Annotated in this window: 35 protein-coding genes (1 of these 35 running past the window's edge); 13 read left to right on the top strand and 22 right to left on the bottom strand. The window is 49.6% G+C overall.

The window, feature by feature from the left end; all coding sequences use genetic code 11:
• The 3 genes from VGN67_RS12125 to VGN67_RS12135 form a co-directional block, all read right to left on the bottom strand.
• Positions 1-555, bottom strand: the beginning of a protein-coding gene (locus tag VGN67_RS12125) for a CotH kinase family protein (RefSeq protein WP_327487093.1). Its footprint begins 1,101 nt before the window's first position; the window shows 555 of its 1,656 coding nt (coding positions 1-555); it begins with the start codon at positions 553-555; the stop codon falls past the left edge of the window.
• A 102-nt stretch (positions 556-657) separates the two neighbouring features.
• On the bottom strand, positions 658-2,379 hold the full coding sequence (locus VGN67_RS12130) for a GMC family oxidoreductase (RefSeq protein ID WP_327487094.1): 1,722 nt from the start codon (positions 2,377-2,379) through the stop codon (positions 658-660).
• Positions 2,380-2,448: 69 nt separating this feature from the next.
• On the bottom strand, positions 2,449-3,048 hold the full coding sequence (locus tag VGN67_RS12135; RefSeq protein ID WP_327487095.1) for a gluconate 2-dehydrogenase subunit 3 family protein: 600 nt from the start codon (positions 3,046-3,048) through the stop codon (positions 2,449-2,451).
• 242 nt (positions 3,049-3,290) lie between these two features.
• Between VGN67_RS12135 and VGN67_RS12140 the strand changes: the two genes are divergently transcribed.
• Both VGN67_RS12140 and VGN67_RS12145 read left to right on the top strand, forming a co-directional pair.
• On the top strand, positions 3,291-3,989 hold the full coding sequence (locus VGN67_RS12140; RefSeq protein ID WP_327487096.1) for a DsbA family oxidoreductase: 699 nt from the start codon (positions 3,291-3,293) through the stop codon (positions 3,987-3,989).
• A gap of 303 nt (positions 3,990-4,292) precedes the next feature.
• A complete protein-coding gene (locus VGN67_RS12145; protein ID WP_327487097.1) occupies positions 4,293-5,456 on the top strand; it encodes a sigma-54 dependent transcriptional regulator in 1,164 nt (387 codons plus the stop codon).
• Between the two features lie 56 nt (positions 5,457-5,512).
• Here the strand turns inward: VGN67_RS12145 and VGN67_RS12150 are convergent, their stop codons facing one another.
• Entirely contained in the window at positions 5,513-6,565 is a 1,053-nt protein-coding gene (locus VGN67_RS12150) for an acyl transferase (RefSeq protein ID WP_327487098.1), read from the bottom strand.
• Positions 6,566-6,699: 134 nt separating this feature from the next.
• Here VGN67_RS12150 and VGN67_RS12155 point away from each other — a divergent pair, with 134 nt between their 5' ends.
• Positions 6,700-7,227 (top strand): hypothetical protein, encoded by a 528-nt coding sequence (locus VGN67_RS12155; protein WP_327487099.1) that lies wholly within the window; start codon positions 6,700-6,702, stop codon positions 7,225-7,227.
• A 142-nt stretch (positions 7,228-7,369) separates the two neighbouring features.
• Here VGN67_RS12155 and VGN67_RS12160 read toward each other — a convergent pair whose 3' ends face one another.
• From VGN67_RS12160 to VGN67_RS12170, 3 genes are all read right to left on the bottom strand, one after another.
• The gene (locus tag VGN67_RS12160) at positions 7,370-8,848 is read right to left on the bottom strand and encodes an MBOAT family O-acyltransferase (RefSeq protein ID WP_327487100.1); all 1,479 of its coding nucleotides are present in this window, start codon (positions 8,846-8,848) and stop codon (positions 7,370-7,372) included.
• 2 nt (positions 8,849-8,850) lie between these two features.
• Positions 8,851-9,933, bottom strand: coding sequence for a hypothetical protein (locus VGN67_RS12165; RefSeq protein WP_327487101.1), 1,083 nt, complete (start codon positions 9,931-9,933; stop codon positions 8,851-8,853).
• 444 nt (positions 9,934-10,377) lie between these two features.
• A complete protein-coding gene (locus tag VGN67_RS12170; RefSeq protein ID WP_327487102.1) occupies positions 10,378-11,643 on the bottom strand; it encodes a HAMP domain-containing sensor histidine kinase in 1,266 nt (421 codons plus the stop codon).
• Positions 11,644-11,928: 285 nt separating this feature from the next.
• Here VGN67_RS12170 and hemA point away from each other — a divergent pair, with 285 nt between their 5' ends.
• Positions 11,929-13,191, top strand: coding sequence for a glutamyl-tRNA reductase (gene hemA, locus VGN67_RS12175; RefSeq protein ID WP_327487103.1), 1,263 nt, complete (start codon positions 11,929-11,931; stop codon positions 13,189-13,191).
• Positions 13,192-13,269: 78 nt separating this feature from the next.
• Here hemA and VGN67_RS12180 read toward each other — a convergent pair whose 3' ends face one another.
• Positions 13,270-14,190, bottom strand: coding sequence for a hypothetical protein (locus VGN67_RS12180; protein WP_327487104.1), 921 nt, complete (start codon positions 14,188-14,190; stop codon positions 13,270-13,272).
• A 322-nt stretch (positions 14,191-14,512) separates the two neighbouring features.
• On the opposite strand from VGN67_RS12180, the gene VGN67_RS12185 reads away from it, so the two are divergent.
• A complete protein-coding gene (locus tag VGN67_RS12185) occupies positions 14,513-16,942 on the top strand; it encodes a malectin domain-containing carbohydrate-binding protein (protein WP_327487105.1) in 2,430 nt (809 codons plus the stop codon).
• 55 nt (positions 16,943-16,997) lie between these two features.
• Positions 16,998-17,663, top strand: a complete 666-nt coding sequence (locus VGN67_RS12190; RefSeq protein WP_327487106.1) for a YdcF family protein — start codon at positions 16,998-17,000, stop codon at positions 17,661-17,663.
• Positions 17,664-17,676: 13 nt separating this feature from the next.
• Here VGN67_RS12190 and VGN67_RS12195 read toward each other — a convergent pair whose 3' ends face one another.
• The gene (locus VGN67_RS12195; RefSeq protein WP_327487107.1) at positions 17,677-18,345 is read right to left on the bottom strand and encodes a sterol desaturase family protein; all 669 of its coding nucleotides are present in this window, start codon (positions 18,343-18,345) and stop codon (positions 17,677-17,679) included.
• A gap of 1,354 nt (positions 18,346-19,699) precedes the next feature.
• Here VGN67_RS12195 and VGN67_RS12200 point away from each other — a divergent pair.
• From VGN67_RS12200 to VGN67_RS12210, 3 genes are all read left to right on the top strand, one after another.
• On the top strand, positions 19,700-20,857 hold the full coding sequence (locus VGN67_RS12200) for an efflux RND transporter periplasmic adaptor subunit (RefSeq protein ID WP_327487108.1): 1,158 nt from the start codon (positions 19,700-19,702) through the stop codon (positions 20,855-20,857).
• 75 nt (positions 20,858-20,932) lie between these two features.
• A complete protein-coding gene (locus VGN67_RS12205) occupies positions 20,933-24,091 on the top strand; it encodes an efflux RND transporter permease subunit (RefSeq protein ID WP_327487109.1) in 3,159 nt (1,052 codons plus the stop codon).
• Between the two features lie 15 nt (positions 24,092-24,106).
• Positions 24,107-25,552 (top strand): efflux transporter outer membrane subunit, encoded by a 1,446-nt coding sequence (locus VGN67_RS12210; protein WP_327487110.1) that lies wholly within the window; start codon positions 24,107-24,109, stop codon positions 25,550-25,552.
• 64 nt (positions 25,553-25,616) lie between these two features.
• Here the strand turns inward: VGN67_RS12210 and bshA are convergent, their stop codons facing one another.
• Positions 25,617-26,753, bottom strand: a complete 1,137-nt coding sequence (gene bshA, locus VGN67_RS12215; protein WP_327487111.1) for an N-acetyl-alpha-D-glucosaminyl L-malate synthase BshA — start codon at positions 26,751-26,753, stop codon at positions 25,617-25,619.
• Between the two features lie 193 nt (positions 26,754-26,946).
• Between bshA and VGN67_RS12220 the strand changes: the two genes are divergently transcribed.
• From VGN67_RS12220 to purN, 3 genes are all read left to right on the top strand, one after another.
• Positions 26,947-27,831 carry a geranylgeranylglycerol-phosphate geranylgeranyltransferase gene (locus VGN67_RS12220; RefSeq protein WP_327487112.1) on the top strand — a complete coding sequence of 295 codons (885 nt, stop codon included), beginning with the start codon at positions 26,947-26,949 and terminating at the stop codon, positions 27,829-27,831.
• 88 nt (positions 27,832-27,919) lie between these two features.
• Entirely contained in the window at positions 27,920-28,615 is a 696-nt protein-coding gene (locus tag VGN67_RS12225) for a hypothetical protein (protein ID WP_327487113.1), read from the top strand.
• Positions 28,616-28,747: 132 nt separating this feature from the next.
• Positions 28,748-29,323 (top strand): phosphoribosylglycinamide formyltransferase, encoded by a 576-nt coding sequence (gene purN / locus VGN67_RS12230; protein ID WP_327487114.1) that lies wholly within the window; start codon positions 28,748-28,750, stop codon positions 29,321-29,323.
• Between the two features lie 65 nt (positions 29,324-29,388).
• On the opposite strand, the gene VGN67_RS12235 is transcribed toward purN, so the two are convergent.
• Positions 29,389-31,584 carry an LruC domain-containing protein gene (locus VGN67_RS12235; RefSeq protein WP_327487115.1) on the bottom strand — a complete coding sequence of 732 codons (2,196 nt, stop codon included), beginning with the start codon at positions 31,582-31,584 and terminating at the stop codon, positions 29,389-29,391.
• 195 nt (positions 31,585-31,779) lie between these two features.
• Entirely contained in the window at positions 31,780-32,733 is a 954-nt protein-coding gene (locus VGN67_RS12240; protein ID WP_327487116.1) for a nitrilase family protein, read from the bottom strand.
• A 178-nt stretch (positions 32,734-32,911) separates the two neighbouring features.
• On the opposite strand from VGN67_RS12240, the gene VGN67_RS12245 reads away from it, so the two are divergent.
• Positions 32,912-33,154 (top strand): DUF4834 domain-containing protein, encoded by a 243-nt coding sequence (locus VGN67_RS12245; protein WP_327487117.1) that lies wholly within the window; start codon positions 32,912-32,914, stop codon positions 33,152-33,154.
• Here the strand turns inward: VGN67_RS12245 and VGN67_RS12250 are convergent, their stop codons facing one another.
• The 10 genes from VGN67_RS12250 to VGN67_RS24535 form a co-directional block, all read right to left on the bottom strand.
• Positions 33,155-34,510 (bottom strand): hypothetical protein, encoded by a 1,356-nt coding sequence (locus VGN67_RS12250; RefSeq protein ID WP_327487118.1) that lies wholly within the window; start codon positions 34,508-34,510, stop codon positions 33,155-33,157.
• Between the two features lie 639 nt (positions 34,511-35,149).
• Positions 35,150-35,965, bottom strand: a complete 816-nt coding sequence (locus VGN67_RS12255) for a DUF1206 domain-containing protein (protein ID WP_327487119.1) — start codon at positions 35,963-35,965, stop codon at positions 35,150-35,152.
• Positions 35,966-36,259: 294 nt separating this feature from the next.
• A complete protein-coding gene (gene carB / locus VGN67_RS12260; RefSeq protein WP_327487120.1) occupies positions 36,260-39,088 on the bottom strand; it encodes a carbamoyl-phosphate synthase large subunit in 2,829 nt (942 codons plus the stop codon).
• Between the two features lie 200 nt (positions 39,089-39,288).
• A complete protein-coding gene (locus tag VGN67_RS12265) occupies positions 39,289-41,130 on the bottom strand; it encodes a hypothetical protein (protein ID WP_327487121.1) in 1,842 nt (613 codons plus the stop codon).
• 221 nt (positions 41,131-41,351) lie between these two features.
• The gene (locus VGN67_RS12270) at positions 41,352-43,037 is read right to left on the bottom strand and encodes a hypothetical protein (RefSeq protein WP_327487122.1); all 1,686 of its coding nucleotides are present in this window, start codon (positions 43,035-43,037) and stop codon (positions 41,352-41,354) included.
• An 89-nt stretch (positions 43,038-43,126) separates the two neighbouring features.
• On the bottom strand, positions 43,127-43,657 hold the full coding sequence (locus tag VGN67_RS12275) for an NADH-quinone oxidoreductase subunit C (RefSeq protein ID WP_327487123.1): 531 nt from the start codon (positions 43,655-43,657) through the stop codon (positions 43,127-43,129).
• 132 nt (positions 43,658-43,789) lie between these two features.
• A complete protein-coding gene (gene nuoB / locus VGN67_RS12280) occupies positions 43,790-44,368 on the bottom strand; it encodes an NADH-quinone oxidoreductase subunit NuoB (RefSeq protein ID WP_327487124.1) in 579 nt (192 codons plus the stop codon).
• Positions 44,368-44,838: an NADH-quinone oxidoreductase subunit A gene (locus VGN67_RS12285; protein WP_327487125.1), complete on the bottom strand. Its 471-nt coding sequence runs from the start codon at positions 44,836-44,838 to the stop codon at positions 44,368-44,370. Before VGN67_RS12285 ends, nuoB begins: the two co-directional genes overlap by 1 nt.
• 76 nt (positions 44,839-44,914) lie before the next feature.
• Entirely contained in the window at positions 44,915-45,817 is a 903-nt protein-coding gene (locus tag VGN67_RS12290; RefSeq protein WP_327487126.1) for an Abi family protein, read from the bottom strand.
• 197 nt (positions 45,818-46,014) lie between these two features.
• Positions 46,015-46,135: transposase (locus VGN67_RS24535; protein ID WP_414717289.1), on the bottom strand; the 121-nt coding region annotated here is incomplete at its 5' end.

Consider the following 46,135-nt stretch of genomic DNA (forward strand, 5'->3'; position numbering starts at 1 on the left):
GTTTGAAATATTGACCCGATTCTTATCCCGCTTTATTTTTTCCATCAGGATGTACAACCCCTCATAGCGGCCATTGATGATAACCTCACAGTAGCGGGTTTGGGTGGCATAATAGGGGCTAAACTGCCGGTAAAGCCCATAGGTAAGTACTTCCCGGACCAGGGTTTTGTCGTTATAGGTGGCGTTCAGAACCCAGTCTTCTTCGGCAGGTATGCCCAGCAGTGAGGCACTGATTCCTTCTTCGCCCCTGGCATCGCGCAGTTCAAAACCATAGGGTTTTTTAGGGAACAGAATTCGCGAAGAGGAACCCCGTTGCTCTATTCCTATTTTACCTTCATAAGCCGGCCGGTCAGTGGGGGAATTAGGTTTTCCGACGCCATTGTCAATAAGTTTCAGGGAAGCTACAATCTTGGGTTCATTGGGAATTTCCTGACCATGCGTGTCTATCAGCAAAATAGGCAGGTTAGAGGAGTCGAGTTGTTGGGCCCCCGCGTAACTCCCGGAGCCTATAGAAAGGAAACAGACGACTATGCTCAGTAAAAATCTTTTTTTCATAGGCTCTGGCTAACCGTTGGTGGAAATAAAGTAGTAAGTTAATAAAAAAACCTCCTCCTGTAGTCAGGAAGGAGGTTTTTTAGTAGTGGATAGGCTGGTAATCTAGGTCAGGTTCTGCTTCTTCAGCTCCTTCACGGCATGGTCAGCCGCGCGGGCTGTCATGGCCATATAAGTAAGTGAAGGGTTCACGCAGGAGGCCGACGTCATGAAGGCGCCATCCGTTACGTATACGTTTTCGGCACCCCATACCTGGTTGTTGCCATTAAGTACCGAAGTCTTAGGATCACGTCCCATGCGGGCCGTACCCATTTCATGAATACCGATACCCAGGTTTTTGGTGGTGTCGTTGTAGGAATTAACATTCTTGAATCCGGCTGCTTCGAGCATTTCGGCGGCGTCATTCATCATGTCTACGCGCATCTTTCTTTCGTTTTCGCCGTAGGCCGCATCAAATACCACCAGCGGCAGGCCCCACTTGTCTTTCTGGCTGCCGTGCAGGTACATGCGGTTGCTCTCCTGCGGTAGTACCTCGCCAAAGCCTCCCAGGTTCATACGCCACGTACCCGGTTTTAAAATTTCTTCTTTGAAAGCAGCGCCGAATCCTTCCATAGAACCACCACGGCCCCAGCCTTCACGGCTGGCGCTACCCTGATACCCAAAGCCCCGCAGGTAATCACGCTTATCGTTACCCCAGTTGCGGTAGCGGGTCACGTAGATACCGTTGGCGCGACGGCCAAAGTAGTACTTGTCTTTAAAACCGTCAAACTCGCCTCCGGCGCCTACGCCCAGGTGGTGGTCCATGATATTACGACCCAACTGGTCGCTTTCATTGCCAAGTCCATTGGGGAAGCGGTCAGACTTGGAATTAAGCATTATAGATGCCGAAGCGATGGCGGAGGCATTCAGGAAGATAATCTTGGCAAAGTACTCCCGGGTTTCATTGGTGTTCTGGTCAATCACCCGAACTCCGGTAGCTTTACCGGCCTTGTCGTCGTAAATTACCTCAGTTACGATGGCGTCAGGAATCAGGGTAAGGTTGCCGGTTTTTTGGGCAGCGGGCAGCGTAGCAGCCTGCGTACTGAAATAACCACCGTAGGGGCAACCGCGCATACACATGTTACGGAACTGACAGGCCGCCCGGCCCAGCGCCGTCTGGTGCTCCTGCGGAGCAGTCAGGTGAGCTGTACGGCCTATGATGATATGACGTCCCGGAAATTTGCCTTCAACCGTCCCTTTCAGATGGGTTTCGACGCAGTTCATCTGCATGGGTGGCTGAAACTGGCCATCGGGCAGTACATCCAGTCCGTCCCTTGAACCACTAATCCCCGCAAACCGCTCTGCGTAGTCGTACCAGGGCGCAATATCCTGGTAGCGAATGGGCCAGTCAATGGAAATACCGTCTTTGGCGTTGGCTTCAAAGTCGGCCTCGTTCCAGCGGTAGCTTTGGCGTCCCCACATCAGCGAGCGACCACCTACGTGGTACCCTCTGATCCAGTCAAACGGGCGGTCTTCGAGGTAGGGATGTTCCTTGTCGTTTTCGAAATGGTGGCGGTGTTCCTCATTGGCGGTATAGCCGGTGCGGTAGTTGGCCCAGTACTCTTCCCGCGCCAGGGTACTTACCCGACCGCGGTGCTCAAACTCCCAGGGGTTAAGGGTAGCGGTTTTGTAGTCTACTACGTGCTTAATGTCACGCCCGCGCTCCAGCATGACCACTTTCAGGCCCTTTTCAGTCAGTTCTTTGGCGGCCCAGCCACCACTTATTCCTGATCCTACTACTATGGCATCGTAGGTAGCCTGTTGTTTTGCTTTTATGTTAAGATTCATTCGAAGTATTGTTAGATAGAGTGATTGGCAGTAAACCAGAAAGGTTCCTTCTTCACTGATGATTACTTTTTACATTGCCCAGGCTTTCTGGCCAGGCTTGAGATCTATGCATCCTTCATATTTGGTAGGAACAGGTACGTATGCAAGTGCCTGGTTAACGCCTACCTCCGAGGTGAAGTAGCCAAGCAAGGTCAATTCTTTAATCAGTCGGAAGAAAGGTACTCCCGGCTCTTCAAAGACTTTTCCGGCTTCTTTGGCTTTAGCGCGCTGCTCCCCGATTTGTTTCAGTTCATTTATTGATTCCTGCTCCAGGGCTGTAAGTAGTTGCGTACGTTCTTCGGGCGAAGCGTCCATAAAATCCTCGTCGCCGAGTTTTTCCAGTCCTTTGCTGAATTTTTCCTGGTCTTTGGTATAGTAGCAGTCTTTGAGCATTACCTGAATGAACTCGCCCACTTTCGCATCCTTAGCACCGGGGGTGTTGGTTCGGGGAATAATCATTTCAGCAACTTCTGAAACAAGGTTTAGCTGGTCGTTCGAAAACGCAAAATTTGCCGCTTTTGACGTTTCGTCGGCAGTTTTGCAGCCTTCCAGAAAGGCCACTATGGTGGGAGCCGAGAGTGTTCCCCCCATTAGAAACGCCACACGGGCAAGAGCATCACGTCTATTCATTTGAATGAAATTATATAAAGGGTTAACAATGCAGAATGTAAAAATACATTTGCTAAGTACAAATAATGAAATATTAACGTCTTTATTTTTGAAATATTTGTATATCAGATAGGTTATATCTCTTATTTGGATATTTGCCCGGTTGAATGCACAACAACTATGGGCAGACTGAAATCAAGGGGCTGAATTTATTTAGGTTCGGGACTGTTTTTTTTAGATAATCCATTAAAAAGTTATTACCTATGATAAAGCCTTTCATTAAACCCATTACCATAGATATTGTCTCGGATGTAGTATGCCCCTGGTGCTTTGTTGGAAAGCGGCGCCTCGAAAAAGCCCTGGAGCAGCTTCCTGAGGGCTCTGAGGTACAGGTCAACTGGCACCCCTATCAGCTTGACCCTACTATTCCGGACGAGGGGCATGACCGGAAGGAGTACTTCCTGAAAAAATTCGGTAATGAAGCCAAAATCGAGCAGATGTTCGCCCACCTGACCAATGTAGGTCACGAAGCCGGTATTGATTTTCAACTGGATAAGATTTCGGCCGCTATCAATACATTTCCCCTCCATAAGGTTCTCCAGGTAGCCGGTAAAGAAGGGTTTCAGCACGAAGCCGAAGAGGTACTTTTTAAAGCCTACTTTACCGACGCCCGGGATTTGAGAGATGTAGCGGTCCTGACGGAACTGTTCTCCCCATTTGGGTGGAATCAGGAGAAAATTGAAACCATCCTGGCCGACGAGGCAATTGGCTACGAGGTACGTCAGGAGATGAATCACTTTCAAAGTTTGGGCATAAGTGGGGTACCTTTCTTTATCCTGAATAACAAGTACGGTATATCAGGCGCTCAGCCCGCTGAGGTATTTGTGCAGGCCCTGACCACCGTTCGGGACGAAATGCTGGAAGCCATCAGCGGCCAGGCCTGCGGCCCGGAAGGGTGCTGAGGGGATTTCCCAAAGAGTACCCCTACGAAAAGAGGCACGACCTGTGCCTCTTTTCGTAAGGGAGTAATAGATTATGTACTTCCAGAAGTTATCGGGATAAATTACGGGCACCGCTTAACCTTGTTTGCTATCCCTTTTGTTGCTTTAAATAATTCAATTGAATATAAACGTAGCTATACTAAAATTGGGGAAAATGACCAAAGTCGTTTTTCCCGGTTACGAAAAAAAATAATTTTTGATTGCAATTAGACCATACTTTCCGTTACTTTTCGCAAACATTGTAACTCTACTTACACCTATACCATGGTTAAAATAATCATCATTGATGATGAAAAGAACATACGGGATGCTCTTCGGGACATTCTGGAATATGAAGGATATGAAGTAGATGAGGCCAAGGACGGGGATGAAGGCCTTGAAAAAATTAAAACGAATGAGTACCACGTAGCGCTTTGCGATATTAGCATGCCCAAGATGGACGGTCTGGAGCTATTGTTGAAAGCGGGCGATTCGGGCCACAGTACGCAGTTTATTATGATTTCGGCCTATGGCAACGTAGAAAATGCCGTGGAAGCTACCAAGCGCGGCGCCTTCGACTTCCTGACCAAGCCACCGGACCTGAACCGCCTGCTGGTAAGTGTCCGGAATGCCATCGAGAAGTATAAACTGGTGGCCGAAACCAGTCAGCTCAAAAAACGGATTTATAAGATCAATGAGATAGTGGGAGACTCTGAGCCCATCCGACGGGTGAAAGAGTCCATTGAGCGGGTAGCCCCAACGGAGGCCAGGGTCTTGATTACCGGACCCAACGGTACCGGAAAAGAGCTGGTAGCCAAGCAGATTCACGGTAAAAGCCCGCGTGCGCACATGCCACTTATTGAAGTAAACTGTGCCGCCATACCCAGCGAACTTATTGAAAGTGAACTGTTCGGTCACGAAAAAGGAGCTTTTACCTCGGCCATTAAGCAACGTATCGGGAAGTTCGAACAGGCCAATGGAGGTGCCATTTTTATGGACGAAATTGGCGATATGAGCCTTTCGGCCCAGGCCAAGGTACTGCGGGCCCTTCAGGAAAATAAAATTACCCGCGTCGGCGGCGAAAAGGAAATCAAGGTAAACGTACGGGTTATAGCAGCTACCAACAAGGACCTGCGTCGGGAGATTCAGGAAGGGAATTTTCGGGAGGACCTTTTTCACCGCCTGAGCGTAATCCTGATCTATGTACCACCGCTGGCGGAGCGTAAGGTTGATATTCCTTTGCTGTCCGATAAATTTCTTTATGATATTGCCGAAGAGTACGGCAGCGCTCCCAAGCGTATCCTGCCGGAGGCCATGCAGTACCTGCAGACCCTCCCCTGGACAGGTAACGTGCGTGAACTACGCAACGTAATTGAGCGACTGGTAATTCTTTGCGGCGACATAATTACGCTCGATGACGTTAAGCTCTATGCCAATATCGGGGGGTAATTTGAGAAAGATATTTAAAACAGGAAGCTCCGGCCAGTAGGTTGGGGCATCCTGTTTTATAGAGCCATCAGATTACAGCCTCTGATATCGGAGTTGTCGAAGCGGCCCATGACGTAGAAGGTACCAGGCTCAGTTCCCAGGCGACCCAGGTCCTGGGTTTCGATAAAACTGCACGAATCCAGATTAGCCAGGTCCACCACATTAATACCACCCGTTCGGTAAAAGGTACCTTGTTCCTTAATTGCAAAAGGATCGTTGGTTTCCCGAATCAGGATTTGCATGGTATAGCCGCTCCGAAACAGGCCCTGACCCGGCGAGTACCCTTGTGACAACAATTCGGTCATGCCGTATTCAGAATGGATGTCGCGGATAGGCAGGTGGCTTGTAAGCTGGTCATGTACTTCTTCCCGGAGCATTTCGCGGCGGCGTCCTTTCATGCCACCGGTTTCCATGACGATTAGCTCGGGTAAGTCCCGCAGGAAAGCCGTGTCATGCAGGCTTTCGGCCCAGTCGAGCAGGGCAAACGTAACTCCCAGTACCAGTACCTTGCGCCCATCGCTGAGCCGGGCCAGGCTACGTAACTGGCGGGTTAGAGCCCCGGTGTCATAAAGATAAAATCCCGAGTAGGAGGAGGCGGTTTTTTCAATAAAATGCCGCGCCATATACACCAGGGATGAATTGTTTCGTTCAAGATAAGAAGGCAAAAGTGCCAGTACGTGGAAGTTATTCAGCGGCCCGTAGTACTGTTCAAAAATACGTTCGCTGATGAGCTGGTAGAGGGAAGTGTCGTAGAGCGCATGACGACTGGTAACAGTACCCGTGGTACCGCTGCTTTCAAACAGGATCGCCGCCCCGGAAGGATGACCCGTTTGGATAGTGTGGTTCTTGAAAAACTGAATGGGTAAAAAAGGAACCTCCGTCAAACGCTGCGGACTATCGGGATGGATACGCAGGTGCGAGAGGTAAGCATTGTACACCGGATTGTACCGGGCCTGGTACCTGAACACCCGCAGGGCGGTTTCCTCGAAGCTGGCCGACGTTACGTCCAGGACCTGCTGGCGTAGAGCCCCTCTAAGAACTTCGGGTGAGCTATTGCGTGGTAGTTCCAATCCTGTTACTTTCGTGGGTAGTGTATTCGAATTACTTTAACCGATACAAAGATATTTCAAAAGCAGATTCCAAACTCTATCAGGGCCGAATCTGTTAGTACTACAAGCTAAACCACCGACATTTCACCTGCGCTATGCGTTACACTGTTTACATATTTCTATTTGCCGCTCTGACCCTGGTTAGTTGTGTTGAAACACCTGATTTTGATACAACCCCCACTATTGCCTTTAATAGCATAGACAAGTTTACAGTACCGGATCCCTTTTCCGGCCCCAATGCCCGGAAAGATTCCGTGATCATTACCATTGATTTTGAAGACGGTGACGGCGACCTGGGCGTAACAGCCGAAGAGCGAAGCGATACTACCCTGCTTAATTCCAAGTACAGTGGCTGGGGCAATTACGAGTTAAAAACCCTGCGCCTGGAAAAGGGAAGCTTTGTAGAGCTGCCCACGGCCGTTACCAGCAAATTGTTTTTTCCGGTACTTAAGCGGGACGGAAAGCCCGGACCCATCAAAGGAAAACTTGATTTCTCGCAGATATTTTTCTACTCCCGATTTGCCCAGCCCACCGTACTTAAGTTCCAGGTGCGGGTACGTGACCGCTCCCTTCGGGTAAGTAATATCATCGAAACCGATACCATATCCGTTCCGCTGGATTAGTGGGAGGGAACATTCTGTTGTTGTAGCTACTTACAGCTAGCTTTCAAAGAGAAGTTAAATACAAGAAGTACCTGATCGAGCCGGTCAGGTACTTCTTGTATTTAAGAGGTATAATAAAGCTCAAAGGCTTATATGGATAGAATCAGAACTGGAAATAAATAAACGAGCCCGTGCTCTTTTGGGTAAGTACCAGCACCAGCAGCATGGCCGCCCATCCCAGTCCCAGCAGCCACCAGGGCGTCTTTTCCGCTACGGCTACCACCGACCGGTCGCGCATGAGCCAGTGGCAACCCAGCAAGCCTACCGTTACCACAAGTACCTTGTACATATCGATAGTAGTCAGGAGTTTTATCTGGACGGGGATCATACCGAACATGGAGAGCAACAACCGCATGGCAGTGCCAAAATCGGGAGCCCGGAAAAACACCCAGGTGAGGGTCACCAGCAGGAATGTCAACAAGGCCAGTCCAAACCGTGAAACGGAGCGACTCAATGGAATAGCCGGAAGCAGGGAAGCCTGAGTAATAACCGTTTCTGTAGCAAGAGGCATTTGGGGAAGTCGGGCGGGCCGGTCTCTGAATAACCTTTCTACTCCCAGAAAAACCCCGTGCAAGGCTCCCCATACCACAAAGTTCCAGCTGGCACCGTGCCATAAGCCCCCCAGCAACATCGTAATCATCAGGTTGAGGTACGTCCGGGTTGCACCGACGCGGTTGCCGCCCAGCGGAATGTACAGGTAGTCGCGTAGCCAGGTGGACAGCGTAATGTGCCAGCGCCGCCAGAAATCGGAAAAGCCTACGGCGGCGTAGGGATAACGAAAGTTGTCGGGCAGCACAAAACCCAGGCACAGGGCAACCCCAATGGCGCAGGTTGAATAGCCGGCAAAGTCGCAGAAAATCTGGCCGGAAAAAGCAAGTACCCCCGCCCAGGCATCCAGCGGATGTAGCGGAAAGGGAACGCCAAATACCGAGTCAGCCGTCTCCGACAGCATACCATCGGCAATGCCTACTTTCATAAACAGCCCCAGCGTGAGCAGGAACAAGCCCCATATAAGCTGGGTTTGGGTGGCCCGGTGGGGTACTTTGAACTGTGGTATCAATTCGCCGGGGCGCACAATGGGCCCCGCCACCAGTTGTGGAAAGAAGGTGACAAACAGCGAAAAGTCGAGCAGAGATTTTTCCGGGGCAAACTTCCGGCGGTACACGTCCAGCGTGTAGGAGAGCGTCTGGAACGTATAGAACGAGATACCCACCGGCAGGATAATATCCGCCCCGGGGGGCTGGTAGGTAATACCCGCCAGCGAAAGCAGCGCCACGAAGTTATCCATCAGAAAGCCCCCGTACTTAAAGTACCCCAGCATACCCAGGTTTATGGCCAGGCTTAGCACCAAAAGCCCCTTGCGCTTATATGGGTTTTCCTCCCGCCCCAGCGCCAGGGCCACCAGGTAGTCTACAATAGTCGAAAGCCACAGGAGCAGTACAAAAGGCGGGTTCCAGACGGCGTAAAAAAGGTAGCTGGCCACCAGCAGATTCAGCTTTTTTACTTTCCAGGGCAGGGGCGCGTTGTGCAGCAGCAGAACCACCCCAATAAAGGCGATGAAGGTATAGGAATTGAAAACCATGATTATCGGACGGCTAAGGTGGAAATTTGGGCAGGAGCCGCAGCAACGGACGGACGCGCGATATGCCAACCGGTTTTCTGCTCGGCTATTCGGATTAAATCCTTCGTGAAAGTCCGGGCATCGGCCGGACTCAGGTGTGACCATTCCGGACATTCATGCGTAGAGAGTTCGGGGTAGTCCTGGAAATGAATGCCCGGTGCGCCGGTTTCGGCAAGTAAGCGGTTCCAGTACTTCTCCCGCGGGAACACCTGCTTTTCCAGTTCCCAGACTTCACCGCTAGAAGGCATACGGACAAAAAGTACCTGACCACCGCGTTTCTGAATCTTGGCAACATCTGATTTCACTTCCCCGAAAATAGTGGTCAGCAAGCTGTCGGACACGGGTGCCTGAGGGGCCTTTGTAAACACGTACATCCAGATGGCCCTCTGCTCATTCTGTAGGGCGGTGTCAGCCACGAACTCCGCAGTCATGGTGGTTTGCCGGTTAAATCCATCCGTAACAAACTTCATCGGAAAAGCAGGCAGAGCAAATACCCCCGGCCGGTTAACAACCCCGGCCCGATTTAGTAAAGAGCGCAGATTAAACCGCTCCACATCCAGGAATAACAATCGGGACTCCAGTTGCCGGTTCAGGAAAAAGCTGGTCCGCTGGGCAATGGACCATTTGGGATAGTAGGCCGTGCATTTGTTGGCCTGCTGCTCGGGATAACTACCCGATGGTGCAAAAAATAAACCTTCGGTGACGCCTACCAGTACGGTACCTTTAAAATTTTTGTCACGGGCCAGATCAGCCAGTAAGGGTCGGGGCGAAGTACCTACCAGCGAAAGCTGGGTGGGCGCCGCCCCGGAAGTGGCCTCCCAGGTAGCCAGGTCCAGGCCAAACTTAAAGCGGGAAGAACCAACAAGGACCGGGTTGGCAGCTGAGGCCTCATAGACCTGCTGGTGGTGGTAGGCCCACAGGTCTTCGTCGTCGTTGTAGGAGATTTCAAATCCCTGACTACGCAGGTAGAGTTCCCAGCCTACAAGACTACCAATCAGCACGACCAGGGCCAGCAGCCCGGCTTTTACGAAAGGAGAATAGTGCATACGCGAAACGGTTTAGGTAAATAAATACTTATGAGAAAAAATATGGGGTACTCCAAAAACAGATTCAGCCACGGCAGGATGATTCCTGCCTATTAATGAAGTGTATCTTAGTTGAAATGGACCTGTCAAAACAGCCGAAAGGATAATCCCTCTCACGGCTGAGCATGATATTAAACCTGAATGCAAAGAAGTACCTGCTCCTGGTACGCAGCCAGGTAAACGTAAAAAGAAACGCAACGATTTATGAGAGCGACACCAGCGGCAATAGAGAAATAAAATTATGGATAAGATGTTTTATATCAAATACTTCCGGTAAAATTTTATTAAACGGTCATCCGGAAAGGCAGGGGAGAGCCAGTGCGCGGGCAGGCAAAGGTACTTTCAGACTAAAAAATAAATAACAGACCAGCCGGAAATGGAGGGCGTATAGCCAGCCATATGTACCTACTTATGCAGCACAATCCGGAAGGTAGTACCCTTGCCGGGCTCCGAGCTCTTGACAAATAATTTGCCGTTGTGGTAGTTTTCAATGATACGCTTGGCCAGCGTCAGGCCCAGGCCCCAGCCCCGCTTTTTGGTACTAAAGCCCGGACGGAATATTTTCTGTAAGTTTGAACTACTGATACCCTTGCCCGTATCCTGAATATCAATGATAACCTCCTGCTGGGGGGTGTGAGGGATCAGGAAAATCCGGATTTCGCCCACCCCGGCCATGGCGTCCACGGCGTTTTTACAGATATTCTCTACCACCCACTCAAACAAATTCCTGTTGACCAGGACGGTCTGCCCTTCGGTAAGCTGGTTGTCAATATGGAAAGCTACTTTGGTGGAAACGCGTTTCTGTAGGTAGGTGATAAATTCGGTTACTACCTGGGCAATGTTCTCTTCTTTCAGCGCCGGTACTGACCCGATGTTGGAGAAGCGGGTCGTAATCATTTCAAGGCGTTGAACATCTTTTTCCAGTTCTTCGGCAATGGCCGGATCAAAATCCGGATCGGAGCGGAAGTACTCAATCCAGGCCATCAGCGACGACAGCGGGGTACCCAACTGGTGCGCGGTTTCTTTGGCCAGTCCCACCCACACCCGGTTCTGCTCGGCCCGACGCGCCGAACTAAACGCCAGATAAGCCAGAAATCCCAGAATAAAAAGGCCCGAAAGCTGAATGTAAGGGTAGTACTTAAGTTGAGTCAGCAGGAACGAGTTGCTGTAATACACGTAGCCGGTGCGCCCGTCGCCCAGTTCCACGGGTATAGCGGCGTGTTCTTCTTTCATCTGGTCAAGGCGTTCCTGTAAAATCCGCTCTTTGCTTTCGGGACTGGCGTTTTCGGGGAATGAAATATTATTATGGGCCGAAGGCATGTTGTTTTCATCCAGATAGATAGCCGGAATCTCGTAGAAAGAGTTGGCTTCAATAATATTCTGCATTACAACGTTAAAGTCTTCGTCGAAGTCGCTGTTAATGGCGTAGCGCAGCCCTTCCGCGTAAAGCTTTACCTGCCGCATTTCCCGCTCTTCGAGTTTCGACACCAGGTCATTGGTATAAAACAACGACCCGACGCTTATAAGGAACAGATTAAGCCCAATAATAAATTTGTACGTATTCTTTTGCCCGTAGGTATCGAGCAGGGTGCGGCGAAGTCGCAGACTATTGAGCAGGGCTACCGGGTGCAGGGAAAAGCGGGGGCGTTGTTCGTCGTTTGCCGTACTCATGGGGTAGTTAGGCAGGTTGGGCAGCAGCCAATCCTGTTTAATTAATAGTCATACTGTTTGTAAATATAAACGAAAATACTGCAATTGGCGTATTCAGGGGCGAGGTAGCCAAATCAGCCCAAAAACTGACCTGCGTCATACTAGCATTTCACTATAACCGCGAAATTTGTACAAATGTCAGGGATGTAAATTAAAATAGTTCTAAATAAACTTATCAAATCCCGTTGACGTTTCATATTGTGAAGATTGTGCCGTATTTTTGTTTTCAGAATTCAGGTGTAAATAATGTATAATCACTTCAAATCCGTCAGTTTATCGTATCGTATTGCTCCTCTGGCCATCAGGGAGCAAATTGCACTTAACGAAGAGGGAGCCAAAGCCTTAATGCTTCGTATAAGGGAATTCTTTGACGTATCAGACGTATTGGTTGTTTCTACCTGTAACCGGACTGAAGTATATTATTCTTCTTCGGAGAACCTCAATGAAGAGTTTATCAAGCTGTTGCTGATTCAGAACGGCATTACTGACGTAAGCCAGTACCTGCCGTATTTTGAACAGTTTGCTGACGGCGACCAGGCCGTACGTCATTTGTTTGAGGTAGCAACCGGTTTGCTCTCGCAGGTAGTAGGCGACATGCAAATCCCGAATCAGATCAAGCAGTCGTACCAGTGGTCGGCCGACATGGACATGGCCGGGCCATTCCTGCACCGCCTCATGCATACCATCTTCTTTGCCAACAAGCGGGTAGCGCAGGAAACATCTTTCCGGGACGGAGCCGCTTCGCTATCGTACGCCGCCGTTGAACTGGTCGATACCCTGACCGTAAACCCCAAAATACTGGTAGTAGGTTTAGGTGAAATAGGTACCGATGTATGCAAGAACCTGGCTACCAAAGTAGGTTCCGATATTACGCTGGTCAACCGCACCCGCTCCAAAGCCGACGCCCTGTCCGCTGAATATGGTTTCCGGGTAGCCGATTTCGAAGATATTGACCTGGAAATCATGCGGGCCGACGTCATTGTGTCGTCTATGGTACGCGATGAGCCTTACTTCACCAAAGCACTGTTAACTAAGCTGGGAGGCCTCACGTTTAAGTACCTCATTGACCTGTCGGTACCACGCAGCGTGGAGCCGGAGGTAGAGGAAGTACCTGGCGTAGTACTTTATAATATTGATACTATCCGGACCCGGGCCGACGAAGCGCTGGTACGCCGGATGCGGGCCGTACCCCAGGTAAAGTACATAATTGAAGAAATGGTAACGGAGTTCAACGACTGGTCGAAGGAGATGGTAGTTTCGCCGACCATTCAGAAACTCAAAAATGCGCTTGAGCAGATTCGCCAGGAAGAAATGGCCCGCTACATGAAGAGCATGACCGAAGCGGAAGCGGCCAAAATAGAGCGTATTACTTCCAGTATGATGCAGAAAATTATTAAACTTCCCGTACTGCAGCTCAAAGCCGCCTGCAAGCGCGGCGAAGCCGAAACCCTGATTGACGTGCTGAATGACCTCTTCAACCTGGAAAAGCAGCCGGAAGAAAAGCACTGATAACTAGTTTGGATAGATATAAAGAGAGGCCAACCCAGCGGGTTGGCCTCTCGTGTTTAGGAAAGCTCGATTTAAAAGCTACTCAAGCTGAATACCCAGTTCCTGGTAGGAAATAAGCACAATGGCAAGTACCGCCAGGATCAGCCCCAGTCGATTCAGCCCGTTGAGGCGCTCACGAAAAATAAGCCAGGCCGTAGCGGACGATACCAGCATGGTAAGAATATTATAAATAGGAAATACAAAAGCGGCGCTGTTCCCGAACGCCCCCAGCGCTTTCAGCAGGAAGTACAACGACAGGAAATTAGGTACCCCCAAAAGCAGGCCGCCCGCTATGCTGCGGAGCTGAAGGCGTTCCCCCTGTTGTACAATCCGATAAATAAGAATAACGGTACCTACCAGTACGGCCCCCAGGCAGGCAATTATCATGAATAAAGTAGTTTGTTCGGGACGGTAATAGCTCATGCTCAGGTAATTGATGAGGGTATTGTTGGTGCCGCTACCCAGGAAGACCAGAATGGGGAGCAGCCACAGGTAGGAGGCCGTTGTATGGGAGGCCTCTGCTGCGGAGGTACTTCCCTTTTTTTGAATGGCACCCAGCGCCAGCGCACCCAGTGCCAGCACCAGGCCCAGGTAGTTCCAGAACGTATATACCTTATTGGCATTCTGAAAAATAAAAAGGCCAAATACCACCGGAATCACCAGCGACATATTACCCGCCAGGGAGGTGGCCGTCACGCTTACCTTTTGGGCGGTCTGGCCAATCAGCACAAAAACCACCACAAACATAGTACCCAGCGACAACGTGAGCAGCGTGGGAGTAGAGGTCCAGACTACCTCCCTGAACTGCCCCCAGTCGGTCATAAGGAGCAAACCGGTACCTACGCAGGCGTAGTAGTTAAATACAATGGCGTGAAAGGATTGGACATTGTAGCGGGGGTAGGCTCTCATAATGAGATACAGCGCAACCGTAAAAATAACAGCCAGCAGAAAGTACAGCATTAGAATAGGGGTTTGGGCGAAAAGGGTAAAGATTGGAACAAAGGTAAGTTGTTATCTGAAATCCTGCTTCGGTTGGTGCTTTTTGTCAAAAAATGGCCTGATAATTGTGGTTTGCCTGCCCGAGGCAGCTTTTTATCCGGCTGTAAGCGAATAGATTGTAGTAAAAGTGCCCCTTCCAAATCATTGGGCGCAGTCGACTGCTTCAGACCAAGGTGGTGTGTAAATATTTATGGAGCAAAATGCCAGTTAGGTACAAAATTTGCTCCATAAAATACTTTTTGCACCAAACAATTTATCCGGCTCCCACCTATCTCGACCACTCATGAGTAAACCTTTCTACTACCTCCTGCTCATTTTTTTATTGTTAAGTACCTTACCCTCAGCTACCCAGGCTCAGGACTGCGGCTGCAGCCGGACCATTACCACCAGTGGCATCTACGACGGACGTCAGATGAAGGTACTGCCGGGTGAGGTAATTTGTATCAAAGCCGGGACTTATTCCCGTTTCCGGTTTCTGAATTTGGAGGGTACCGCCGAAAAACCCATTACCATCAAAAACTGCGGCGGAGTGGTGGACATAGCCCATACAACCTACTATGGTGCGCTGGATATCTGGGGCTCGAGCCACGTAAGGGTTACGGGTACGGGCGATAGTACTTCGGACTATGGAATTCGCATCAGCAGTACCGGCAGCGGGGCCAGTGGGCTGGTTGTCGGGGCTAAAACAACCAGCATTGAAATTGATCATGTAGAAATAAGCGGAACGGGATTTGCCGGAATGATGATCAAAACTGACCCAAACTGTGACAGTACTACCTGGCGCGAAAATCTGGTTATGAATGGGGTGCTGGTTCATGATAATTTCGTCCACCACACCGGAGGCGAAGGCCTTTATGTGGGCTATACCAACTACAACGGCGCTACCATGACCTGCGACGGAAAAAGCCGCCAGGTACTTCCCCACCTGATTTACGGTTTAAAAATCTATAATAATCTGATTCAACATACCAAGGCGGACGGTATTCAATATGCCTGCGCCCCCGATGCTGAGGTATATAATAATACAGTAGAAAACTTTGGCGCTGACCCCTTTGGTACTTTTCAGAATATGGGTATCCAAATCGGTGCCGGTGCCGGGGGAACCTGCTTCAACAATAAAGTCATAAGCGGCACTGGGAACGCCATACTGGCCGTAGACTATCAGGGCGGCTTAAAAATTTACAATAACCTGCTCGTATCGCCCGAAGGATTTGGCATTTTTTCGGACGACCGTACCGTACCCAAGGCAGGTACTTCGCTTTTTATTGTAAATAATACCATTGTAACCTCCCTGCGCGAGAGCATCCGGATGTACGGTAGTCGCACCGTTAAGTTGCTGTATAACAACCTGCTGGTAGCTCCCCAGAACGGACAGTACCTTGTGTATGGAAACGGAGCCACCGCTACCGATCTTAGTAACCTGAAACTGCCTACGCTTAGTGAGGCGGGCTTTGTAAACAGTAGCGGCGGTAATTACAACCTGCTGCTGAGTTCACCCGCCCTGAACAAAGGAATGGACGTAGCGCCCCTTGGTATACTGCACGATTTGGCGGGCCGACCGCGGCCGACGGGAGCGGCGTTTGACATTGGCGCTTACGAGTCACAGCTTAGCCCACCCGTCCTGGAAAAAATAGGGGACAGGTCGGTTGCCAAAAACAGTACTTTGAAGCTTCTGCTGAAGGCCCACGATGCTGACCTGGACTCGCTGGATTTCAGCGCCCAGGGACTTCCGTCTTTTGTAACATTAACGGACCACCGCAACGGTACCGCTACTGTAGTGGCAGACCCCCGCGGGCAAACAGGTACTTATGCTATTACTTTTACAGTTAGCGATCGTACGGGCGGGGTTAGCAGCGAAACGGTACAACTAGAGGTACGGGATGTTATGGATAGCCCTAAGGTACTATTCAGAGTCAATGCCGGAGGTGCCACACTCCCAGACCCTGAAATGGCCTGGGCTATAGATACCCAGACAAGCCCTAGTCCGTACACCAATGTTTATGCCGCTGCCAGTACTACCGGCAACATGGCTGTTAATACCAACGCGACCGGCGCTCCGACGGCACTTTTTCAGACTATGCGCCGCGACAGTCGAGGGGGAGGTAATATGGTATGGGCGTTTCCGGTGGCAGCCGAGCCGCTCTGGTACAGGGTTAACTTTTATTTTGTAGAGTCGGTCAGTAGTATAACCCGCTCATTCAATATTCTTTTAGAGAATGCCACCGTAGCCTCCAACTTTGAAATAAGAGCCGAAGCCGGACTTAAGAAGGCCCTCAAAAAAACCTTCGAGGTACAGGTTACGGATGGTCAGCTTACTATTTTGTTTGAACGCCTGAATGAAGACCCCTTAGTCAGCGCGATTGAAATTTCCTGTATAGGTACCGTACCAACTTCTGAAACGGACACCGGAATTCTGACAACCCAGGGTAGCAAGCCAGGGAAAAAAGGATCAAAGAACTGGATCATTTTTCCCAATCCGACAGCCGATGAGATATTTGTGCAGTATGAAGAAATAGACGAAGAAGGAGTGGCCCGGGAGAATACGGACCAGGTTAAGTACTATCTGCTGGATAATAACGGCCAGTTAATTCGTCAAATGGCTGGTTCTGAGTCTACTCGCCGGATCTCTTTGAACGGTTTGCCCAGCGGTACGTATATAATCAAGTTAGTTACCCCCGAAAAAACTTATATTCGCAAAGTAGTAAAGCAGTAGCCTGCGCACTGTTTTTAGTGGGGCTACTGAAGAAACAAACGGGAAAATAGGGTTAATGCGAACGAATAGTAGTTTAATAACGGAGGAAGTACTCCAGCTGGCCCAGCTTATATGGGACTATCACAAGGTCAACCATATCATTGAAAAAGCAGACTGTATTCTGGTTCTGGGCAGCCATGATCCGCGCGTAGCCGAACGGGGCGCCCAACTTTGGCTGGATGGCTACGCACCGGTTATCGTGTTTTCGGGCGGACTGGGAAATTTTACCAAAGAAATCTGGACCGAACCGGAAGCCGATCAGTTTGCCCGCATCGCCCGGCAAATGGGCGTACCGGAAGAGGCGATTCTAATAGAAAACCAGTCTACCAATACCGGAGAAAATCTACAGAATAGCCAGCGGCTCCTGGCCGAGCGGGGGCTGGCCCCAACCTCCTACATTGTAGTACAGAAACCCAACATGGAACGGCGCGCCTACGCTACCTGCCGGGTATACCTGCCCCATCAAAAACTGATGGTAACCTCACCGCAACTCTCTTTTACCGACTACCCCACCGACGATATTCCCGTCGAGCGCGTTATCCATATTATGGTAGGTGATCTGCAGCGTATACGCGAGTACCCGGCCCTGGGCTTCCAGATTTTCCAGCCGATACCCGATGAGGTATGGAGGGCTTGGGAGCGGCTGGTGGAGTTGGGGTTCAACGGGCATCTTATGAATTAATCCTCCCTTATTCCTACAGGCCCCGCTCCACGGCCTGGCGTTTTGTACTGTCGTCGGCTTTTTGTCCGGTGGTGCCAAACACATGGTCCCATAACGGCGAGGATACTCCCAGCATAGTATCGCCGTCTTTGTAATGATGGATAGCATGGTTAATCCACAGGTACTTAAAGAAATTCCTGGGCGGGTTATAGGCATGCACCAGAAAATGTATGGTCAGGTAGCCGGCATAGCCCACCATAAAACCCGGAAAGAACGCGTAGGAAGCTTCGCCCATCAGCACGAAGAAAATCCCGAATAGTGCCGCTGCAATAATGACCGCCAGAATGGGGGGCAGAGCCAGCCGGGTTTTGTCTTTAGGGTACTCGTGGTGCACACCGTGCATGGTATACTGAAACTTGGCGCGGGCCGGAGTAGTGGGTTCAATGTGGTATACGCTGCGGTGTACCCAGTATTCAACAAACGTAAAAGTCAGCAAACCAAGAAAGAACAGGGCGACGATCCAGGCGTTGCTCATGTCAGTATACGTCAGGGCGTACCAGCCAAAAAAAGCAGCTATGAGGAGGTACATTGAAACGGGAACGGAGATATGAGTACGGGAAAGCCTTTCCAGAATGGGATTTTCAAAAAGTTGTTTCGACCCTTTGTGTTTTGGCTTAAGAGTTGAAGTGTATTCTTTGTCCATAACGTTGATGAATGTTATCAGTTAATGAATAAAAATGCTATTTCATAAAGTGTACAAACAGGGCTTACTCCACTTTGTATATACACTATATTCGATTTTATTGTCTTCTGCCTGTTTATAAATTGGCAGGTCTGCCATAGTAACCTTTCTGAGTTGGGGGCTTTCTACCATCTAAAACAAGGATTTCATGAATAAGTTACGGTACCCGGGCCTCCTGGGGTATCAGACTCTACAAGTTTGGGTACCTTTTTCCTCGTTGTAAGCGATTCATACTTTTATTATTATACATTTAGTAAAATATAAAGTTTTGTGAAAACCAATATTCAGGATTGGGTAAGTAGCATCATGGCTCCTGTAGGTAGCTTTTAGTCTGTAACTTCCTCTCTGCTACATTTCTACGGTTCGTACCGCAACTAGTTGTACCCTTCTCGCCAAAATCCTTGTTTACTGGTACCTTAAATTGCTTTTTGCTGGTTGTAATTCAAGGGTTAATCACAGGTTGTGCCAGGTACAAACTCGCAAAATGTTTATGCCACGCTCCCGGACAACAGGCATTTGTGCCTCTGGCTGGCCCATTTCTTGCATTGTACTATAACAGAAGTGTAACTAATGATTAATTAGCTGAAAGTTTTACAGAAAGCGGAAGGATGTTCTTTCAGGGTTTTGCTAAATTGAATATATAAGAATAATGCAAACTTATACTTTGTGTAGGTAGTTGTAGGTGTACAAGAGTGACTAGTAACTTTATGAATGCTTTACCCCAAATAGTACCTATTCTGGCTTTCCTGATGCTGACGTGTTTGGATAGGGAATGTTTAGCCATGCATACAAAGTTCTCCATAAAGAATAGTACAGAGTCACTCCTTCTCGCAGAAAGCATCCTTAACAAAAGAGTACAGAGTTTCAATGCAAAGGTACCTGACCGTCATCGCTTCCTGTTCGATAGATTGTATTTCCTGCTGAGAAACGCGGGAAATGCCACTCCCACGGACGCCTCTGCCGGCTCATATCAGCAGGATTCAGCAGACCATGAAGTAAAATTACCTTTTGATGATACCGTTTCTGTTTCGTTCCCGGATTATTGGAGAAACGACAACCGGAAAGCCCTGATTCCCTTTCTTCTTTGGTGGGAGTACCCACCCATACTTCTGCCTGTACCTCCTCCTCAGGCCTGAAGTACCTTTCCGTTTGAAGGAATTATGCTTCTCTGGCAGCATACCCGCTGTACGGTACTGCTATACTAAAAAAATCTAGTACGACAAGTACAATACGCTCTGTATTGTAGCCTCTGAAAGCCGCGGTTCTTACGGATGATTTCGTAGATATTACTATCCAACCAGTTGATCTTAACTATATGAACAAGCACCTCAAAATCCCCCTAATCCTGCTAGCCGTCTGGGTGGCTGGATGTTCAGCCAGCAGCAAAGAAAATGCCATAAGCAAAGAAAGTACCGTGAAGGTACTTCCGGTTACCCGCCTCGTTGAAAAAAGTACTGACCTACACCGAGAATACGTAGGGGATATTCATGCCATACGTAACGTAGATATATACGCCCGGGTAAAGGGCTACCTAGAGCAGGTGTATGTAGACGAAGGCAGGTACGTACGCAAAGGCCAGATTTTGTTTAGAATCAACAATGAAGAGTACAAAGCTAAGCTTGCGTCGGCCAAAGCAAATCTGCAGAGTACTATAGCGGAGGCGAAAGCGGCCCAGCTGGAAGTGAACCGGGTTAAATTACTGGTAGATAAAAAAGTGATTTCTAAAACAGAGCTTGAAGTTGCCCAGGCACGTTACGCTGCGGTGGAGGCTCGAATCATGGAGGCCCGTTCGGAGCTGGCGAACGCCACCCTGCGCTTATCGCACACATCCATCAAAGCACCATTTAGTGGTATCATCAATCGGCTCCCCTATAAGGTAGGGAGTCTGATCAACGAAGGTACCTTGCTTACGTCGGTTTCTGACATTGGCTCTGTCTATGTCTACTTTGATGTATCAGAAGGCGAGTACCTCGAGTACGTGAAAGCAAACCGCCTGAATAGCGATAAGAAGAACCGGGAGGTAGAACTGGTACTGGCCGATGGATCACGCTTTTCCCATATGGGAAAGGTAGAAACCATGGAAGGAGAGTTTGACGAAGGAACCGGGTCCATTGCATTTCGGGCGCGGTTTCCTAACCCCGGAAAGTTGCTGAAGCATGGTTCATCAGGGAAGGTCCGTTTGACTAATACCATATCAAATGCACTGCTGGTACCCCAGAAAGCTGTATTTGAAATACAGGATAAGAACTATGTATATATAGTTGATAAGAACAAGCAGGTCAAGATGAAGAGCTTTCAGCCCAAGACCCGTATCGCACAGTACTATGTGGTAGAGTCAGGACTTGAGCCGGGAGATGAAATAGTGTACGAAGGTATCCAGAATATTAAGGACGGTGTAAAGATTCAGCCAAAGTATGTATCCATGGATAGTATATCGGCAGGATCGGAGGAGGTACGGTTGTCGGTAAAATAACACAATAACTGAAAGAATGAACAGGCAGGAAAGTTCTGATAGAACTATTGTAAAGTACTTTAATTGATACTATAAATGTTTGACATTTTTATAAAACGGCCGGTATTGTCGCTGGTAATTTCATTACTTATTACGCTACTGGGGGGGCTGGCGCTGATTAGCTTACCCATTACCCAGTTTCCTGAGATTGTCCCCCCTTCGGTTACTGTTACGGCCAACTACAACGGAGCCAACGCGGAGGTATGTACCAAGGCGGTGGCTATTCCCCTGGAACGGGCCATCAACGGGGTGCCGGGCATGACCTACATGACCTCTGTATCCTCGAACAGTGGTATGACCCTGATTACCGTATTTTTTGACGTAGGTACCGATCCTGACCTGGCGGCCGTAAACGTCCAGAACCGGGTGCAAACCATTATTGATGAACTGCCCGAGGAGGTAATCCGGGCGGGGGTCATGGTAGAGAAAGAGGTGAATAGTATGCTGATGTATCTCGATATCACCAGCACCGACCCTACTGTAGGGGAGAAGTTCGTATACAACTTTACCGATATTAACGTACTGGCCGAACTTAAACGGATCGACGGTGTAGGCTTCGCCGAAATCATGGGTCACCGTGACTATTCTATGCGCGTGTGGCTTAAGCCCGACCGAATGGTAGGGTATAAGGTATCTACTGATGAGGTCATTGAAGCTATTCGGGCCCAGAACGTAGAAGCCGCTCCCGGTAAATCAGGAATTGGTTCAGGCCGGACTTCACCAAGCCTGCAGTATGTACTGCGCTATACGGGAAAGATGTTTGAACCGGAGCAGTACGAAAATATTGTCATTCGGGCCAATCCGGATGGCTCCATGCTGAAGCTGAAAGACATAGCTGAGATTGAGTTTGGTTCGCTGGATTACGAAATTGCCTCTACGTCGGACGGACGCCCTGCTGCGTCAATCATGCTCAAGCAGCGGCCAGGCTCCAACGCCCGCGAGGTAATTGAGAACATAAAAACCCGGATGGCCGAGCTGAAGGAAACGTCATTCCCGCCCGGCATGAGCTACACCGTTTCGTACGATGTGTCCCGCTTCCTGGATGCATCTATCCACGAGGTAGTACGCACGCTTTTTGAAGCGTTCATACTGGTATTTATTATAGTGTACCTGTTCCTGCAGGATTTTCGCTCTACGCTCATACCCGCGCTGGCGGTGCCGGTGGCCTTGATTGGTACCTTCGCCTTTATGCAGATGCTGGGCTTCTCCATTAACCTGCTTACCCTCTTTGCACTGGTACTGGCCATAGGTATAGTGGTGGATAATGCGATAGTGGTGGTGGAGGCCGTCCATGCCAAGATGGCCGAGGAAGACATGTCGGCCCGCGAAGCTACGTTTTCGGCCATGGGAGAAATCAGCAGTGCCATTGTGGCCATTACCCTGGTTATGTCAGCGGTATTTATTCCGGTTGCGTTCATGTCCGGCCCGGTAGGGGTGTTTTACCGGCAATTTTCGCTGACCCTGGCTATTGCCATTGTGATCTCCGGTATCAATGCCCTTACGCTTACGCCCGCACTCTGTGCTATACTACTTAAAAATACCCATCATCAGGAAAAGAAAAAGACCGTACTGCAACGGTTCTTTAACGGTTTTAACCGGGGGTATGATTCCGTAGCTGGTGGCTACCAGCGGCTGCTGGGCCTTATTGCCAGTCGCCGGTTAGTGACTATAGGTCTTTTGTTAGCTTTTTGTGTAGCTACCTGGGGTATCAATACCGTACTCCCCTCGGGCTTTATTCCTACCGAGGATCAGGGGGTACTTTACGTGAATGTCACTACACCGGCGGGAGCTACCGTAGAGCGTACGGAAACCGTACTGGACGCTGTCCAGAAATCCGCCGTTACCATTGAAGAAGTGGAGTCGGTGTCAACGCTGTCCGGGTATAGCCTCATGACTGAATCCGAAGGGGCTTCCTACGGGATGGGCATGGTAAACCTGAAACCCTGGGATGAGCGCGAACGGTCGGTGGATGACATCATTGCCCTGATGGAGGAAAAAACAGAGTCTATTTATGATGCCAAGATTGAATATTTCCCACCACCAGCTGTGCCGGGCTTTGGTAATTCCAGTGGTTTTGAATTACGTCTGCTGGATAAAACCGGAAGCGGTGACTTTCAGCAAACGGCCCGGGTAACTAATGAATTTATTGAAGAGCTCCGGAAGCATCCGGCTATCAACAATGCATTTTCGGGTTTTGATGCCAGCTATCCGCAGTACCTCATCCATATGGACCAGGATGTAGCCGCGCAGAAAGGGGTAACCGTTGAGAACGCCATGAACACCCTCCAGACGCTGATTGGGAGTTTCTATGCCTCCAATTTTATCCGGTTTGGGCAAATGTACAAGGTTATGGTACAGGCTGATCCGCATTATCGACTGGCTCCGGAAGATGTCAACAAAATGTTTGTAAAGAACGACCGGGGGGAGATGATTCCTATCTCCACATTTACGCGGCTGGAACGGGTGTATGGCCCTGAGCAGATTACCCGCTACAACATGTATACCTCGGCTATGATTAATGGCAGCCCGGCGGCTGGCTACAGCAGTGGAGATGCGATCAAGGCTGTGGAAGAGGTGGCCCGCGAGAAGCTCCCCAAAGGATTTAGCTACGAGTGGTCAGGCATAACGCGGGAAGAGATCCTGTCGGGCGACCAGGCCATTTATATTTTCATAATCTGTCTGGTATTTGTTTACCTGCTGCTGGCGGCTCAGTACGAAAGCTTCCTGCTGCCACTCCCCGTTCTTCTGTCGTTGCCTACGGGTATATTCGGTGCCTTCCTGGCCCTGAAGCTGCTGGGACTTGAGAATAATATTTACGCGCAGGTATCACTTGTCATGCTAATCGGCCTGTTGGGTAAAAACGCCATTCTGATTGTTGAATTTGCTATTCTGCGACGTAAGGAAGGTTTGTCGGTACTGGAGGCAGCCATTGAGGGAGCCACCGAGCGGCTGAGGCCGATTCTGATGACCTCCTTTGCCTTTATTGCCGGCTTAATTCCATTGTGTCTGGCTTCCGGCGCGGGGGCCTTAGGCAACCGTTCCATTGGTACGGCCGCTGCGGGTGGTATGCTGGTAGGTACTTTGTTTGGGGTAATTCTTATACCGGGACTCTACGTGCTGTTTGCCAGCCTGACCGATCGTCGTAAGTCGGGTGAGCGACAGCCACTGGAGCAAGATGCTGTTTCGAGTTACTAATCATTAATCATAAGTATGCATTCGTCAAATATTATAGTTAGAGTAAATTTTTTGCTGGGGCTTCTGGCACTGGGAGGCTGTACTAAAATGCTGACTCCGGTCCAAATGCCTTCTTCTATCCGGCCAACCGCCACTTTTGTCGGACGTACAGATTCCACGAGTATCGGGCAGGTACCCTGGAAAGTATTTTTTGCCGATCCTGACCTGGCCGCCCTCATTGATACTGCTCTTCGGAACAACCCGGATCTGAAAATGGCCATGCAGCGCATTCAAATGGCGCGGGCCGAAGTGCTCCGCACCAAAGGGTTTCTGTTGCCGTCGGTCCGGTTTGAAGCCTCCACGGGCGTACGTAAGTATGGCGACTATACGATGGATGGAGTCGGAAATTATGACACCAATTTTTCGGATAATATCGGGGAAGACCGCCGCATTCCTACTCTCCTTCCCGACTATTTCCTGGGGTTACGGAGCTCATGGGAGGTGGATATCTGGGGCAGACTGAGAACCTTACGGGAAGCCGCTTATGCCCGGTTCCTTGCCACTGAGCAGGGGCGGCAACTGGTAGTGACGCGGCTGGTAGCGGAGGTGTCGGGTTTGTACTACGAACTGCTTACGCTGGACAACGAGCTGGAAATTATCCGGAAGAATAAAACGCTGCAGGAAACAGCCGTAGAAACCATTGTCATCCAAAAAGAAGGGGGAAGGGCCAACGAACTGGGCGTACGACAGTTTAGAGCTCAGTTACTGAATACGCAAAGCCTGGAAGTTCAGAAGCAGCAACAGATCATTGAAGCAGAAAATTTGCTTAACGCCCTGTTAGGTAGGTTTCCGCAACCCATTCAACGGGGAGCGTCGATCCTTCAGCAGAAGCTGCCCGATGAAATCAGTGCGGGTATTCCGGCTACTATGCTGCGTCGTCGTCCGGATATCCGGCAGGCCGAACTGGAGCTGGTAGCCTCCAAAGCCGATCTTCAGGCGGCCCGCGCAGCCTTTTTGCCCTCACTTAACATTTCGGCGCATGCGGGCTTCAATGCATTCAATGCCGGTATGCTTTTTAACCCCGCTTCACTGGCTTACGGACTGCTCGGGGGCCTGGCGGCACCGGTTTTTAACCGGAAGGCACTGGAAGCCGGCAGAATGTGGGCACAAGCCAGCAGCCTCGGAGCGCTTGCGGCCTATAATCAGGCGGTTATAAGGGGTTATCAGGAAGTAGTAACCAGTATTCGGGGTATCGAGAATCTGGAAAAAGTAGCCGGGCTAAAAGCGCAGGAAGTTCTGGTACTTCAACAGGCTGTTTCAGTAGCTAATGACCTGTATCTGGCTGGCTATGCCTCCTATCTGGAGGTAATCATGGCTCAGCGAAGTGTACTACAGGCCGAATTAGAGCTGACGGATATCCAGAAGCAGCAATTCCTATCCATGATAGACCTGTACCGCGCTCTGGGAGGAGGCTGGGAGTAAAACAGAAGAAGCGCAGTAAAGGACTCTCCCGTACTGCGCTTCTTCTGTTTTCTTATTAAGCCAGTTAAGCCAGGGCCTTATTTTCGGCCACTACCCGTTCGTAGTAGGCTTCGTAGGCAGGAAGAATTTTAGTAATGTCAAACTCTTTGGCCCGGGCCAGCGCGTTGGCCTTGAAGGTAGCGAAGTGGTCCCCGTGCAGGATGTGGAGGGCATTTTTTACCATATCATCCACGTCCCCTACATTGCTCATAAATCCGGTTACGCCCTGAACATTCAATTCCGGCAGGCCGCCCGCGTTGGAGGTAATAATAGGTACTTCGCAGGCCAGCGCTTCCAGCGCCGCCAGTCCGAAGCTTTCCGATTGGGAAGGCATCAGGAACAGGTCCGCCACCGAAAGTACTTCCTCGATGGCATCCAGCTTACCCAGAAAACGGACATCTTCGTACATACCCAATTGTCGGCACAGCTTTTCAATACGCGCCCGTTCGGGGCCATCGCCCACCAGCAGTAACCGACTAGGCAGGTGTTGACGGAGCTTATGAAAAATCATAACCACGTCGTCAATGCGTTTTACCTCCCGGAAGTTGGAGGTATGTACTACCAGCTTTTCTCCGTTGGGGCAGATGGCGGTCTTGAAATGATCCTTTTTTTGCTTCTTAAAGCGTTCGAGGTCAATAAAGTTTGGGATTACTTCAATTTCTTTTGTTATCTTGAAATGCCGATAGGTATCGTTCTTAAGAAAATCAGAAACGGCAGTAATTCCGTCGGATTGATTAATGCTGAAGGAAACAACGGGTTCGTAGGAGGCATCCTTACCTACCAGTGTAATGTCGGTTCCGTGCAGAGTGGTTATGACAGGTACATGTATGCCCTGAGCCGCCAGAATCTGCTTGGCCATATAGGCCGAAGAGGCGTGGGGAATAGCGTAGTGTACATGGAGCAGGTCAAGCTTCATGTATTTTACTACATGGACCATTTCGCTCGACAGGGCCGATTCGTAGGGTGGGTACTGAAACAGCGGATAGGCAGGTATATTTACTTCGTGGTAGTAGAGGTTTTCGTTAAAAAAATCGAGGCGTGGGGGTTGGGAGTAAGTAATGAAGTGAACCTGGTGGCCTACTTTGGCTAGTGCCTTGCCTAATTCGGTGGCTACCACGCCACTGCCCCCGAAGGTCGGGTAGCACACGATGCCTATTTTCATAGTTAGCTGTTTTCGATTAACGGCCTCAATTCTATATTTCTATTGGAATTGGCGAACTTGTTCGGTTAGTTTTGGATTAGTAACACCAAAAAGCGCCATTTTTATCCCAAAATTTGTACAAAGATTTAGTAACAGGCATATTTTTCCGCAGCAGAATTAAATCTTCCTTAATTTTAGGCTATTCCACCATACCATGAGTGTGTCAGCAGCGCGTCAAAAATTAACTTTGCGTCATTACCTGGAAGGCTTTCTCCGACTGGTTCGGGTACGCAACCTTTTTATTGTAGCCCTGACGCAGTACCTCACGCGCATTCTGCTGATTGGCCCCCGCTCTGACTGGTACACCATCCTGCGCGACCCAGCCCTGTTCCTGATTGTGTTGTCTACGGTCCTGATTGCCGCCGCGGGCTACATCATCAATGACTACTTCGATGTTAAAATAGATATTGTCAATAAACCTGAACGCGTCATAGTAGGCCGGTACTTAAAGCGCCGGGTGGCGATGGGAGCGCACCAGGTACTTAATATACTAGGGGTTCTGCTGGGCCTGATGGTGAGCCGGTGGGTGTTTCTGGTCAATGTACTGTCGGTTACGCTGCTGTGGTTTTACTCCGCACAGTTTAAGCGTTTACCTTTCATCGGTAACTTTGTGGTGTCTTTCCTGACGGCCCTGTCGCTGGTGGTACTTACGGTGTACTACCCCCAGAACCGCCACCTGGTGCTGATATACGCGACCTTTTCCTTTTTTATATCCATGGTCCGGGAAGTCATCAAAGATATAGAAGATGTACGCGGCGACGAGGCCCACGGATGCCGAACGTTGCCCATTGTGTGGGGAGTGCGGCGTACCAAGTACTTCCTGTACGGGCTCATCGGCCTGTTTGTAATCACGCTTTTCCTGATGGCCGATTCGCTCAACAACTGGGTGTTGGGGTGGTTATTTGTAGGCCTGCTGGTACCCGTGGCCTGGCTGGTGTACAGCATGGTACGGGCCGATACCCGCCGTGATTTTGCGAAGCTAAGCAGCCTCTGTAAGCTCATTATGCTTCTGGGGCTTACTACCATGCTCTGGGCGTAACCAGCTCATTTTTCAGACTAATTTATTAACCTAACAAGGATATGCGCCTTAGTTTCAGTATGTTTAAGCAAACAAACCTGGCAGACTCATGAAAAGATTACTACTAGTACTCGGTATTGTTTGGTATTTGGCTGTTCCGGAGGTTCAGGCCCAAAACTGTCTGGGTGTTCCGGTAAAAGAAGGAGGTGGCTTCGAAATGGTAAGCTACGATAGCAAAGGAAAAACTACCGGTACCCTGCTCTACAAATTTAAGAATGTAAAGACCGAAGGCGGGGCGACGGTTATTGATATGGAATTTGAATCGTTTGATAAAAAAGGTACCTCTCAGCTAAAGAACCTGTACCAAATGCGCTGCGACGGTAATCAGCTGGTGCTGGACGCCAACTCGCTGGTGGCGATGGAGCAGCAAAGGATGTTTAAGGATATGAATATGAAGTTTACCTCGAGCGACATTATTTATCCGGGTCAGCTGGCAGTGGGGCAACAGTTGCAGGATGCCTCCATTCACGGAGAAGGCGCTTCCGGGCCGTTGAATGTTACTTTTGATATGGGAATGAATAATCGGAAGGTAGAAGCCCAGGAAAAAATAACGGTACCGGCCGGTACCTACGATGCCTACAAAGTAACCTCTGATATGACGGTCAAAACCAAAATGGGCATGGGTATGACGATGGAAGCCCAGTCGGTGTCGTACCGGGTACCGGGGGTACTTTGGGATGTAAAAAGCGAAACCTACCGAAAGGGTAAGCTGCTGGGGTATACTGAACTCAGTAAGGTTTTTTAGTACTTAAAGCCACTTATTTCCTGAGACCCGTACCGGCCGCCGTAGCCCGTACGGGTTTTTTTAGTGAAATGCCTTAGCTTTGTAGCTGCCGGCCAACCGCTGCCGGTACTGCATTTTATTATCTCTCATTGCATGAAACAGATTGCTATTTTTGCCTCCGGTTCGGGTTCCAACGCCGAAAGAATTGCTGAGTATTTCAGTCAGAAACCGGGAGTAGAGATTACCCTGATTCTTACGAACAACCCCCAGGCTGGTGTAATTCAGCGCGCCCGGAAGCTGCATATACCCGTGGTAGTTTTTGACAGAGCTACTTTCTACGAATCGGAACGCGTACTACAACTCCTCCGGAAGCAGGAGATAGACCTGATCGTACTGGCCGGATTCATGATGCTGATTCCCGAAGGGCTGGTAAAAGCCTTTCCCAACCGTATTCTGAATATTCACCCGGCACTGCTTCCGCGCTACGGCGGAAAAGGGATGTACGGCCACTTCGTGCACGAAGCCGTGATAGCGGCCGGTGAGGTAGAGTCAGGCATTACCATTCATTATGTCAATGAGCACTACGACGAAGGACAGATTGCCTTTCAGGTAAGTTGTCCCGTAGCGCCCACCGATACCGCGGCTGATGTGGCCCGGAAGGTTCAGGTACTTGAGCACGAGCACTATCCGCGCGTGGTGGAGCAAGTACTGAACGCGCTGCCGGAGTAGTCTTTATTAATGCGACGGTATAAAAAGCAGAAACCCCGGCCGGTAGGGTCGGGGTTTCTGCTTTTTTAATGGAAAGTCTTTGCCTGGTTTTTGTTGCCGGGTTTGTCTTCGTACCAGTCGGTGCGTTGGGAGCCACCGCTTTTGGCCCAATCACTGAAGTAAAGGTAGGCATCGGTAATGGGAGCCGTTTCAATCGGATAGTTGAATTCGACGGGTATTTCAATAGCCCAGGGCAGGTTACTGCTGGTGCGGTAATAGCGGCTACTGGCTGGCTTTGAATCGTCTTTTAAGGTACCAAACAGGCTGACATTGGCTTTGGCCGTCGGGGCGTAGTTGGCCAGGTGAACCTCTACCTCCCGCTTGCCATTTACAATAATAAACGGATTTATCTTTTCCTGACTGGCTTTGGCGGCATCCAATGGAGTTGCGAACTTGACAACTACTTCCAGCGCGTTGGTAGTACCCACCGGATTTTCCTTGACGGTATTGAACATGGAGCCGGAGGTACGCTTTATGAGCGGCTCGGGCGAGTCAAAGGCAACAATAACCGCCTTGGGCTGTCCGGCTTCGGTTTTATTTGCCGCCAACTGCACGTACCCTTTGGTATGGCTGTATCCGGTAACACTGGCCACCTCGTTACTGTTGACGCCATCGAGCTGGAAGCCGAAGCCGTTTTCAAAAGCCGCTCCGATGGCTTTTATCACGATCTGGTTTTTTAACTCCACCAGTTTGTTGTCGGCGTTGAAAACACGGGTGACGCGGGAGTTGATAACCAGGTCGTTAAAATCATAGTCGCCGGTGCCTGGCCACAGGTCCTCAAAGCCGTAGGTGGCCCAGCCGCTGGCCGAGGGATAATAGCTGTTGTAAGCGCGGGTAGGGTCATTGGGATAATCGTCCATGACATTGGAGATACCATCCTTGTCGTTATCGGTAGTAGTGGGGTCAGGTGCAGTACCAAAACCCTCCGGATTACAACTTGTTTTGGCCAGGTAGGTACCGCCGCAGCTGAAAAAGGCACTGGAAATTTTGGAGCTATTCTGATCCAAGCCGTTTTCATCACACAAAGTAATACTACCGGTCATGTTAGCACTTCCGGTCAGCTTGGATTGCCCCGAAACCTTCACAATTGATTTCGAGCCGCTACCGCTAATCGTACCATTCAGGCTGATGTTCTTGGTACTTAGCATGGCCCCATCCATCAGGGTTAGGCTACTGCTTCCGGAAATATCGGTATCGTTACTTACCTGGATATAGCCCCGGTTAATGAAGTTATTATTTGTTTTAAATTCATCCTTAACGTACAACTTACAGTTATTTTCATTGAGTGAGCTACCGTTGGCCTGGTACTTGTCATCGACGGTCATTACGTTATTGTTAACAAAATGGCGGTTGTTGCTGAAAGTACCTTTCACGTGCAATTCACCGTTATTGACAAAGGTGTTGGTATTATTGTTGCTTACCGTAAAATCGCCGTTCACGACCATTTTGCCGTGATTTTCAAAGGAGCCTCCCATTGAAATTTTGTCCTCCAAGGTCAGTGCCTCTGAGTAGTTATACACCTTTGCACTTGGGGTATTGCCAGTAATATCATCAATACCAACTACTGAACCTTCCAGAAAGTAAACCTTGCAGTCGTTGTTATTCATGTTTATTTTCAAATCCGTGGGGTTACCACAAATCCGTAATTCACCCCCTTTCATGGTGATGGTACCGCTGTAGGTACCTTTCAGACTGATTATCTCGCCGCCATTGATAGTCAGGTTATTCTTGTGGTTTGTATAGGATTTAGTAACTCCGGTGACGCAATCCAGGCCGGAGTTAGCCTGTTTTCTCAGGGCCAGGATGGGGGTAGCGGTTTTAAAGTCGGCAGAAGCATAGTCATCGGCCTTTATTTTTTTTACTTCCGAGGCCCCATTGGCGTTGATCTTCTCAATGTGCAGTTCCTTTAGAGGCGCCGGTATCCGGAACTCCAGCGTCAGGCTCTGGTCGGCCGCGGTCAGGCCGGATACCAGCAGTTGCCCCACGGTAGGCAGGTCGTTGTAAACATTAATCCGGAAGCGTTCGCCGGGGAAATTAGGGTTGGCTACCTTTACACTAAGCTTAATATCCCGCGTTGATTTAAATTCAAAGTTCTCACTTACTTTCAGATCCTTGATGGGGATTTCACTGCCGTTACGGGTGGGGTCCAGGTGTTTGGGAATACAGCCGTAGACAAGTAAAATAATTACAAATAGGGGAAGGTTTGTTTTTAATAGTTTCATGGAGGTGGTTGATTTTTGCCAGGATTCGTTATAGATAGTGTGTTTCAAAACCTTTTCTTGAAGGAGTTGAAGCAGCTATCCCAAAGCAAAAATCAGTCCAGAAATTGGGGTAGTACCCTCTGAAAAAGGAGCGGGTAAGGACTTTTTTTCAGAGGATACTATAAGTGCCGAATAGGGGTCCGGTACAGGTAGGGGTTACTGAGTAGGCTGAAGCCACACGACCTTCTGTTCCGACTCGTGGGGCTGGCTTATTATATCACCGTATAGTTCAGGTCGGCGGGCCTTGATGTAACGGTACCCACCCGCCTGCGTTAGCTTTTGCGGGGTACATAAGGCCGTGGCAACTTCATTACCCAGCGAGCGACATTCGGCCAGCACATCACCAAAAGGGTCCAGGATCATGGAGCAACCGTTTTTGAGCTGGTCGTCGTCCATACCGATGGGATTGGAGAATACCACAAAGATGCCGTTGTCGTAAGCCCGGGCGGGTAGCCACTTCATCAGCCAGGAGCGACCTTTCATTCCGTCAAACTCCAGGCGGAGGGAGGTAGGATCAGCCTCCCGGTTTTTCCAGAGTTCGGGGTCAACAAAGCCGGCTCCGGGTCGGGTTGAGGGCGTACACATGGTAACGTGCGGCATAAATAGTACCTGAGCGCCCAGCAGGGTAGTGGCCCGGACGTTTTCGACCACGTTGTTGTCGTAGCATATTAGTATACCACACTTCCAGCCCAACAAATCAAACACCACGTACTGGTCGCCGGGAGTAAGATGGGGGTTAATAAAGGGGTGCAACTTGCGGTACTTGGCTACCAGGCCGTTTTTATCCACGCACACATAGGCTTTGAAAAGATTATCATCCTGGTCTTTTTCAAAGAGTCCTGCCAGTATAGCCATGTCGTGCTCGCGGGCAATCTCTGTCAGCTTCTCTATACTTTCACCACCGGGGATATACTCCGCCAGGTCCAGCATTTGCTCGCGGGAAAGGTGGCGGGCAAAGGTATAGCCGGTCACCGAGCATTCGTGGAATGCTACTACCTGAGCGCCCTGTTTTTTGGCATCTGCCGTTAAGGCGCCAATCATGGAAAGGTTATACGCTTTATCACCACTGCTGTTCTCAAACTGGGCAGTCGCTATTCTCAGGGTATCCATTTTTATTGTCGTTGAAATTGGTTATTAAAAAGGTAAAAGTACGCCTGTTACCATTCCTAACATTTAAAAGCCTTTCTTGTAGCCGGAATGAAACTCGTACCAGTATTTTTCGTTATATTAAGAAAGTGTTGCGACCTTTGCGAGGTTGATTTATTTCCATCGAGAAACAAAGTACCCTATGAAACTGCTATTTAATATATTCCTCATATTCATGCTCCTGACGGCCTTTGTTCCACCCTTTCGTCGGTTCCTGTTTCATTTGCTGGTAGGAAGGCAACTTGTAAAGGAGCAAAAAAAAGCCGACCAGGCGCGTCAACGGACTGGTCGGAATGGTGTTCAGGTAGATCATGCACCTCCCGGTACCAGCGATTCTCGCTTTAAAGGCGGAGAGTACGTTGACTACGAGGAAGTTAAGGACTAATTAAACGTCCTTATTCGCTTTCTTCACTTTCAGGTTTGCCAACGCAGTGCTGTCAGTCGGTGTAGTACTACGACCGGTAATAACCCGGTACATCTCGTCCGCTATAATCTCGTGTGCATGCGGATTGGGGTGCCCGTCGGCCATTACTGAATCCTTCCCGTTGGGTTTATACCAGTGTCCGTACAGTCGGCCGTAGGTATCTCCTTCCTTGAGATTATACTTCTTGATCAGCGCCGTATCAGCATGGATAATAGGTATATTACGCTCGTACACCAGGCTCGGGGGTAGTTTTGTCTCATAGCCCCAGCCGGTACCCGAGGTCCAGATATACATTTGGGAGCCATTCTGCTTACACACGTCGGCGATACGACCGTAACCGTACTGTTCTGCTTTCAGGGCATCGTTGGTGGGGCGGGGCGTAATGCCTACCAGCATTTTTGCCTTGGTGGTCAGTTCCATGACGTCCTGGTAAATTAAAGTAGGAGCCACTCGCGCATAAAATTTGGAGAAATCCCAGGGATTGCGCGGGGTGTGTTTGAAATCTGCCAGGGGTATACGCAGGCCCCGGGGCGAAAAAGCCGGTAGTTCCAGTCCTTCATTGCTGAAGTAAGGAATCGGGAAAGTACCTCCCAGGAAGTTTTGGTAAGGCGACATGGAACGGTGGGCCAGCCAGGTAGTATATTGCGTAACCACGTAGTCGGGCTTGAGCTTGGGAATCAACTCCTCGGCTTTCAGTACCATCTGGGATAGTCCGTAGCCACTTGTGGCGGCGTTGATATAATCGCCACCTAGTTTCTGACTCAGGTGATAGGCAAAGGTACTATCCGCAAAAACGGCATCCCCATAGCTTACCGAACAGCCCAGGTACAGTACCAGTGGTCTTTTTTTGTTATGCTTGTAGCCCTGCGGAATACGGTTGCCGTTTTCGTCATGAAAAACTACAATATCCCGGAAGCCCAGCAGACGGTAGCCAATGGAGTTGGGCAGGTGTTTGTAGCCAAGCCTATCGTCGTTCACGTAAACTTTCCCTACTTTTTCACCCCGCTCTTTGGCCAGATTATACATGGGAAGCATTTGCATGCGCAGGCTCCAGCCGTACATAATGGCCGGAATCAGTAGGAGTATGGCAATCCGGAAGGCCACCGACTGGCGGAAGGGTTTTTTCCAGAAGGTGTAGGTGATACCCAGGATCCAGAAAAGGATGAGGAATATCTTGAGGTAGGTCATGATATTACCGAAGCTGCCAATCAACCACTGACTAAGGCCGGTAATTACTTTCAGGATAGCCCCCTGACCAAACTGCAGGAGAACAAGAATAATGAAAATATAAAGGGTGAACTTGATATTCTGCTTCATACAAGTAATTTAATAATTTACTAAGACCAACACGGACCATTTTCTAGCCGCGAAAATAGATAACAACTTTGAATAATAACGGAAATAACCGGAGTTAGATGCAAAACTATCAAGAGCAGGGTAAAGTTCATATCAAACCCATAACGAAACAAAAACGGTTTGGAATGCCTGGAGGTAAAGGAAAAATCATATTATTAATAAATCATCAGGCAATGCTTCAATAGTACAATGGCCGAAAGATAAAGCCTTGCTTTTTGTTATATTCCAGCGCCGGGGCGGGTAAGTGAAAGATACTTACTACATAAAATACGGTTTTCAGAAGGTTGCTGCGGGTTTTGATGTTCATCTGGTTCAGGTTGAAGGTAAGAAAGTACCTACGGTATTCGGCATACCCCTGTTTTCTGTTCCCCGGAAGCAGTTGCGGCCAATGAAAAAGATAAAGGATAGAAAAATAGCAACTTAGTTTTTTCTCTTTTCCTCCGGAGAAATACCTAAAAGGATGACTTGCTATCAAGTTACATTATTTTAAAGGAGTTGAATCCTGGCTTTTTGTACAATGGTTAACTTGACATTTTAAATTAATGTTTTGGCCCCTAAAAAGTAAGTTGCACTTTGGTATCTGGAACAAAGCCTTCTTTTTCAATCTGCATCAATATCATAGGATACTCCCAACGAGAACATGAAAAGGCCATAGCAGATGGTACCCAAAGCAACCAGAATAAAGTACACATGCCCCACATGATCTCCGATAAAATCGAAAGCCTTATCGGTGTTTACCACGAATCGGGCATCATCCAGTAGGCCAGCTTTCAGGAAGAAAAACCCGATGATTCCCAGTATTATACCTCGGGCCAGGTAACCTATCCAGGCCAGAAGATGAATAAGTTTTTTAGTACCAGAACTAAATTGAGCTATATCCAGCCGTTCTTTATAGCCCCGGGTTACTCCGTAAAAGAACTGCACTAAAGCCGTGGTACACACAATGACTCCCAGGCTGATAATGAACCAGTCGCCCCAGTTTTCCTCGAGCAGGCTTCTTACCATTTGCCGCTGCTCTTCGGGTTCGCCGTTTTCCGGAATATTTCCGATCCCGAGTAGGACTTCAATGGCTGTATAGGCAATCAGGGCATCGGCAATGGTACTTAGGGCAATCCCCGCTCTTCTTGCCAATCCTCTCGCATCTTTTCCGTATCCGTAAGGGTCCTTAATGGTTTCGTAGATACGCCAGAGTATATAACAGATGGTACCCAGCAAAATAACCAGGTTCAGGATCTTGCCCAGGAAGTAACTATCCAGAAAGACCAGCAGGCTGCTTTCATCGGCACCTCCATCCTTTAACTTTAGAAAAGAAAGAATAGCGATTACGCCTATAGCCAGGTATATAATACCCGTAGAGGCACAGCCGAATACCGGCAGGTAGTGGACAATAGCTCTCTTCTTATCATCAGTTTTCATTTACAGGATTTTTAGGTAAATAATCTGTCGGCGACAGCCTGTTCCTGCTTACCCTGTGATAATGGCGGCAAACAAAGTGGGGGGCAATAAGAGGGTTATTCTGAACAGGAAAAGCAGGTTGAGGGAAAAAGCACACGAAACCAGAAACAAAAGAAACGTACCAGGAATCAGGAAGTTTTTTAAATGGAAGTACCTGAAACCCGAAGCAAACGAAAAGGAGGACTTAGTACCGGGAAAATAAAAAGGCGGACCGTTCCGGAGAACCGCCCGCCTACTAAATAACCAATCAGGTACCTACCGGCTCATGTACATATTGCGTTCGCTGTACACTTTGCGGAAAAAGTCGTCCTGAAGGTTTTCAATAAAGAATATACCCTCACCGGTTGACTTCATTTCGGGGCCGAGCTCCTTGTTTACGTTCGGGAATTTGTTGAACGAGAATACCGGAATCTTGATAGCCCAGCCGTTTTTGTGCGGATTGAAGTTAAAGTCTTTCACCTTTTTTTCACCCAGCATCAGTTTGGTCGCGTAGTTGACGTAAGGCTCCTGGTAGGCTTTACAAATAAACGGTACCGTACGGGAAGCGCGGGGATTTGCTTCAATTACATAAACAACTCCGTTCTTAATCGCGAATTGTACGTTAATAAGGCCTTTTACTTCCATCGCCAGGGCTATTTTGCGGGTATGCTCCTCAATCTGCCGGATTTCATCGGCTGACAGATCAAAGGGAGGCAGGGCCGCGTGCGAGTCACCGGAGTGGATACCGGCAGGCTCAATGTGCTCCATGATCCCGATGATGTAGGCATCCTCACCGTCACAGATAGCATCCGCCTCGGCTTCTATGGCTCCTTCCAGGAAGTGGTCGAGCAGGATGTTGTTATCCGGAATATCGTGCAGGATTTTCACAACGTGCTGCTCTAGCTCTTTCTCGTTTATTACAATTTTCATGCTCTGTCCTCCCAGAACGTAGCTGGGGCGCACCAGCAGCGGGAAACCCAGATTGCGGGACAGCGCAACGGCGGCATCGGAAGTACGTACCGTTCCGAAGTTCGGATACGGAATATTCAGGTCACGCAGGAGCGCTGAGAAACGGCCCCGGTCTTCGGCCCAGTCGAGCGAGTGGTAGCTGGTACCGATAATCTTTATGCCCAGCTTATCCAGTTTTTCGGCCATCTTTAAAGCCGTTTGCCCTCCTAGCTGCACGATCACACCCTCCGGCTTTTCGTGCTGAATAATATCGTACACGTGCTCCCAGAATACCGGCTCAAAGTAGAGCTTATCGGAAATATCGGGGTCGGTAGATACCGTTTCTGGGTTACAATTGATCATGATGGTTTCATACCCACACTCCCGGGCGGCCAGTACACCGTGGACACAGGAGTAGTCAAACTCGATTCCCTGTCCGATGCGGTTGGGTCCCGAGCCCAGTACCACTACCTTTTTCTTATCACTGACAATAGACTCGTTATCAGGTTTGTCCTGTGAGGTATTAAAGGTAGAGTAGTAGTACGGTGTTTTGGCTTCAAATTCGGCCGCGCAGGTATCTACGCATTTGTACACCCGCTTTATACCCATTTCGTTCCGGCGCTTGTACACCTTGCTTTCCTTGGAACCTACCAGGTGGGCAATCTGACGGTCGGCGTAGCCCTTTTGCTTGGCGGCCAGCATCAGGTCATAGGGCAGGTCCGTGAGGTCATACTCCTCAATCTGTTTTTCCAGCTCAATTAGTTCTTCAATCTGGCGCAGGAACCAGGCGTCAATTTTGGTGAGGTCCTGAATGGTCTTGAAGGACAGTCCAATTTTGAAGGCGTCGTAGATATGGAACAGCCGGTCCCAACTGGGGTGCGCCAGGCTGTGCTTAATGCTTTCCTGGTCGTGGAGTTCGCGGCCGTCGGCACCTAGTCCGTTGCGACGGATTTCGAGCGACTGACAGGCTTTCTGCAGGGCTTCCTGGAAGTTACGACCAATCCCCATGGCTTCGCCTACTGACTTCATCTGCAGCCCCAGCGAGCGGTCCGAACCAGGGAATTTATCAAAGTTCCAGCGGGGTACCTTTACAATAACGTAGTCAATGGTAGGCTCAAAGAAAGCGGAAGTACTTCCGGTAATGGGGTTAATCAGCTCGTCCAGGTTATACCCAATCGCCATTTTTGCGGCAATCTTGGCAATAGGATAACCGGTAGCTTTGGAAGCCAGCGCCGACGAGCGGGATACCCGCGGGTTAATTTCGATGGCGATAATATAATCGTTTTCCGGATTTACCGAGAACTGTACGTTACAGCCACCCGCAAACTGCCCGATCCCGTTCATCATCCTGATGGCCAGGTCACGCATTTGCTGATACAACGTATCCGGAAGGGTCATGGCGGGCGCTACCGTGATACTGTCGCCGGTATGTACCCCCATGGGGTCAAAGTTTTCAATGGAACAGATAATGATAAAGTTACCGTTGCCATCGCGCAGTAATTCCAGCTCGTACTCCTTCCAGCCCATTACACTCTGCTCAACCAGTACTTCGTGGACCGGCGAAGCATGCAAACCATGGGTTAATGCTTTATCAAAATTTTCGGGTTTGTCGACAAATCCACCTCCTGAGCCGCCCAGCGTATAGGAAGGACGAATTACCAGCGGGAAGCCAATCTCCTGGGCAATTTCTTTTCCTTCCAGGAACGAGCGGGCCGTGCGTCCCCTGCACACATTTATACCCAGCTCAATCATTTTCATCCGGAACTTCTCACGATCTTCCGTAGTTTCGATTGCTTTGATATCTACCCCGATAATTTCGACCCCGTATTTTTTCCAAATGCCAGCCTGGTCACAATCGATAGCTAAATTTAACGCCGTCTGGCCTCCCATGGTTGGCAAAACGGCGTCGACCTTATGTTTTTCAAGTATCTCAATAATATACTTCTTCTCTAACGGCCGCAGGTACACGTGGTCGGCGTTCATGGGGTCAGTCATGATGGTCGCCGGGTTGGAATTTATTAGTATTACTTCAATTCCCTCCTCTCGTAGCGACCTCGCCGCCTGGGAGCCGGCATAGTCGAACTCACACGCCTGACCAATGACAATAGGACCTGAACCAATGATTAGGATGGAATTGATTTTTGGATTTTTGGGCACAGTAGTACAGTTTTTGAAAATGTGAACTATGTATTTAACCTAACTTCTGGAAGTAAAAGCCTAAAAGAGAATAGGGGTCGTCCAAAAATTGCACAAAGTTAGGGTACCTTTTCGGGAAGACCTACCCTTCGGCAAAAAAACTTTGAATATCATTTGAGTGACTTAATAAAGTTCAAAAGCATACTTCTCATAGTACTATTTTACCGGAGGGGCAGGATGCTGGGAGCCGAAATATCAAAATCGCGGAGCTGGAGCGTCGAGATTCCGCCACCTTCAAAACGCAAAGCATTGTAGAGGTCAGGAATGTTAGGATAGTACCCCACCCGAACCTGAAAGGTGTTGAAAGTAAGGTTTTCGTTCCGGAACCGGAAGCCCAGACCGTACCCCTGGTACACAGGACTCTTCCATAAGTTTTCGTTGCTGGCTACCAGCCCCAGGTCCGTAAACAGGAAGTAGGCAATCCGGAAGCCCAGCAGACTGCGGGTCGAAAACAGCACCGACTCAAAGCCGGCGGTAAGGCGTTTGGTGCCTATAAGCTGAGGACTAGTTATGCCCCGGAGACCTTCATTGCGGCTGATGTTGAGGTACTCAAGCGGGTCGCGGTTGATGCCGTAGGTATAGCGCAAATTGATGAACTGCCGGAAGTAGCTGTTGCCCAGCGGTGCCAGGCCGCTGAAATAGTTCAGCTGTCCGCCCATTACCCCCTGCTGAGCGGTTCCAGACTGGAAGTAGCTCCCGACATTAACCATGCCGTACAGGTACCCCAGGCCCCTGGGCAGGTACTTGCCCGAAGCGTACTGCACTCCCCCGTATCCCCGCTGCCCGAATTCGGTACTCTCGCGCCCGATGGTCAGAGCAAACAAACTACCCAGCGGCACGTCCTCCGTGCGACCAAAGCCATAAATGAGTACATCGCGGCGGTAGTTCCGGTTTGAAAAGCCAATACTCGCCAGGGTAGCGTGCCGGTTCCAGTATATTTTATTGGTGTCGGCCCGGACAATAGGGCGGTGCGTAAAGTTATAATTATTGGTACGCAGGGCGGCGATGAAACGGGTGTTTTCCCGGACCGAAATCTTCGGAATTTTAAAAGAGCGGCCTACCCAAATATCATAGTAGTTAAATGCCACCGGATAGCTCACCACCGCATTTTTGTCAACCAGTATCCTTTTGTACTCCTGAATGCGGGAGTGTCCCAGTTCCAGTGCCCCGGCGTATTTGGTCTGGACGGTCAGGAAAGGGCGCGACAGCCGGATAGACTGCTGCTTCAGGTCCCTTTCCCAAATAAAACTGGCCTGACCGGTAATAAACGTTTTGCCAATATAAGGTATGGTATAAATGCTTCTGAATTGAAATTTCTGCAGGGTATCCCGGGCGTTCCAGCGGATGGCGTTGTAGTGCGAGTGGGCATAACCACCCACATTGATATTATCAACGCCTAAGGCAATATTGTCAAAACCGCCAAAGCCTCCCGAAACATTCAGCGACCAAACATCCTGAATAAGTACCACCACATCGGCCAGCCAAACCGACTCGGGGCGTCGCACGACCAGAATCCGGGCATCCAGAATGGTAGGATTGGAGCGCAGCAGCCGCTCGTTATCCTTGAGCTGCCGGGCATTAATCAGGTCACCTTCCTTGAAAAGGAGAAAAGAATTCCGGACAATCCGTTCGCGCGTGTCAGTGTGCAAATGCTCACTTACAAAGCGTTCCAGGCGGTTGCCCCGGCGGGTAGTGTCGTAAACCGACTCGCCCAGGATGTCCAGCTGCCGGATGCTGATACTGCCTATTATCAGACCTTCGTAGGGAATAAATGGATTGGTTTCGATGGCGCTGACTTCACCCGCCTGCCCTCGGTTGTATACATCCCTAAACAGCAGCCGGTATAGTTGCCGCGTAAGTTTACGCTTACCCATACGCTCCTTGAGCCGGGTGTACCTGATGCTGTCTCTTTCGGTTTTGGTGGTAGAGATACTGTCAAGATCCTGACTATTTGCGGTAAAGGCACTAAAAATGAAAAATAGTAAAAATATATAACGAAACATGTTCTTCCTCTGTCACAAATACTTATAATATAACGTGAAATGGGGGGCAGTAGGGTAATTTTATTGTTTTAAATAAAAAGTGACCCCGGCACGCTACCTGGCTTCCCCAGGCAGGAGCCCAGGGAAGCCCCCTGAATAGAAAGCACAAACAGGCGGAATTGTTAAAAGAAGAGGAGGAGGTGGTCCCGAAACGGAACCACAATCAGTCAGGCCAGCCTATGCTACCGGCTTTGGCGCGCCCGCATCAGCGACTTGTAGGCTTCGGCTCCCTCGCTGGGGGCTGGTGCGTTGCGGGAAAAGTTTTTACCGTTGGGTTTGAGGATGGAGAAAGAAGGCGTCGAAAGCGGATTCAGCCGGAAAAGCAACTGCATGGCCTGGGCGTCGTTCAGGTACAGGTGAACGCCCCTGAGCTGGTGACGCAGTACATACTGCCGCCAAAGCTCCTGCGAAGGCATGGCTTCTTCGGTGGGTAAATGAATGTAAATAACTTCGATGTCCTGCGGGAGTTGCGCCCGTAGCGCGGGTGCGTAGGCAATTTCCCGGCGGCTCAGTTCATCCCCCAGGTTCCACTTTATCAGGTACAGGGCTTTGTTTTTGTACAATTCCTCAATACGCCTGAACCAGTCACGGCCGCTCCCTTCCGACTGGGCTATCCAGATTCCCGGAAGTACTTCCGTTGGGTCCTGCCCCAGGTCGGTCCGGTTTTGGGCCAGACGAACCAGGGTACTATCTTTTACCTCCAGCTGGTACAACTCATCCAGCGATTGCCGGATGCGTGGCTTTTCCAGTTGCTTCCGCACGTGGTTGTAGATGATCTTTTGCTGGTCCAGGTTGTACATATAAAAACGGTCGACCAGGTATCGGGCCGACAGAAACTCGGCTGCGGTAGCATTGTACAATTCTCCGTAAGCACGTTTCATTTTTTCAAATTGGGTCAGCAGGTCCAGTTGCCGGCGGTTCCGGGCGTACAGGTTACTCATGAAATCAACCCCTTCCCGGCTCACTTTCCCATCGCTGACAATCCGGTCGAGCTGCTGACGCTCACTACCCGACAGAGGTTCAACGTAGTCTTTAATAAGCTCGGCCAGTAACTCAACGGGCAGCGAACGCCCCCAATTCGGATTCATGGCCGTAGCCTGGTTTATCTGTCGGTCAGCATAGTTGCCGAATGTTTCGGCCCAGGTAATGCGCTGCAGGGTAAGGGGCGAAGTGGTCAGGCGGTTGAGGCTATCGAGCAGGTCGCGCTCAACACTTACCCCGTTGGCCATGGCGTGTTCAAAAAGGATAGACAGCTGCTCTTCGTCGGTAGTAGTACGTACCCACCGCTGGAGCGCGGGAGGTACTGTGCCGGTGGTGGCAGAGGTAAGCGCCGAAAGGCGAAGATCGGCCCGGGTTTGTACCGCCCGCCGGACCGAAAGGGTACTTTGTTCCCACAGAAAGTCAAAGAAATTGGCCCCCAGTTTCTTATTTTCTTTCAGAAGCCGGCCTTCTTCCATGGCAAAGCGCGAGTACTGGTTGTTGGCTTCGGCGTTGACTCCTGCAAAGTAAAAAAGTTGTTTGGCTTTGAACATAGAGTCGGCATCGAAGGAAATCTCGACCCGCCCCGGTGAGGCCAGGAAAGTAGTAAATACTTTTCCGCCGTAATCGAGATACACCTCCTCCTGAGGAAAAATAAGGGGCAGGGCTACCCGAAAGGTACCATCGGCCTGTAAGGGAGCCTGCCTGGTTAGCTCCGACTGGGGCTGAAGCAGGTTGTTTCGGGTAAAGGTAATGGCGGGTGCCTGGCGGTACAAAGGTGCGGTCAGGTTCAGGAGGCGGCCGGTTATAATGACAGAGTCAGGCTTTTGCGCGAAACTGTGCAGGGTAGTACATAGCAGGAGCAGGAAACAGAAAATGGTTCGCTTCATGGCAGGTAGGTATAGGGGCATGTATTGTAAACAAATGGCAGACCCATTAGGTCTGCCAATATAAAAATTCTTTAACTAAAATAGGCTTATTAACTATCGGAAGCAGGTACATCGCGGTCTTCGTACCGAACCCGGATGCCGTGGTACACCTCCTGTACGGTATAATCGCGGCGGAGCGGGTGGCCTTCCCAGTCGGCCGGAAGCAGGATACGCCGCAGGTCGGGGTGGCCTTCAAATCGAATACCTACCAGGTCGTATATCTCCCGCTCGTGCCAGTCGGCGGTACGCCAGATGTGGCTCAGCGTAGGTACTACGGGCAGCGGTTCTTCCGCTTTGTTCCGTACCAGTAGTACTTTCAGCATCAGGCTGTGGCCGTAGGGAATAGAGTAGAAATTGTAAATAAGGTCCATGGTACCGGCTTCGGCACCGTTGTCGATACCCGTAATGCAGGCCAGGTGGTCAAAAAAAAGTTGCTCGTTCCGGTGCAGTAAGGTACCTATCTCCGGCAGTTGTTCTACGGGTACTATCAGGTAGGGCTGCGGGACATTTTCTATGGAATTGAGGACAATGCCTTCTCCCAACTCAGCCACAAGTACCTCTTTGATTTCTGAAAAATTCATTCGTTGGTAGCTAAAAAAGTGTCGCCCCTCCGGGGCTTAACTATTCAGTGCTTCTTATTTCTACTAAGGTAACGCTCCTACGGAGCTATCAGGGGGTGACGTGGAGCTGTACGCTATTTCCAAAAGATACGACTACGCCACTACCTTCTCTTCTTGCTCGGATTTAGGAGCAGATGCTTCTGTGGGGGTACCTGTACCGGCTTCCTCCTCCATCTCCAGCAGCATTTTGGGTGCCAGCGGGTGCTCTTTCCGGATCTTATCCTGCAATTTCATAAAGCCACCAATGAGCGCTTCGGGTCGGGGCGGACAACCCGGTACGTATATATCCACGGGAATAATCCGGTCCACGCCCTTTACGACGTGGTAACCGTGCTCCCAGTAGGGGCCACCGCAGTTGGAGCAGCTACCCATGGATATAACATAGCGCGGCTCGGGCATCTGCTCGTACAGGCGGCGCAGCCGGTCGGCCATTTTAAAAGTTACGGTTCCGGCTACAATCATCACGTCGGACTGGCGCGGCGACGGGCGCGGGAATATACCAAAGCGTTCAAGGTCGTAGTGGGAGGCGTAGGTAGCCATCATCTCAATGGCGCAGCAGGCGATCCCAAAGCCCATGGGCCACAGCGACGAGAGCCGGGCCCAGTTCATCAGGTCTTCGCTGCTGGTCAGGATAATACCCCCGTCTCCGGTTTTTATGCGATTATTCTCCATTAGGTCGTCTTGTACTTTTCGTTCAATTGCTCGTACATACTGGCCGGTACGGGCGATTCCACCTCCGGCACCCTGGGCGTGGGACGTACCCAGTCGAGGTAGCCTTTGGCCCAGGCGTAGGCCAGGCCCAGTACCAGCATTCCCACAAAGACCGTCATCTCGGCCAGGGCAAACCAGCCCCACTGACCGTTGGTCTGTTGAATGAGGTCTTCGTTCCCAAATACAACAGCCCAGGGAAACAAAAAGGTCAGTTCTACGTCAAAAAGAACGAAAATCAGGGCTACTACGTAGAAGCGTACGTTGAACTGAATGTTGGCGTTCCCGTAGGGTTCTTCCCCCGACTCGTAAGTGGAGAGTTTTTCCTCGTTGGGCTTGTGCGGCCGTAGCAACCGCGCTATGCCCAGCATCAAGGATACCAGGACAACAGCGGCCAGTATAAACAGAAAGATGATTCCGAAGTCAGAGAGCATACAGAGGTATGTCAGGTGTTGTGGGGCAAAGGTAGCGAAAAATGGGATTGAGCCTTTTCGATCTATTTGATACTCTTTACTCCCACAAAGGTTCACTTTCCCAATGGGGCGTCATCCCTAAAGCATTGGGGTCAATTGTGGGATACTTGTCCAGAAGGTTTTTCAGTCTTTGTCCAAACTGATTTCCTGGTTGTACGATATTTAGCAGGTACTTCATACAGCACAAATGTACATACAGCATATGGTACTCACTTACGGGAGGTACTTGATTAATCCACTTATTAGGCGGAGAAGGCATAAGTTTAGGCCTGCCTGGCAGGTTCCTATTCCAGAGTCTGCTGTGGTGGGCGCATAGATTACGTATCTGTGTAATACTTAATAGCCAACTCGGCAGGTACGTATGATTTACTGTTCCCAACTCTGCCGCAATGGTATTCTTAGCTTTGATTCCTGGCAGCAAGTTCCCATACAATTTAGAAATCGTACCTAAACTGGTAATTTCAAGTGTTTTCCAGGCGGGAGGTCTGCGCGTATCCAGAATATAGTTCTTATAATGTTCAATAATAAAGATATCTTTTGATTGAGATAACTCACGGTCTATGGTCTGTACTACTTTACCATGCTGGAGCTGGTCCTTAAAATTTGTGGAGTCCTCAAACCACCACGGTGACTTCTCATGCGATAGATAATAAATAAGCTTTGTGCGAAAACCAATCTCAATCCGCTCAATTACTCCAAATACCATAAGTCTTAGTTCCCGGTCAAAGTTGTATATGGCAATAACATCTTCAAATGTAGAGCCAGATTTAAAAGTATGAAGTGCTTTATCGGCCTGCATGGGCCACCAGTAACCAGCCAGGCGGTAATAGCTTATGCTCTGTAGTACATGCTCCGCCTTGTCTTCATCTTCAATGCGCAGTCCACGGCTTTTCAACTGTGCTATCTGCTGCTGTATGGTCAAGGGTGACTTATTATACATGGAAGAGTGTGGTATAAATAAAAAGCCTTTTGGTATTGACCTGGTCAACCGCAAAAGGCTAATAGTAATCCAATAACTATGGCGTCATAAAAGCAAAAGACTCGCCCTGGGACGCTGTTCTTATGGGTAGCGTGGCGAGTACTGTTGCTACAAATATAGCTTAAATAATTGTACCTTCTAAGATTATGTTTTGGAAACTAATTTGGCATTCTATTTAGGAATATGGTTGCAAAAGCGATTTGTATCATGGCCTCAGAAGATTCTACGGTTTTCTCATAATCCTTAGCCAGTCGGCGTCTGAAATTGAGCCATCCAAAT

The sequence above is a fragment of the Telluribacter sp. genome (genome assembly GCF_035998675.1).
In the GTDB taxonomy this organism is placed as follows: domain Bacteria; phylum Bacteroidota; class Bacteroidia; order Cytophagales; family Spirosomataceae; genus Telluribacter.

Coding starts and splice junctions, on each gene's coding strand:
- VGN67_RS12285 (WP_327487125.1), bottom strand. CDS start 44,838: ATGCTCTCTGACTTCGGAATCATCTTTCTGTTTATACTGGCCGCTGTT.
- VGN67_RS12185 (WP_327487105.1), top strand. CDS start 14,513: ATGAGTAAACCTTTCTACTACCTCCTGCTCATTTTTTTATTGTTAAGT.
- purN (WP_327487114.1), top strand. CDS start 28,748: ATGAAACAGATTGCTATTTTTGCCTCCGGTTCGGGTTCCAACGCCGAA.
- VGN67_RS12165 (WP_327487101.1), bottom strand. CDS start 9,933: ATGCACTATTCTCCTTTCGTAAAAGCCGGGCTGCTGGCCCTGGTCGTG.
- VGN67_RS12180 (WP_327487104.1), bottom strand. CDS start 14,190: ATGCTGTACTTTCTGCTGGCTGTTATTTTTACGGTTGCGCTGTATCTC.
- hemA (WP_327487103.1), top strand. CDS start 11,929: ATGTATAATCACTTCAAATCCGTCAGTTTATCGTATCGTATTGCTCCT.
- VGN67_RS12235 (WP_327487115.1), bottom strand. CDS start 31,584: ATGAAACTATTAAAAACAAACCTTCCCCTATTTGTAATTATTTTACTT.
- VGN67_RS12205 (WP_327487109.1), top strand. CDS start 20,933: ATGTTTGACATTTTTATAAAACGGCCGGTATTGTCGCTGGTAATTTCA.
- VGN67_RS12195 (WP_327487107.1), bottom strand. CDS start 18,345: ATGGACAAAGAATACACTTCAACTCTTAAGCCAAAACACAAAGGGTCG.
- VGN67_RS12210 (WP_327487110.1), top strand. CDS start 24,107: ATGCATTCGTCAAATATTATAGTTAGAGTAAATTTTTTGCTGGGGCTT.
- bshA (WP_327487111.1), bottom strand. CDS start 26,753: ATGAAAATAGGCATCGTGTGCTACCCGACCTTCGGGGGCAGTGGCGTG.
- VGN67_RS12270 (WP_327487122.1), bottom strand. CDS start 43,037: ATGAAGCGAACCATTTTCTGTTTCCTGCTCCTGCTATGTACTACCCTG.
- VGN67_RS12155 (WP_327487099.1), top strand. CDS start 6,700: ATGCGTTACACTGTTTACATATTTCTATTTGCCGCTCTGACCCTGGTT.
- VGN67_RS12220 (WP_327487112.1), top strand. CDS start 26,947: ATGAGTGTGTCAGCAGCGCGTCAAAAATTAACTTTGCGTCATTACCTG.
- VGN67_RS12240 (WP_327487116.1), bottom strand. CDS start 32,733: ATGGATACCCTGAGAATAGCGACTGCCCAGTTTGAGAACAGCAGTGGT.
- VGN67_RS12255 (WP_327487119.1), bottom strand. CDS start 35,965: ATGAAAACTGATGATAAGAAGAGAGCTATTGTCCACTACCTGCCGGTA.
- VGN67_RS12275 (WP_327487123.1), bottom strand. CDS start 43,657: ATGAATTTTTCAGAAATCAAAGAGGTACTTGTGGCTGAGTTGGGAGAA.
- VGN67_RS12290 (WP_327487126.1), bottom strand. CDS start 45,817: ATGTATAATAAGTCACCCTTGACCATACAGCAGCAGATAGCACAGTTG.
- VGN67_RS12140 (WP_327487096.1), top strand. CDS start 3,291: ATGATAAAGCCTTTCATTAAACCCATTACCATAGATATTGTCTCGGAT.
- VGN67_RS12200 (WP_327487108.1), top strand. CDS start 19,700: ATGAACAAGCACCTCAAAATCCCCCTAATCCTGCTAGCCGTCTGGGTG.
- VGN67_RS12250 (WP_327487118.1), bottom strand. CDS start 34,510: ATGAAGCAGAATATCAAGTTCACCCTTTATATTTTCATTATTCTTGTT.
- VGN67_RS12130 (WP_327487094.1), bottom strand. CDS start 2,379: ATGAATCTTAACATAAAAGCAAAACAACAGGCTACCTACGATGCCATA.
- VGN67_RS12245 (WP_327487117.1), top strand. CDS start 32,912: ATGAAACTGCTATTTAATATATTCCTCATATTCATGCTCCTGACGGCC.
- VGN67_RS12225 (WP_327487113.1), top strand. CDS start 27,920: ATGAAAAGATTACTACTAGTACTCGGTATTGTTTGGTATTTGGCTGTT.
- VGN67_RS12170 (WP_327487102.1), bottom strand. CDS start 11,643: ATGAGTACGGCAAACGACGAACAACGCCCCCGCTTTTCCCTGCACCCG.
- VGN67_RS12160 (WP_327487100.1), bottom strand. CDS start 8,848: ATGGTTTTCAATTCCTATACCTTCATCGCCTTTATTGGGGTGGTTCTG.
- VGN67_RS12190 (WP_327487106.1), top strand. CDS start 16,998: ATGCGAACGAATAGTAGTTTAATAACGGAGGAAGTACTCCAGCTGGCC.
- nuoB (WP_327487124.1), bottom strand. CDS start 44,368: ATGGAGAATAATCGCATAAAAACCGGAGACGGGGGTATTATCCTGACC.
- VGN67_RS12135 (WP_327487095.1), bottom strand. CDS start 3,048: ATGAATAGACGTGATGCTCTTGCCCGTGTGGCGTTTCTAATGGGGGGA.
- VGN67_RS12145 (WP_327487097.1), top strand. CDS start 4,293: ATGGTTAAAATAATCATCATTGATGATGAAAAGAACATACGGGATGCT.
- VGN67_RS12265 (WP_327487121.1), bottom strand. CDS start 41,130: ATGTTTCGTTATATATTTTTACTATTTTTCATTTTTAGTGCCTTTACC.